At 48.5% G+C, this 57,373-nt stretch carries 57 protein-coding genes, 1 pseudogene and 2 riboswitches (2 of these 60 only partly in view); of the genes and pseudogenes, 20 read left to right on the top strand and 38 right to left on the bottom strand.

The annotated features are described in order from the left end of the window. The 5 genes from MTO69_RS01675 to MTO69_RS01655 form a co-directional block, all read right to left on the bottom strand. A protein-coding gene (locus tag MTO69_RS01675; protein WP_432715640.1) for an MSHA biogenesis protein MshK crosses the window boundary here: on the bottom strand, nt 1-130 show its 5' end (the start). Its footprint begins 194 nt before the window's first position; only the first 130 of its 324 coding nucleotides appear in the window; it begins with the start codon at nt 128-130; its stop codon lies beyond the left edge, outside the window. After that, nucleotides 123-773 carry a type 4a pilus biogenesis protein PilO gene (gene pilO / locus MTO69_RS01670; RefSeq protein ID WP_248334250.1) on the bottom strand — a complete coding sequence of 217 codons (651 nt, stop codon included), beginning with the start codon at nt 771-773 and terminating at the stop codon, nt 123-125. The genes MTO69_RS01675 and pilO overlap by 8 nt, the downstream gene beginning before the upstream one ends. Beyond that, the gene (locus tag MTO69_RS01665) at nt 773-2,257 is read right to left on the bottom strand and encodes an MSHA biogenesis protein MshI (RefSeq protein ID WP_248330543.1); all 1,485 of its coding nucleotides are present in this window, start codon (nt 2,255-2,257) and stop codon (nt 773-775) included. The genes pilO and MTO69_RS01665 overlap by 1 nt, the downstream gene beginning before the upstream one ends. Beyond that, nucleotides 2,257-4,266, bottom strand: coding sequence for an RNase E specificity factor CsrD (csrD, locus tag MTO69_RS01660; RefSeq protein ID WP_248330541.1), 2,010 nt, complete (start codon nt 4,264-4,266; stop codon nt 2,257-2,259). Before csrD ends, MTO69_RS01665 begins: the two co-directional genes overlap by 1 nt. A gap of 192 nt (nt 4,267-4,458) precedes the next feature. Beyond that, nucleotides 4,459-4,992 (bottom strand): single-stranded DNA-binding protein, encoded by a 534-nt coding sequence (locus MTO69_RS01655; protein ID WP_248330539.1) that lies wholly within the window; start codon nt 4,990-4,992, stop codon nt 4,459-4,461. 279 nt (nt 4,993-5,271) lie between these two features. On the opposite strand from MTO69_RS01655, the gene MTO69_RS01650 reads away from it, so the two are divergent. From MTO69_RS01650 to MTO69_RS01635, 4 genes are all read left to right on the top strand, one after another. Then, nucleotides 5,272-5,919: a response regulator transcription factor gene (locus tag MTO69_RS01650; RefSeq protein ID WP_248330537.1), complete on the top strand. Its 648-nt coding sequence runs from the start codon at nt 5,272-5,274 to the stop codon at nt 5,917-5,919. Between the two features lie 296 nt (nt 5,920-6,215). After that, entirely contained in the window at nt 6,216-7,091 is an 876-nt protein-coding gene (gene galU / locus MTO69_RS01645; protein WP_248330535.1) for a UTP--glucose-1-phosphate uridylyltransferase GalU, read from the top strand. A 133-nt stretch (nt 7,092-7,224) separates the two neighbouring features. Continuing rightward, nucleotides 7,225-10,050, top strand: coding sequence for an excinuclease ABC subunit UvrA (gene uvrA, locus MTO69_RS01640; RefSeq protein ID WP_248330533.1), 2,826 nt, complete (start codon nt 7,225-7,227; stop codon nt 10,048-10,050). Nucleotides 10,051-10,116: 66 nt separating this feature from the next. Next, nucleotides 10,117-11,886, top strand: coding sequence for a PglL family O-oligosaccharyltransferase (locus MTO69_RS01635; RefSeq protein ID WP_248330531.1), 1,770 nt, complete (start codon nt 10,117-10,119; stop codon nt 11,884-11,886). A gap of 42 nt (nt 11,887-11,928) precedes the next feature. Here the strand turns inward: MTO69_RS01635 and MTO69_RS01630 are convergent, their stop codons facing one another. Then, the gene (locus tag MTO69_RS01630; RefSeq protein WP_248330529.1) at nt 11,929-13,050 is read right to left on the bottom strand and encodes a pyridoxal-phosphate-dependent aminotransferase family protein; all 1,122 of its coding nucleotides are present in this window, start codon (nt 13,048-13,050) and stop codon (nt 11,929-11,931) included. Between the two features lie 228 nt (nt 13,051-13,278). After that, nucleotides 13,279-13,456: riboswitch (Lysine riboswitch) on the top strand. Nucleotides 13,457-13,570: 114 nt separating this feature from the next. Between MTO69_RS01630 and lysC the strand changes: the two genes are divergently transcribed. Together lysC and MTO69_RS01620 are read left to right on the top strand one after the other, a co-directional pair. Then, nucleotides 13,571-14,923, top strand: coding sequence for a lysine-sensitive aspartokinase 3 (gene lysC / locus MTO69_RS01625; protein WP_248330527.1), 1,353 nt, complete (start codon nt 13,571-13,573; stop codon nt 14,921-14,923). Beyond that, nucleotides 14,913-15,284: a hypothetical protein gene (locus tag MTO69_RS01620; RefSeq protein WP_248330525.1), complete on the top strand. Its 372-nt coding sequence runs from the start codon at nt 14,913-14,915 to the stop codon at nt 15,282-15,284. Before lysC ends, MTO69_RS01620 begins: the two co-directional genes overlap by 11 nt. Nucleotides 15,285-15,366: 82 nt before the next feature. On the opposite strand, the gene pmbA is transcribed toward MTO69_RS01620, so the two are convergent. Next, nucleotides 15,367-16,710: a metalloprotease PmbA gene (gene pmbA / locus MTO69_RS01615; protein WP_248334232.1), complete on the bottom strand. Its 1,344-nt coding sequence runs from the start codon at nt 16,708-16,710 to the stop codon at nt 15,367-15,369. A gap of 108 nt (nt 16,711-16,818) precedes the next feature. Here pmbA and yjgA point away from each other — a divergent pair, with 108 nt between their 5' ends. Further along, nucleotides 16,819-17,346 (top strand): ribosome biogenesis factor YjgA, encoded by a 528-nt coding sequence (yjgA, locus tag MTO69_RS01610; protein WP_248330523.1) that lies wholly within the window; start codon nt 16,819-16,821, stop codon nt 17,344-17,346. Nucleotides 17,347-17,675: 329 nt separating this feature from the next. On the opposite strand, the gene thiQ is transcribed toward yjgA, so the two are convergent. From thiQ to mpl, 5 genes are all read right to left on the bottom strand, one after another. Next, a complete protein-coding gene (gene thiQ, locus MTO69_RS01605) occupies nt 17,676-18,380 on the bottom strand; it encodes a thiamine ABC transporter ATP-binding protein (protein ID WP_248330521.1) in 705 nt (234 codons plus the stop codon). After that, nucleotides 18,364-19,968, bottom strand: a complete 1,605-nt coding sequence (thiP, locus tag MTO69_RS01600) for a thiamine/thiamine pyrophosphate ABC transporter permease ThiP (protein WP_248330519.1) — start codon at nt 19,966-19,968, stop codon at nt 18,364-18,366. Before thiP ends, thiQ begins: the two co-directional genes overlap by 17 nt. Nucleotides 19,969-19,977: 9 nt before the next feature. Then, on the bottom strand, nt 19,978-20,985 hold the full coding sequence (gene thiB, locus MTO69_RS01595) for a thiamine ABC transporter substrate binding subunit (protein WP_432715639.1): 1,008 nt from the start codon (nt 20,983-20,985) through the stop codon (nt 19,978-19,980). Nucleotides 20,986-21,036: 51 nt separating this feature from the next. Then, nucleotides 21,037-21,158: riboswitch (TPP riboswitch) on the bottom strand. Nucleotides 21,159-21,295: 137 nt separating this feature from the next. Beyond that, nucleotides 21,296-21,925 carry a flavin prenyltransferase UbiX gene (locus MTO69_RS01590; RefSeq protein WP_248330517.1) on the bottom strand — a complete coding sequence of 210 codons (630 nt, stop codon included), beginning with the start codon at nt 21,923-21,925 and terminating at the stop codon, nt 21,296-21,298. A gap of 10 nt (nt 21,926-21,935) precedes the next feature. Continuing rightward, nucleotides 21,936-23,288 (bottom strand): UDP-N-acetylmuramate:L-alanyl-gamma-D-glutamyl-meso-diaminopimelate ligase, encoded by a 1,353-nt coding sequence (mpl, locus tag MTO69_RS01585; RefSeq protein ID WP_248330515.1) that lies wholly within the window; start codon nt 23,286-23,288, stop codon nt 21,936-21,938. A 312-nt stretch (nt 23,289-23,600) separates the two neighbouring features. Here mpl and fbp point away from each other — a divergent pair, with 312 nt between their 5' ends. Beyond that, a complete protein-coding gene (gene fbp / locus MTO69_RS01580; protein WP_248330514.1) occupies nt 23,601-24,614 on the top strand; it encodes a class 1 fructose-bisphosphatase in 1,014 nt (337 codons plus the stop codon). A 65-nt stretch (nt 24,615-24,679) separates the two neighbouring features. Here the strand turns inward: fbp and MTO69_RS01575 are convergent, their stop codons facing one another. The 4 genes from MTO69_RS01575 to tamA are packed head-to-tail and all read right to left on the bottom strand — an operon-like array spanning nt 24,680 to nt 30,935. After that, the gene (locus MTO69_RS01575) at nt 24,680-25,039 is read right to left on the bottom strand and encodes a DUF2799 domain-containing protein (RefSeq protein WP_248330512.1); all 360 of its coding nucleotides are present in this window, start codon (nt 25,037-25,039) and stop codon (nt 24,680-24,682) included. Nucleotides 25,040-25,098: 59 nt separating this feature from the next. Beyond that, entirely contained in the window at nt 25,099-25,446 is a 348-nt protein-coding gene (locus MTO69_RS01570) for a gamma-glutamylcyclotransferase family protein (RefSeq protein WP_248330510.1), read from the bottom strand. Nucleotides 25,447-25,461: 15 nt separating this feature from the next. Then, entirely contained in the window at nt 25,462-29,223 is a 3,762-nt protein-coding gene (gene tamB, locus MTO69_RS01565; protein WP_248330508.1) for an autotransporter assembly complex protein TamB, read from the bottom strand. Continuing rightward, nucleotides 29,220-30,935: an autotransporter assembly complex protein TamA gene (gene tamA / locus MTO69_RS01560; protein WP_248330506.1), complete on the bottom strand. Its 1,716-nt coding sequence runs from the start codon at nt 30,933-30,935 to the stop codon at nt 29,220-29,222. Before tamA ends, tamB begins: the two co-directional genes overlap by 4 nt. Nucleotides 30,936-31,053: 118 nt before the next feature. On the opposite strand from tamA, the gene msrA reads away from it, so the two are divergent. Next, nucleotides 31,054-31,683, top strand: a complete 630-nt coding sequence (gene msrA / locus MTO69_RS01555) for a peptide-methionine (S)-S-oxide reductase MsrA (protein ID WP_248330504.1) — start codon at nt 31,054-31,056, stop codon at nt 31,681-31,683. Nucleotides 31,684-31,759: 76 nt separating this feature from the next. Here the strand turns inward: msrA and MTO69_RS01550 are convergent, their stop codons facing one another. After that, nucleotides 31,760-31,954 (bottom strand): DUF1107 domain-containing protein, encoded by a 195-nt coding sequence (locus MTO69_RS01550; RefSeq protein ID WP_248330502.1) that lies wholly within the window; start codon nt 31,952-31,954, stop codon nt 31,760-31,762. 204 nt (nt 31,955-32,158) lie between these two features. On the opposite strand from MTO69_RS01550, the gene MTO69_RS01545 reads away from it, so the two are divergent. The 7 genes from MTO69_RS01545 to MTO69_RS01515 all read left to right on the top strand — a co-directional run bounded on the left by MTO69_RS01545 (nt 32,159) and on the right by MTO69_RS01515 (nt 37,573). Beyond that, on the top strand, nt 32,159-32,710 hold the full coding sequence (locus MTO69_RS01545) for a YtfJ family protein (RefSeq protein ID WP_248330500.1): 552 nt from the start codon (nt 32,159-32,161) through the stop codon (nt 32,708-32,710). Between the two features lie 89 nt (nt 32,711-32,799). Then, nucleotides 32,800-33,090 carry a DUF2607 family protein gene (locus MTO69_RS01540; protein ID WP_248330498.1) on the top strand — a complete coding sequence of 97 codons (291 nt, stop codon included), beginning with the start codon at nt 32,800-32,802 and terminating at the stop codon, nt 33,088-33,090. Nucleotides 33,091-33,159: 69 nt separating this feature from the next. After that, a complete protein-coding gene (zrgA, locus tag MTO69_RS01535; protein ID WP_248330496.1) occupies nt 33,160-33,846 on the top strand; it encodes a zinc uptake protein ZrgA in 687 nt (228 codons plus the stop codon). 68 nt (nt 33,847-33,914) lie between these two features. Beyond that, a complete protein-coding gene (locus MTO69_RS01530) occupies nt 33,915-34,622 on the top strand; it encodes an ABC transporter ATP-binding protein (RefSeq protein WP_248330494.1) in 708 nt (235 codons plus the stop codon). Next, on the top strand, nt 34,619-35,878 hold the full coding sequence (locus MTO69_RS01525) for an ABC transporter permease (RefSeq protein ID WP_248330492.1): 1,260 nt from the start codon (nt 34,619-34,621) through the stop codon (nt 35,876-35,878). The genes MTO69_RS01530 and MTO69_RS01525 overlap by 4 nt, the downstream gene beginning before the upstream one ends. Nucleotides 35,879-35,913: 35 nt before the next feature. Beyond that, nucleotides 35,914-36,378, top strand: coding sequence for a DUF3299 domain-containing protein (locus MTO69_RS01520; protein WP_248334220.1), 465 nt, complete (start codon nt 35,914-35,916; stop codon nt 36,376-36,378). A gap of 298 nt (nt 36,379-36,676) precedes the next feature. Then, entirely contained in the window at nt 36,677-37,573 is an 897-nt protein-coding gene (locus tag MTO69_RS01515; RefSeq protein WP_248330490.1) for a TIGR03899 family protein, read from the top strand. A gap of 159 nt (nt 37,574-37,732) precedes the next feature. Here MTO69_RS01515 and pgi read toward each other — a convergent pair whose 3' ends face one another. Further along, nucleotides 37,733-39,385, bottom strand: coding sequence for a glucose-6-phosphate isomerase (pgi, locus tag MTO69_RS01510; RefSeq protein WP_248330489.1), 1,653 nt, complete (start codon nt 39,383-39,385; stop codon nt 37,733-37,735). Nucleotides 39,386-39,729: 344 nt separating this feature from the next. Here pgi and MTO69_RS01505 point away from each other — a divergent pair. After that, nucleotides 39,730-40,152, top strand: a pseudogene (locus MTO69_RS01505) (secondary thiamine-phosphate synthase enzyme YjbQ). 56 nt (nt 40,153-40,208) lie between these two features. On the opposite strand, the gene alr reads toward MTO69_RS01505, so the two are convergent. Both alr and MTO69_RS01495 read right to left on the bottom strand, forming a co-directional pair. Then, complete coding sequence (alr, locus tag MTO69_RS01500) at nt 40,209-41,285, bottom strand: alanine racemase (RefSeq protein WP_248334219.1); 1,077 nt, start codon at nt 41,283-41,285, stop codon at nt 40,209-40,211. 12 nt (nt 41,286-41,297) lie between these two features. After that, nucleotides 41,298-42,710, bottom strand: coding sequence for a replicative DNA helicase (locus tag MTO69_RS01495; protein WP_248330487.1), 1,413 nt, complete (start codon nt 42,708-42,710; stop codon nt 41,298-41,300). 213 nt (nt 42,711-42,923) lie between these two features. Between MTO69_RS01495 and MTO69_RS01490 the strand changes: the two genes are divergently transcribed. After that, a complete protein-coding gene (locus tag MTO69_RS01490) occupies nt 42,924-43,646 on the top strand; it encodes a DUF481 domain-containing protein (RefSeq protein WP_248330485.1) in 723 nt (240 codons plus the stop codon). Between the two features lie 71 nt (nt 43,647-43,717). On the opposite strand, the gene rplI is transcribed toward MTO69_RS01490, so the two are convergent. The 15 genes from rplI to fkpA all read right to left on the bottom strand — a co-directional run bounded on the left by rplI (nt 43,718) and on the right by fkpA (nt 53,881). Then, on the bottom strand, nt 43,718-44,170 hold the full coding sequence (rplI, locus tag MTO69_RS01485) for a 50S ribosomal protein L9 (protein WP_248330483.1): 453 nt from the start codon (nt 44,168-44,170) through the stop codon (nt 43,718-43,720). A gap of 31 nt (nt 44,171-44,201) precedes the next feature. Beyond that, a complete protein-coding gene (gene rpsR, locus MTO69_RS01480; RefSeq protein WP_000090472.1) occupies nt 44,202-44,429 on the bottom strand; it encodes a 30S ribosomal protein S18 in 228 nt (75 codons plus the stop codon). Nucleotides 44,430-44,445: 16 nt separating this feature from the next. After that, entirely contained in the window at nt 44,446-44,748 is a 303-nt protein-coding gene (gene priB / locus MTO69_RS01475) for a primosomal replication protein N (RefSeq protein WP_248330481.1), read from the bottom strand. 8 nt (nt 44,749-44,756) lie between these two features. Further along, nucleotides 44,757-45,146, bottom strand: coding sequence for a 30S ribosomal protein S6 (rpsF, locus tag MTO69_RS01470; RefSeq protein WP_005381299.1), 390 nt, complete (start codon nt 45,144-45,146; stop codon nt 44,757-44,759). A 209-nt stretch (nt 45,147-45,355) separates the two neighbouring features. Beyond that, nucleotides 45,356-45,838 (bottom strand): bacterioferritin, encoded by a 483-nt coding sequence (gene bfr / locus MTO69_RS01465; protein WP_248330479.1) that lies wholly within the window; start codon nt 45,836-45,838, stop codon nt 45,356-45,358. A gap of 76 nt (nt 45,839-45,914) precedes the next feature. Next, nucleotides 45,915-46,103: a (2Fe-2S)-binding protein gene (locus MTO69_RS01460; protein ID WP_176288785.1), complete on the bottom strand. Its 189-nt coding sequence runs from the start codon at nt 46,101-46,103 to the stop codon at nt 45,915-45,917. A 320-nt stretch (nt 46,104-46,423) separates the two neighbouring features. After that, on the bottom strand, nt 46,424-47,608 hold the full coding sequence (tuf, locus tag MTO69_RS01455) for an elongation factor Tu (protein WP_248330413.1): 1,185 nt from the start codon (nt 47,606-47,608) through the stop codon (nt 46,424-46,426). A 154-nt stretch (nt 47,609-47,762) separates the two neighbouring features. Next, the gene (fusA, locus tag MTO69_RS01450; RefSeq protein WP_248330477.1) at nt 47,763-49,862 is read right to left on the bottom strand and encodes an elongation factor G; all 2,100 of its coding nucleotides are present in this window, start codon (nt 49,860-49,862) and stop codon (nt 47,763-47,765) included. 155 nt (nt 49,863-50,017) lie between these two features. Continuing rightward, complete coding sequence (rpsG, locus tag MTO69_RS01445; RefSeq protein WP_045957025.1) at nt 50,018-50,488, bottom strand: 30S ribosomal protein S7; 471 nt, start codon at nt 50,486-50,488, stop codon at nt 50,018-50,020. Between the two features lie 118 nt (nt 50,489-50,606). Continuing rightward, nucleotides 50,607-50,981, bottom strand: a complete 375-nt coding sequence (gene rpsL / locus MTO69_RS01440; RefSeq protein WP_004399892.1) for a 30S ribosomal protein S12 — start codon at nt 50,979-50,981, stop codon at nt 50,607-50,609. A 178-nt stretch (nt 50,982-51,159) separates the two neighbouring features. Then, nucleotides 51,160-51,435, bottom strand: coding sequence for a sulfurtransferase complex subunit TusB (gene tusB / locus MTO69_RS01435; RefSeq protein ID WP_248330475.1), 276 nt, complete (start codon nt 51,433-51,435; stop codon nt 51,160-51,162). A 7-nt stretch (nt 51,436-51,442) separates the two neighbouring features. Continuing rightward, the gene (gene tusC, locus MTO69_RS01430; RefSeq protein ID WP_248330473.1) at nt 51,443-51,799 is read right to left on the bottom strand and encodes a sulfurtransferase complex subunit TusC; all 357 of its coding nucleotides are present in this window, start codon (nt 51,797-51,799) and stop codon (nt 51,443-51,445) included. Beyond that, on the bottom strand, nt 51,796-52,191 hold the full coding sequence (gene tusD, locus MTO69_RS01425) for a sulfurtransferase complex subunit TusD (RefSeq protein WP_248330471.1): 396 nt from the start codon (nt 52,189-52,191) through the stop codon (nt 51,796-51,798). The genes tusC and tusD overlap by 4 nt, the downstream gene beginning before the upstream one ends. Before the next feature lie 2 nt (nt 52,192-52,193). Then, complete coding sequence (locus MTO69_RS01420) at nt 52,194-52,910, bottom strand: helix-turn-helix transcriptional regulator (RefSeq protein WP_248330469.1); 717 nt, start codon at nt 52,908-52,910, stop codon at nt 52,194-52,196. A gap of 182 nt (nt 52,911-53,092) precedes the next feature. Further along, nucleotides 53,093-53,881 carry an FKBP-type peptidyl-prolyl cis-trans isomerase gene (fkpA, locus tag MTO69_RS01415; RefSeq protein ID WP_248330468.1) on the bottom strand — a complete coding sequence of 263 codons (789 nt, stop codon included), beginning with the start codon at nt 53,879-53,881 and terminating at the stop codon, nt 53,093-53,095. 131 nt (nt 53,882-54,012) lie between these two features. On the opposite strand from fkpA, the gene MTO69_RS01410 reads away from it, so the two are divergent. Beyond that, a complete protein-coding gene (locus MTO69_RS01410; protein ID WP_248330467.1) occupies nt 54,013-54,993 on the top strand; it encodes a WD40 repeat domain-containing protein in 981 nt (326 codons plus the stop codon). Nucleotides 54,994-54,995: 2 nt separating this feature from the next. Continuing rightward, nucleotides 54,996-55,223: a SlyX family protein gene (locus tag MTO69_RS01405; RefSeq protein WP_248330466.1), complete on the top strand. Its 228-nt coding sequence runs from the start codon at nt 54,996-54,998 to the stop codon at nt 55,221-55,223. Here the strand turns inward: MTO69_RS01405 and MTO69_RS01400 are convergent. The 3 genes from MTO69_RS01400 to hflK all read right to left on the bottom strand — a co-directional run. Further along, the gene (locus MTO69_RS01400; protein ID WP_248330465.1) at nt 55,220-55,405 is read right to left on the bottom strand and encodes a DUF2065 domain-containing protein; all 186 of its coding nucleotides are present in this window, start codon (nt 55,403-55,405) and stop codon (nt 55,220-55,222) included. The two genes, MTO69_RS01405 and MTO69_RS01400, sit on opposite strands and share 4 nt — an antisense overlap. 61 nt (nt 55,406-55,466) lie before the next feature. After that, nucleotides 55,467-56,441, bottom strand: a complete 975-nt coding sequence (hflC, locus tag MTO69_RS01395) for a protease modulator HflC (RefSeq protein WP_248330464.1) — start codon at nt 56,439-56,441, stop codon at nt 55,467-55,469. Between the two features lie 2 nt (nt 56,442-56,443). Further along, nucleotides 56,444-57,373 carry the 3' portion of an FtsH protease activity modulator HflK gene (gene hflK / locus MTO69_RS01390; protein ID WP_248330463.1) on the bottom strand. Its footprint extends 258 nt past the window's final position, so the window shows 930 of its 1,188 coding nt (coding positions 259-1,188); its start codon lies off the right edge, out of view — the gene reads right to left on this strand; its stop codon occupies nt 56,444-56,446.

The following is a 57,373-nucleotide window of genomic DNA, read 5'->3' as shown; positions in this document are numbered from 1 at the left end:
GTGGCGCCTTGTTGGCTTTTTTGACACTGGAGGCTTGAGCTTGCCAACCCAGTGGCGCGGTTGGATCTTGCTTCGCTTGCACGCCAAAGATCATTAACACCGACAGCATGGACAGTAATACTCTAGCCACCAATAAACTCCTGTCTTGTACCTAAGGTATACACGGTCAAAACCAAGCGCGACTGTGGATACGACTCCACTTGATAATCAAAACTGCGCCAATAGTACTTCACCGGCATGGCTTCCAGTGTTTCTAAATAGTTGACGATATCGAAATAGCGCCCTGTGAGCTCAATGGTAACCGGATGTAAAAAATAGCCTGTTACGCCCTGCTCTTCATTTGGGGGAACAATCGGCTCACTGGGCAACGACTCCAAACGAATCAACTTAAGTTGCTTTGATTCAAACAACACCGTCTCTAACATTCTGGCCATTTCACTCGGCGAAATCAGACTTTCGACCAACTGCGCCAACTGCTGGGAGCTTTGTTGGCTTTCACTCATCAACTGCTTGAGTTGCTTGTCTAACTCTAAGTCAGGATCTCTGTTGAGTTTCGCCTGCATGACTAATGTATCCGCTTCAAGCTGCTGGTTGCCAAGCTGGATATTGCTAATCTGACGATTCAACTGCTGGTTGGCCAAATAAACGGGCTCAACCACCAAGGTCAATAGGCCAAACACCACCGCGACGACCCCACATAAACTGATCAGCAGCTTCTCGCGCATGCTCATCTGAGCAAACTTTTTACTCCACTGTTGCCAAGCAGTGCGCATCATTCGCTCTCCCTCTGGGTATATAGCTCAAAGGTCACCACCTCTTGCTCATTGCGGCCAATTTTGAGTTGTTCAAAGGTTCGCCCCACTAAACTCAACTCGCTATTAAATTGATTGACCCAATTCGGGATCGCCTCAGGGTTTTGCGCCAAGCCAGTTAAATCAAGCGTTTTTGCATCTAGTCGGATCCGAGTCAGCGAGATGTCACTGCGGCCTAAATTAGCTAAGGAGCGCATCACTGGCGAATAGCCCACTTGTTGTGATTTATCGAACCGCGCTACTGCTTCGAGAGCGCGTCTGTTGGCGTCTATCTCTAATTTTAGCCTAGCAATCGCTGCCTCTTTTGCTGCGGTCGGTTTATGTTGCGCCAGCTGTTGCTGTAACTGTTTCACTTGCTGCTGCAGCTCAGATTGATGGCGCTGAGCCTGTGCTAGCTGCTGCTGATAACCGCTTTGCTGATAGTAAAGGTTGGCAGTGACGGCGACCAATATCGCTGCAGATACCGCCCACACGGAAGCCACAGTGGCTAAAGTAAACAGCTCTTTTTTCGGTCTCAGCGTTTGTGGGAACAGGTTAATTTCAGCCTGCTGCAAGTTTTCACACGTTCGCAGCAATATGTCGCCAGACGACAGAACCTGATCCGCAGCTAAAGGAGGTTCATCTGCTGATGATTGCTCAGACAGCAGCGCGACTTTCACACTCAGGCGCTCATTAAGTGCGTCAACAATCTCCTGTTGCGATTCCTCATCACAACAGATCAGCATCTTGTGCAAGGATGCTGAGCGCAGTTGCGAGGAGAGATAATCGATCGAGCGCTGCAGCTCTAAGGCAATACCATCAAGCTGCAAAATACTGCTGGCAACACCGGTTAAAGGTGGAGTGATGCCGCGCATTGTGCGCTGGAAAGCGTTCTGCGCATCGACAAAAGCACACACACGAAACGGGCCGTGTTGACTGCGTTGTAACAGTAGAAAATGAGTAAGATCGCCCGCTGAATGCCCCCAAACTTCATCTTCAACCAACACTCTGCTCAGCTCTATCGATACCGTTTTAAGTGATTGATAGAGCTGACTGATCATCGCTTTGTCGGCGACATACACTTGCAACTTGTTGTTAACCGAGAGGGGCAAATAGTCCAACACAACATCGCTAATCCGCTCACTGAGCAAATCCTTAAGTAGGAAAGGCAGCGCTTGCTTAAGCTCTTCTTCCGGGATGTTGGGCTTGTCGATTTGATAGGTTTTGTAGAGCGATGAGTGCAAGACAACATCGACCATCACATTGGCGACCGCATACTCGTGTAAGGTGTCGATCAATACCTGTTGCCAAGGTTTGTCATTCAGGGCGATATGCGACGGCAGTTCGGAAACGACTGAAGACGAGAAAAACAGCGCACCAGGCTGCACCACCACATACAGACGCGCTGCCGACGCTTCTTTGGCGGTAAATCTAGCTAAAATGGAGGATAGCGTATTTTTTTTCATTATATTTTCCGCCATCGATTACGACGGCCTATCTGCACTTTGCGTTCTGGTTGCTTGGTCTGCTTATCGCTGATTTCTGTTGGAATCAACTGTGATTCTTCGCGTAAATAACGTCCTTGAATGCCATCAACACCTAACTCCAAACTGGTTTGGTACTCAGCCTTGTTATCGACACCCACTGCTATCAGTTTAGTTGTTAAACCTTCACATGCGCCAAGTAAGCTTCTGACAAATAATTGATTCTCATGACGCTGGTCGATACGTTTAATCAAACTGCGATGCAGTTTGAGGTAACTCACCGGCAACTCTTTCAGGTAATGGGTGCTCACAATCGAGCGCCCCGCTTGTCCAACGGCAACCTGGCACCCGAGGCCGACGATCATCTTGATCACAGGGCGCATATAATCGAGATGTTTGACCAAACGCGCTTCGGTAAACTCAAAAATTATCCGCTGGCGAAGTTCCATGCTGAGCTGCAACAGCTCATCACGAAACCATTTAAAATACTCGCGGTCGGCAAAAGGTACCACATGGAGGTTAATAGAGTAACTGTCTGAACCGGTAGATTGTTTCAAATATTGCATAATTGCGGCAAACGCAGCCTTATCAAGCATGCTCTCGTAACCGACTGATTCAATAGCTGAATTAAACCGTGATGCTTTTATCACGCCTTTTTCTGGATCGTTAATCCGAGCAAACAGCTCATAGTGATCATTGAACTGCTGTTGCTGCGAGTCAAGCAAGAAACAAGGCTGTGAAAAAATGTAGATACTCTCAGGTTTGAGAGCGACATCGAATAACGTACGCCAGCGCACGCTGCCACGTTCATCTTGCTGACTAATATGCTTGTGAAAACGACTCCAAGTATTGATCCTTTGCAATTGCGCACTTTTCAGTGCGGTTTCGGCTTCATCAATAATGCGTCCCTGACTTTCTGCCTCGCGGTACATACTGACGCCGATATGGACCCAATTGTCTCGATCTAATGGAGAGGGGGGCGTCAGTTTGGTGACTTGATTTAAGCACTGAGCCGCTATGTTTGATACCTCTTTGCTCGATAGACTCGGCGCAAAAATCGCAAAATCAGAGTTGTAGTAGCGCGATAAGATCACGTCAGGATAACGCTGAATCACATTGTTGAGCCCCTCGCCGACATCGACGATAAAGTCATTGGCGACCTGCTTACCCAACTCTTCTTCAATTTGATCCCAGTCGTCGATTCTTAACATCAACACCCCACCATGAGACCCACTTTCCGACAGTGCCGCTTCAAGTTTACTATCAAACAAGACACGGTTTGCCGTACCTGTCAGTTGATCAAGGAAGGTTTGCGTGCGAATAAAGGTATCAAAACGGCTGCGTTCTTGACGGGCATCTTGCAGCTCTTCTATCAGCCGATCGAGCGCTTCACTAGCAGTGTATGGCCATTCACTGTGATCGCCCTTGGCGTACTCCTCAACCCGACCCGCTAAGATCATTCGTCCCCGCTCTTCCAACATTTCGCTGCCATGTAATTGTTCTTTGAGCCACTTTAAACCGCGGAGCAAGCAGAACACGACCAAGCCTACCGCTAAGGTAACTGACCACAGTGCCTGCATCGAATAACCATAACCGATATAAGGTGGAATGGCTTTGAATCTAAGTTGATAACCCCGGTTGCGCTCTAGAGTGTATTCGGCATCGTATAGAAGGGCTTGGTCGACCTTAGAGGAGGTGTCTTTGAATCGATAGATAACGCCGTAAGAGTTGAGCAGTTCCATCTCAACCACGCTCGACGCCTGGAGCATCTTGGGCATCCAACGCTGGAGCGAGTAGGCAGCATCTGGGTCTTCCATCTCTTTGTCCACCACATCCACAATGCCTTGCAGGGAATGGTCGAGATATTCCTGACCCAAACGTTTGAATGAGAGGGTACCGCCCAAGAAAAGGATAAACATCGCACTGATAACAATAACAGTTACAAACGCAACCAAGCGGGTACTCAGTTTTAAGGTAGGGGTATACCTCATGAATGTAGAATTCCTTTTCTATTATTTCGATTGTGACCGTTCAACGGCTAAAGTGATTTTGCTACTAAACGGGATAAAGGTCTGAACACCTGTTTATCCGGCTTGGTATTAATCAAAGACTTGGCGATAGTTTTCTTTCTTTACTATATAAAAAAGCCGCGACTAGCGCGGCTTTTTTTCAATAACTCATCGTTAGAATGGGATGTCGTCATCAAAATCCATTGGTGGCTCATTGTACTGAGGCTTAGCTTGCTGCGGTTGAGACTGAGGTTGCTGAGCAGGTTGATGCTGCATAGCAGGCTGTTGTGGCTGCCCCCAACCACCTTGCTGTGGTTGAGACTGGCCCATGCCTTGTCCTGGTGCACCACCTTGTGCACGGCCACCCAGCATTTGCATCACGCCATTGTAACCTTGTACCACAACCTCTGTCGTGTAGCGGTCTTGACCATTCTGATCTTGCCACTTACGCGTTTGCAGTTGGCCTTCCACGTAAACTTGTGAACCCTTGCGTAGGTACTCACCAGCAACTTCAGCCAACTTGCCAAACAGTGCAACACGGTGCCACTCGGTTTTTTCACGCTGTTCGCCAGTTGCTTTATCACGCCATGATTCAGACGTTGCAATGGTAATATTGGCCACTGCGCCGCCACTAGGCATGTAACGCACCTCTGGGTCAGTGCCCAGATTACCGACTAAAATAACTTTGTTCACTCCACGGCTAGCCATGTTTCGCTCCGTCTAAATTGGGTTGTACAGAAAATAGCGTAATAGGATAACACGCTTTACGCTCGCAACAAATCACTCAACCACAATGTCTGCTCAGTTTGGCAATCCATATCAAAGTGGGCGTTTTTTTAGAGTCGTCTCAAATTGTAACGATCCTGAGTAATCGATTAGTTACCTAGCCATATGAATCGCGACGCAAAGCCTCAACCTAGATTCGCGCCACCGCAGTACTTAGGTCACTCTGTAACTCCAATTACAACATAAGTACTAGAGGACAGTATGGCTAGAAACATCTATACCCGAACCATCTCATTTGTTTGTGAAGACCCAGAGGTTCACTACCCCTTCATTGACCAGCTCGAAAACAAGTTAGGCATTTCCATCCTGCGTATCAAGCCGAGCGAACTATTGCTCGCACTGCAAAAACACAAGCATCGTATTTTGTTGATTGATCATCACAACTATACCCGACTCAAGAGCCAGGTTCGCGACCTACCTTTAGCTGACAGAACCTTTGAGACCTTGGTGTTCAATGTCCAGCAGCGATTGACTACCGACGAAGTACTGGCCTTTGGTCACCTGAAAGGCATTTTCTACAAAGACACCAACATCGATATGATAGTGCGCGGCTGCGAGGCGGTGATCAATGGCGAAAACTGGCTACCAAGAAAAGTGACCGCTCAGCTACTGTTCCATTACCGCAGTATCATTGATACCCAAACCACGCCAGCGACCGTTGACCTCACTGCTCGTGAAATTCAGATTCTGCGCTGCTTGATGGATGGTGCCTCTAACATTCAAATCGCCGACAACATGTTTATCAGCGAGTTTACCGTTAAATCGCATCTACAAAAAATCTTCAAAAAGCTTGGCGCGAAAAACCGTGTTCAAGCCGCAGCCTGGGCCAAACAACATATGCGCCATTAATACCAAGCAGCATAAATATCTGGTCATTCTTGCTGGTTAAAATCGCTGATAACATCGTTATAGCTATGTTTTCAAGGAATGGTGTAGGTAGATCAACTAGCTAGCTGCAATCTATGCCTTGCTCTCAGCGATTTTTCCTGCGCAATTATCTGAACACCTATTTATCCCGCTTAGTATAATATGTGAACATTTCACTACTTTTTGAATAATCTGGGCGCACACCAATTATCTGTCTTGGCAATTCATGATAAGGTTGCGCCAGTTTCATTGTTAAAAAATGTGAAAGGGTTTAGTTGATGATTAACAAATGTCTGTTTCCAGCCGCCGGGTATGGAACCCGCTTTCTACCTGCCACCAAATCTATGCCCAAAGAGATGATGCCGGTTGTCAACAAGCCGTTGATCGAATACGGGGTTGAGGAGGCGATTCAAGCGGGAATGAATGGCATGTGTATTGTCACGGGGCGAGGTAAGCACTCAATCATGGATCACTTTGACATGAATTATGAGCTTGAACACCAGATCAGTGGTACCAACAAAGAAGATCTGCTGGTCGACATTCGCGACATCATCAATACCGCTAACTTCACCTACATTCGTCAGCGCGAGATGAAAGGGCTTGGCCATGCGATCTTAACTGGACGCGAGCTAGTGGGCGACGAACCTTTTGCTGTAGTGCTAGCCGACGACTTATGCGTCAACGAACAGCAGGGTGTGCTGTCGCAAATGGTCGCACTATTTAAGCAGTTCCGCTGCTCCATTGTCGCGGTGCAAGAGGTGCCCGCTGACGAAACCCATAAGTACGGCGTCATTTCCGGCGAGATGATCAAAGACGATATCTACCGCGTCGACGACATGGTCGAGAAGCCAGAGCCGGGGACTGCCCCAAGTAACCTGGCGATTATTGGACGTTACATTCTCACCCCAGATATTTTTGAGCTGATCGAAAACACTGAACCAGGCAAAGGTGGCGAAATTCAAATCACCGATGCGCTGTTAAAGCAAGCTAAAGCAGGCTGTGTATTAGCGTATAAATTTAAAGGTCAACGTTTCGACTGCGGCAGTGTTGAAGGCTATATCGAAGCGACCAACTATTGCTTTGAGAACCTCTATCTAAAAGACACTAAAACCTCTGAGCTAGGTAAACAAAAAACCACCAAAGAGACGATCTAATATTCCGTCTTTTGCGTAACACTATAGGGTCGCTCTAGCGGCCCTTTACTGTTTTTTTATCCAGTATTTTCTTTGCACATTTGTCACACTATGTAATACTTAGCGCACTAATTTTTTGCATAAAGTGATAAGCATGGATCAGATTGAAGTCCGCGGTGCCCGCACCCATAACCTGAAGAACATCAACCTCACCATTCCACGAGATAAACTTATCGTGATCACCGGGTTATCTGGCTCCGGTAAGTCTTCCCTGGCTTTTGATACACTTTATGCCGAAGGGCAACGTCGCTATGTCGAGTCATTATCCGCCTATGCTCGTCAATTTTTATCGCTGATGGAAAAGCCCGATGTCGACCATATTGAGGGTCTGTCTCCGGCGATCTCGATTGAGCAAAAGTCGACTTCTCACAATCCCCGCTCCACGGTCGGCACCATTACCGAAGTGTATGACTATCTGAGACTCCTCTACGCTCGCGTTGGTGAACCGCGATGCCCTGAGCACAAAGTGCCACTGGCTGCACAGACGATCTCTCAGATGGTAGACAAAGTACTGGAGATGCCACAAGGCTCAAAAATGATGCTACTTGCGCCCATCGTAAAAGAGCGCAAAGGCGAGCACGTCAAAACACTAGAAAACTTAGCCGCACAAGGCTTCATTCGCGCGCGTATCGACGGTGAGACATGTGACCTTTCCGATCCACCAACGCTTGAACTGCATAAGAAGCACACCATTGAAGTCGTAGTCGACCGGTTCAAAGTCCGCAGTGACTTGCAGCAGCGTCTGGCCGAATCGTTTGAGACCACGCTTGAGTTGTCAGGGGGCATAGCGGTTGTCGCTCCTATGGATGGCGAAGGTGAGGAAGTGGTGTTTTCGGCTAACTTTGCCTGTCCACACTGTGGTTACAGTATGCAAGAACTTGAGCCGCGCTTGTTTTCGTTTAATAACCCAGCCGGCGCTTGCCATACTTGTGACGGCCTCGGTGTGCAACAATATTTCGATCCGGCGCGGGTCATCGTCGACGATTCGTTAAGCCTGGCACAAGGTGCTATTCGTGGCTGGGATCAGAAGAACTACTACTATTTCCAAATGCTCTCATCATTGGCAGATCACTACGGCTTCGATCTTCACGCGCCGTTTAAATCTTTGCCAAAAAAGACTCGCGATATCATCCTCACCGGCTCAGGCCGAGCGGAGATTGAGTTCAAGTACATCAATGATCGCGGTGATATCCGAGTAAAACGCCACCCGTTTGAGGGCATCTTAAACACCTTAGAAAGACGCTATCGCGACACTGAATCGAGTGCGGTGCGCGAAGATCTGGCGAAATACATTTCAACCAAAACCTGCTCAAGCTGTGACGGCAGTCGCCTGCGCTTAGAGGCACGTAATGTATTTATCGGTGACACCACCTTGCCACAAATCGTCGAGCTGAGTATTGCCGATGCTTTACACTTTTTTGCTTCGCTTCAGCTTGAAGGGCAACGCGCACAAATCGCGGAAAAGGTGATGAAAGAGATCAATGACCGCTTGCAGTTTTTGGTCAATGTTGGGCTCAATTATCTCAATCTGTCGCGCAGCGCCGAAACCCTCTCGGGCGGTGAAGCGCAGCGGATTCGCCTTGCTAGTCAGATTGGTGCCGGTTTAGTCGGTGTGATGTATGTTCTGGATGAGCCTTCTATCGGTCTACATCAACGCGACAACGAACGTTTATTGAAAACCCTGACCCACTTGCGCGATCTTGGCAACACTGTTTTGGTGGTTGAACATGACGAAGATGCGATACGCATGGCCGATCACGTGATCGATATTGGGCCGGGCGCTGGCGTGCACGGTGGCAACGTGGTGGCAGAAGGTACGATGGACGAGATTATTGCCAATCCCAACTCGCTCACCGGCCAATATCTCAGCGGCAAAAAAGAGATTGCTGTCCCCACCAGTCGCACCCCAATGGATAAGAAAAAAGTGGTTGAACTGATTGGCGCATCCGGCAACAACCTTAAGGACGTCACCCTGGAAATCCCCGTCGGTCTGTTTAGCTGTATTACTGGTGTGTCGGGGTCAGGCAAATCGACCCTGATCAATGATACTTTCTTTAAGATTGCTCATACTCAACTTAATGGGGCCACCACTGCCATGCCGGCCCCATACAAAAAAATCAAGGGACTGGAGCACTTCGATAAGGTCATCGATATTGATCAAAGCCCGATTGGTCGCACCCCTCGCTCTAACCCTGCTACCTATACCGGCATTTTTACTCCAATTCGTGAGTTGTTTGCTGGCACGCAAGAGTCGCGCTCGCGTGGTTACAAGCCGGGCCGCTTTAGCTTTAATGTACGCGGTGGTCGCTGTGAAGCGTGTCAGGGCGATGGCGTAATTAAAGTTGAAATGCACTTTTTGCCTGATGTTTACGTCCCATGTGACGTATGTAAAGGCAAACGCTACAACCGAGAAACCCTGGAAGTGCGCTACAAAGGCAAAACCATCGATGAGGTGTTAGAAATGACGGTTGAAGATGCTCGTCAGTTCTTCGACCCGGTTCCCGTGATTGCCCGCAAACTACAAACCCTGATCGACGTTGGTCTTTCATACATCCGCTTAGGACAAGCGGCCACCACCCTATCTGGTGGTGAGGCACAACGGGTTAAGCTCGCACGCGAACTGTCAAAACGTGATACCGGCAAAACGCTATATATTTTGGATGAACCGACCACAGGACTCCATTTCCACGATATTCAGCAGTTGCTCAGCGTTTTGCACCGACTTCGCGACCATGGCAATACCGTCGTCGTCATCGAGCACAACTTGGATGTAATAAAAACCGCCGATTGGATTGTCGATCTTGGCCCAGAAGGAGGACAAGGCGGCGGTGAAATTATCGCTACGGGTACACCAGAACAAGTCGCCCTGGTTGAGGGCTCGCACACAGCTCGATTCCTTAAACCTATGTTAAGTGAGTAATTAGTTGTAATATGAACAGACCAGTGCCTCAATCACTGGTCTGTTTTTTTTGAGGTGTAGAAAATTATGGCAACCACTTATGTAGCAGGAACAGAGCTCGAACCAAAGGCACCTAAGGTTCCTTTGATTAAGCCATTTTTAGTCTCCGTTGCTGTGGTGTTCTTGCTCGCGATGCATGTATTTACGCCTAATCCGGGCGGCGCGGGGCTCGCCCTCTCTTTCAACACCACCACTTGGCTTGCGTTGAGTATTTCTCTAGGGATAGGGCTTTATCAGATCGGCCGAGATGCGGTGCTCAGATACAACAAACTGACGATCGGCCTATTCATCTGCTGCGTCATGCTCACCATCCCCCTTTTCTATGTCGGCTCAGATCTCACACTGGCAAGCTCGAGATTAGTTGGCTTGTGGGCCGGGTATTTGCTATTTGTGGTCTTGCAGCAGATCCGCTTTAGCAATAAGCAAAAGCAGCGACTATTGTGGTTTATTACCATCGCTGTGTTTATTCAATCCCTGTTTGGCTGGGTGCAGTTTCTCTGGCTCGAACCCAACAACCTGTTTGGCTATGACACCAACACTAACCGACCCTATGGTATTTTTCAGCAGCCGAATGTGATGGCGAGCTTTCTCGCAACAGGGCTGGGCTTATCGGGCTACTTACTGGCGCGTCATCCGATCAAGTACCAACGCAAAGTAAGCGAAGTCGCATTACTCTATCTGATGCCACTGATGACAATTCCGTTACTGGTGGTACTGGCCTCACGTACCGGGTGGCTAGGGGCGGCTCTGACTGTGCTGTTGCTACTGCACTACTTATATCGTTTCGCAACCAAAAAACGCTTTTGGGGTTGGGTTGGCTCGGTACTACTGGGGATCGTGATAGGGTTTGCTTTGTCGGCACTCTCTAGCCAACAAGGAGACTTGATCAGACAAAAAGCGCATTTGGAGAGCCCGCGTCAATATACGCTTCCCCAAGCCATAGATATGCTGATCGAGAAGCCATTTACTGGCTACGGCTATGGCCGTTTCGAGCCGGAATATATCGTGTACACAGCTCGCCAGCACCAACTGAATCCAGATTACCCTCCCGGGTTGCCGGCCATGGACCACCCACACAATGAGTTGCTCTATTGGGGAGTGGAAGGGGGATTACTGCCGCTAATGGCGATTGTACTTGCGGCCCTGTTTGTGCTCGCACGCCTATTTCAAGCCAAAAAGGGCACGCGACTGGCCATGTTCGCTCTGTTTGTTCCGATCGTGCTGCATAGCCAGTTAGAGTACCCATTTTATCACTCGGCCATTCATTGGCTGACCTTCGTGATCTTGCTGTATTGGGTCGACCAGCGCGCGAGTCGTTATCGCAGTTTGTCACTAAGTATGCTATCAAAAGCGTCACTGCGCATAGTGAGCTTACTGCTGCCGATTGTGACCAGTATCTACATGCTGACCGCCCTACACAGTAACTATGTACTGACCCAATTTGAGCGCTCGCACCCCAAACAGCCGGAAATACTCAATCGAGTCTCCAACGCGACGGCGTGGCAAGATCGGTTTGATTGGGATATCTACAGCACCTATTTGTTGATCGGTTTGAGTCAACAACAGAGCCAGTACATCCAGCCCTATATCGACTGGTCGTTAGGCATCATCAAAGACAAGCCACGTCCAGCCTTTTACAACAATTTGATTCTCGCCTATTTAGCGATGGGGGATAACGTCAAAGCCGAGCAAATCCGCACCGAAGCGCAGTTTTTGTTCCCTGCACAAGACTTTGCGCAGATTGATTACGTCGCGCCTGATATCGACGCCCTGAAAGCGGAGCACAACAAAGGTTGATAAAAAGGCGACCTCACGTCGCCTTAACTTTAGTTTGAATCGCTATTGGGTCAATGACTCTTCGAGAGCGCGAAGACATAAGGCGACATTTTCGCTGCGAGCGCCATAGCCCATTAAGCCGATGCGCCAAGCTTTTCCGGCTAAAGCGCCCAAACCCGCACCAATTTCTAAGTTGTACGTTTCAAGCAAATGTGCGCGTACTTGAGCCTCATCGATCCCGTCCGGTACATAAATCGCGTTAAGCTGAGGCAAACGAGATGACGCGTCAACCACGAATTCAAAACCGAGCTTTTCCAACCCTTGCTTAAGCTTTTCATGCATCTGACGATGACGCTGCCACGCATTTTCTAACCCTTCGCGTTTTAGCATCAGTAAGGATTCGTGCAGCGCGTAAAGGCTATTCACTGGTGCAGTGTGGTGATAACTGCGTTTACCTTCACCACTCCAGTAACCCAGAACTAGGCTTTGATCTAAGAACCAGCTTTGGACCGGTGTAGTGCGTGACTGGATTTTCTCTACAGCCGCTGCAGAGAAGGTCACTGGAGACAAACCCGGCACACAAGAAAGACACTTTTGACTGCCAGAATAGACAGCATCGAGCTGCCACTCGTCGACTTTGAGGGGGGCACCACCGAGAGAAGTGACCGCATCGACGATGGTGAGTACATTATGTTGCTTAGCCAGTTGACCTAGAGCCTGGGCATCGCTGCAAGCACCGGTTGACGTCTCTGCATGAACAAACGCGAGGATCTTAGCATCAGGGTTCTCTTGAAGCGCCTGGGCGACCTTTTCGACTGAAACTGGCGCGCCCCACTCATCATCGACAACCACGGCTTCTCCTCCGGCACGAACCACGTTTTCACGCATACGCTCGCCAAACACGCCATTACGACAAACAATGACCTTTTCACCAGGTTCAATTAGGTTAACAAAACAGGTTTCCATCCCTGCACTACCTGGCGCTGATACTGCGATAGTAAATTCATTTTCAGTCTGAAATGCATACTTGAGGAGCGATTTCAGCTCATCCATCATACCAATAAACAGAGGGTCTAAATGACCGACGGTTGGGCGACTCAAAGCTTGCAACACTTGTGGTGAAATGTCTGAAGGGCCTGGGCCCATAAGAATACGGTGAGGGGGAATAAAACTTTGAATCGTCATTGGCTGCTCCTAATTATGGATTGATTTGCTTTTGTATTTTTTCTTCCTCGAATCACCATAATCGAATTTTACCCTGTCAGCAATTAGCCCAAAGTCTTGTGGTCAAACCAGTGTCACAAGTTTGTTAATTATAAAAAGGCATAAAGTTGCACATTGCCATTGACATAGTTCACAGAAACGAGTTGAATGCAGGATATGTGGCGAATATTTATGCCGCGTAGCAAATTATTTTGCAGAAGAGGAGCACTGCCCAGGTAGATACATTGTGGAGCCACAACTCCAACACAGTGTATTGAGGGGGAGCAGTGCCGAGGTAGGTATGAGTTGTTGGCTCATACCTGTCGGTTGTTAGGGTTGAATCCCTGCAACTGTCATCAGCCCTGTCTGATGATGAGCTTCTGAGGTAACTCAATCTATTCATTGACCTCTCTTTCGCTCAATTCTCTTCATCAAAGCAAAAACATCGGATGTTGGCCTAATCGCCAAGTAGATTATTTTAGGAAGTCGTGGGAGATACGCTGTGAGCAGTTTTAATGTAGCTAAATTTGGTGGAACAAGCGTTGCAAACTTTGAAGCAATGAGCCGCTGTGCTGCAATTATCGAAAATAATCCAAATACTAAACTAGTCGTGAGTAGTGCTTGCTCTGGGGTGACCAACCTATTGGTTGAACTGGCGAATGGTGTACAAGATCAAGCACATCGAGGTGAGTTGCTCAGTCAGCTTGCTCAGATCCATGATGCGGTGCTCAACCAACTCAACGACGCAACCCAAACCGCCAGCGAGGTTTACGCGATCCTAGATACCGTGACCAGCCTGGCCGAAGCCGCCTCGATTCAATCAAACCACAAACTGACTGACCACTTAGTGGCCTGCGGTGAGTTAATGTCGACTCATCTCCTAACTCAACTCATGAAAGAGCGTGGGATTGACGCGGTGCGCTTTGATATTCGCGACGTACTGCGTACCGACAGCCATTTTGGTAAGGCCGAGCCAGACTTGGAACAGATCAGCCAACTGGCCCAGCAATCATTAGTGCCACTTTGTCAGCAGCATGTGGTGGTAACACAAGGCTTCATCGGTTCAGATGACGAGGGCAATACCACGACCCTAGGTCGCGGCGGTAGTGACTACAGTGCCGCGCTTATTGCGGAAGCAGTTAAAGCCGCGGGCCTAGAAATCTGGACCGACGTACCTGGCATCTACACCACCGATCCACGTATCGCAGCCAAAGCGGCGCCGATCGCCGAAATCAGTTTTAGCGAAGCATCGGAGATGGCCAATTTCGGCGCAAAAATTCTCCATCCATCGACACTGGTGCCAGCGCTACGTCACGATATTCCGGTGTTTGTTGGCTCTTCTAAAGAGCCTGAAAAAGGCGGCACCTGGATTCGCCATCAAGTGGAGAGCTCCCCGCTATTTCGTGCACTCGCACTACGCTGCAACCAAACCATGGTCACGCTGCGCAGTGCTAAGATGTTCCACGCTTACGGGTTTCTCGCCAAAGTATTTGAAATATTGGCGAAACATAAGATATCGGTAGATTTGATCACTACCTCTGAGATCAGTGTCTCTCTCACCTTAGATCAAACCGGCACCTCTGGAGGCGCTCCCGAGCTACCTGACGAAGTACGCGCGGAACTTGAAGAGCTGTGCAGCGTCGAGGTCGAGCACAACTTATGCTTGGTCGCGCTTATCGGCAATAACATGAGTGAAAGCCGCGGCTACGCTAAACAAGTGTTCGGCACGTTAGAAGACTTCAATCTGCGTATGATCTGTTACGGCGCCAGCCCACACAACCTATGCTTTTTAGTCCATGAATCGGTATCTAAGCAAGCGATTCAGAAACTGCATACTGAGTTGTTTGAGAAATAGCGAGAAGCGAGAAGCGAGAAGCGAGAAGCGAGAAGCGAGAAGCGAGAAGCGAGAAGCGAGAAGCGAGAAGCGAGAAGCGAGAAGCGAGAAGCGAGAAGCGAGAAGCGAGAAGCGAGAAGCGAGAAGCGAGAAGCGAGAAGCGAGAAGCGAGAAGCGAGAAGCGAGAAGCGAGAAGCGAGAAGCGAGAAGCGAGAAGCGAGAAGCGAGAAGCGAGAAGCGAGAAAATCTTGCAAGGGTTGACAATGCAGGTCAACCCTTTTCCTTTAAATTCAGACGATTAAGCTTAAATTCCATCCAGCTTTGCCTGCAGCTTTCGACTCACTCATCAAAAGCTCCTCGCGAAGGGCGCAGCCCGATCTAAATTCTCGAAGGACGAAGTCCGTTCTCGGAACAAAGCGCTCTAGCATCTCGCAGGGCGAAGCCCGAACTCAATTCTCTATCCCTTACTCACCTGCGACTTTCATACTCTCAAGCAAGATAGAGCCAGTTTGAATTTGCGAGCGGGTCTCTACGTCATTACCCACTGCAACAATCTGGTTAAACATCTCTTTTAGATTGCTGGCAATGGTGATTTCCGACACAGGATACTGAATTTGACCATTCTCTACCCAAAAGCCTGCCGCGCCGCGAGAGTAGTCACCAGTGACAATATTGACCCCTTGGCCCATAACTTCAGTCACTAATAGACCCGTACCTAACTCTTGCAGCATCTGCTCGAAGCTCTGGCCCGTGGATTGTACAAACCAGTTATGAATCCCGCCAGCATGTCCGGTTGGCGTCATATTCATTTTTCGCGCCGCATAACTGGTGAGTAGATAGGTTGCGAGTACACCGTCGGTAATGATTTCTCTGTCCTGAGTGAATACTCCTTCACTATCGAATGGGCTTGATGCCAGACCGCGCAAAACGTGTGGACGCTCAGAGACGTTAAACCACTCAGGCAAGACTTGCTGACCAAGCTTATCGAGTAAAAACGAAGATTTCCGGTATAAGTTGCCACCACTGATAGCCATGACTAGATGACCGAGCAGCCCCGTTGCCACATCAGCGGCGAACATCACTGGATAGTGTCCGGTTTTAAGTTTCTGCGCATCCAAACGACTCACGGTTTTTTCGGCGGCTTTCTGTCCCACCGTTTGCGGCGTCCATAACTCATCTTTATGGCGTGCAACGGTATAACTGTAGTCACGCTCCATCTCACCGTTTTCACCTTGGCCAATCACACAGCAACTGGTGCTGTGACGGCTCGAGGCATAGCTCGCCAGTAAACCGTGGCTGTTGCCGTACACTTTTAAGCCGTAGTGGCTGTCGTAGCTGGCACCATCACTCTGTTTAATCTTGTCGCTGTAAGCCAGCGCTTGCTGTTCAGCGGCAATCGCAACTTGCGCGGCATAATCTGGGTCGGGAGTATCGGGATGGAACAAATCAAGGTCGGGGATCTCTTTAACCATCAACTCTTTCGGCGCCGGGCCTGCAAATGGGTCTTGTGACGTGAACTGAGCGATATCCAACGCTGCCAGCACCGTTTGTTGAATCGCTTTTTCACTTAAGTCTGAAGTAGATGCGCTACCTTTACGTTGGTTGCGGTAAACAGTAATACCCAGCGCACCATCGCTATTAAACTCAACGTTCTCGACTTCGCACATGCGAGTAGAGACACTTAGGCCTGTGGTTTTGCTGATCGCGACCTCAGCCGCATCCGACTTAGCAGCCGCCATTTCTAACGCTTTGGCAACCGCAGCTTCTAGCTCAACACGCTGTTGAGCAACTTGCTCTCTTACGTCCATATCTACTTTATTCTTAAGATCGATTGTCATTAGGATAACAAGAATTTCGCTTTCTCCCCACGATTCTTGTTAAAATAGAGAAATAGATGTTCATATTAAGGCAGAAAAATGGCACGTAAAAATCAGAAAGCGCCATGGGAAGAGGAAGAAGAGATCATTTGGGTAAGCAAAACCGAAATGAAACGCGACATGGAAGAGCTGCAAAAGCTCGGCGAAGAACTGGTCGAACTCAAACCGTCTGTGCTAGAAAAGTTCCCATTAAGTGAAGACCTAGCAGAAGCAATTAAAGATGCGCAGCGTTTTAAAAATGAAGCGCGTCGCCGCCAGTTGCAATACATTGGCAAATTGATGCGCTTTGAAGATCCAGAGCCACTGCAAGCGGCATTGGACAAAGTACGCAACAAGCACTCTCAAGCGACCGCGCAACTGCACAAGCTTGAACAACTGCGCGAACGTGTCGTTGAGCAAGGTGACGACGCGATTAATGAAGTGATGGAATTGTATCCTGATGCCGATCGTCAGCGCCTACGCCAACTGGCTCGCCAAGCAAGTAAAGAGCAGCAAGCGGGTAAACCAGCCAAAGCGTATCGTGAGATCTTCCAGATCCTAAAAGCGCTCAACGACGCGCAGCTTTAAGCGAGAAGCGAGAAGCGAGAAGCGAGAAGCGAGAAGCGAGAAGCGAGAAGCGAGAAAGTCTTGGAAGGTTGACGTGAAGGCGTCAACCTTTTTTCTGCATTTGAGATATAAGTCCCTAGCAAAAACCTCAGTCTTATAGACTTACTCAACAGCCCAAAAGCGCACCTCTCGAAGGGCGCAGCCCAGTCTAAATTCTCGCAGGACGAAGTCCGTTCTCGGAGCGAAGCGCACTAGATTTTCGTAGGACGAAGTCCGCTCTCGATTCTCGGAACGTAGTGTTCTCGGAGGGCGAAGCCCGTTCTTCGAGCGCAGCGCTCTAACCTCTCGCATCACTCACCCGCTCGTACAAAATCGCTTAAGGCTTGGTTGCTATGATTTGAACAGAGCTGTTCGATTTTATCCGCCACCTCGACCCGACCATTAGCCACAAAAATAAAATCAGAGCCGATCGCCTTGGCATCACTAATATGGTGAGTGACCATCAATACCGTCACGTTACGCTCGGAGGCCAAACGCTTAACCAAGCCCAGCATCTCTTCGCGCAATATAGGGTCAAGCGCAGAGAAAGGTTCATCCAATAACCAGATCTGATGGGGCTGAACAAAGCAGCGAGCCAGTGCGACTCGTTGTCGCTGTCCACCAGAGAGTTGCTCAGGTAAGCGGTCTAGATACTCTTCTACCCCCACCTGCTGCGCCGCGCGTTCGACCTCAGCATGCTGGCTAGGGGTAAGCTTCAAGCCAGGGTTGAGGCCAAGTGCAATGTTTTGTCGCACACTCAAATGAGCGAACAGGTTGTGCTCTTGAAATAGCATCGCAAACGGGCGTTGATGCGGCGCTCGACCAAGGATGCTCTGCTGGCGAACCACAATGTCACCTTGCGACGGTTCAATAAAACCGGCAACCAAAGCGAGTAGGGTCGACTTACCTGCGCCACTAGGCCCCATTAAGGCGACAATAGCGCCTTCGGCAATTGCGACATCAAAATGAAACAACTCGTTGTGATAGTAATAGTCGACCTTATTTAGACTTAACATAACCGACCTTTGAATGGGCATTAAACAACTTCTCGACTAAGGTAAAGCAACCTAAGCTTAACAGCAGCAAGGTGAGTGACACGACCGCTGCAGCGTCCATCTGATAACTGCCCAGTAACTGGAACAAGTACAGTGGCAAAGTTCGAAATTCCTGACTGCCAAACAGGGCAATTGCGCTTAAATCGCCGATAGCAAACATAAAACTGATCGCAAAAGCATGCGCAAACGGCCTTTTTAATGCTCGCCACTCCACCACCTTAAATCGCTGCCAGCGCGTCAGTCCAAGGCTCGCACATAGATATTGATACTGCTGCTCAATATGCAGCATCGGCTGAGACAAGGTTTTGATCACATACGGTAATCCCATCAGCGCATTGACGGCAACCACGATAACAAAGGCAAAACTGAATACATCCGTCATGGCGCGCAACAGCAAAAACAGCCCAGTAGAGACAACGAGCCCGGGGGTGACCAAAATAATGGTGCCGATCAACTCGACTTGATCAGCACTTTTATTGCGCGAATTGAGTCTCAAGCGTCGGCTGGTAAGTAAGATCGCGTACCCAGCGACCACAGCAATCAGACTAGCAGACAAGGCGACTTTCAATGACGCGGTCAATGCCATCCAAAAACGGCTATCGGTGAACACACTCAGCGCCTGGCTATTGATCCCACTCAGTACCACCATCACTAGCGGCGGCAGCACCAATAAAAGCGCAGCAACAATCCAACCCCAATCCCAAAGCTGAGAGCTTAGAGTGTCTTTAGTTATCACCACCGACTGACTCTGCGACCCGGATGACACGGCGAGAGGCTTGCTCAAGCGCTGAATCAATAGCGCCATCAAACCGCACAGCAGCATTTGCCATATGGCGAGTAACGCCCCTGCTTGCAAATCAAAATCAAACTTAATCGCTTGATAAATGGCCAACTCAATCGTGGTCGATTTGGGACCACCGCCCAACGCCATTACGGTGGCGAAACTGGTAAAGCAGAGCATAAACACCAAGCCACACACATGAGGGAGTTGCTGACGCAGCCTTGGCCACTCAACCCAGCGAAACTTGTCCCAATGGCCCATTCCCAGATGGGCACAGAGTTTATGCTGCTCGGCGGGAATCGTATCCAACGACTGCAGCAATAATCGCGTCGCATAGGGTAAGTTAAAAAACACGTGTGCGAGCAAAATACCATTGAGGCCATAAATCGAAAATGGCAGTTGGCTATCAAGCAGCTTAACCCCCTGAGCGAGTAAACCGCTGTTGCCATAAATCGCCAACAAGCCAAACACACCAACTAACACCGGCAATACCAGGGTCGTAGCAAACAGCTTGAGTAGCAGAGATTTGCCGATGAAATTTCGCCGCGACAACGCGTGCGCCACCGGTAGAGCAAAGCCGACACTGAGCAGAGTGGACAGCAGCGACTGATAGAAGCTGAACTTGGTGACATGACGATAGTAAGGATCATGCCAGACACTCAATATATCCAGCGTCGGCGCATAACTCAGCAATGCTGACAACGCAGAAACGATAAAGGCCGCGATGATAATCGCGACCCCTAGTCCAACTTTAGGAACCTGATACAAAAGTGACCTTTAGAAGGTTAACGCGTTTTGCCACTCGCGAATCCACGCTTTACGATTTTGCGCGACCTCGTCAGCAGAAAAACCGAGCGCTTTACTTGGCGTCGTTAAGGTTTCAAACCCTTGTGGCAGTGCAACATCTGTCACTGGGTACATCCAGTTTCCAGTCGGCATGGCTGACTGGAACTCATCACTGAGGATGAAAGCCATAAACTGGTCAGCCAACTCACTGTTCTCGGTGCCCTTCACTTTAGCTGCCACTTCCACTTGGGTGTAATGACCTTCGGCAAAATTTGCCGCTGCATACTTGGCGTCTTTTTCTGCGATTAAGTGATAAGCCGGAGAGGTGGTGTACGACAGCACAAGATCCGATTCACCCTCAAGGAACATAGAGTAAGCTTCTGACCAGCCCTTAGTCACAGTGACCGTCTTTTTCGCCAGTTGTTGCCAAGCTTGAGTGGCCTTATCGCCGTAGACAGATTTGATCCATAGCATCAGCCCCTGACCCGGGGTAGACGTGCGCGGGTCTTGATAGATGACTTTCAGGTCATCGCGAGACTCGATCAGCTCTTTGAGACTAGCCGGTGGGTTGGCGAGCTTTTCCGTATTATAGACAAAGGCAAAATAGCCAAAATCGTAAGGTACAAAGGTCGGGTTGTTCCAGCCATTTGGCAGATTGACCTTGCTGGTATCGACTTTGTGCTCAGCCAGTAGACCGGTTTGTTGTGCTTCGGCCATCAGGTTGTTGTCTAGCCCCAATACAATATCGGCCTTACTGTTTGCACCTTCTAGACGTAAGCGATTGAGAATAGACACGCCATCATCGAGGGCGACTAAGTTGAGGTCACAACCGCATTGAGCTTCAAAAGCTTTCTCAATGGTTGGGCCTGGGCCCCAATCGGCGGCAAACGAGTCGTAGGTATAAACGGTTAAGGTGTCGTTGGCTGCAAACGCAGACCATGATGTCAACATGGCTGCGGCAAGACCGCTGATTGAAATGGTGCTTAGAGTGGTATTCACTGCTCGCTCTCTCCTTGTGTGAGCGGCACAGGGTTGAGGGACGTCAGTTAATCGGTGTCCAGACTCAATTCCTACGCCAGCATTATCTGGTTCAGGTACACGGGTCCCGAGCAAAGCTCGATCTCAGCCAAGCGCCAATCTTGATTGGCTCAATAGCTCCCCGATGAGTTACGGTCAAATTGTAATAGTTATCACACTCAATAGCCATCCCTAAAACATGAAGGGCATGGTGAGTTAACAGGCCAGTTCATCCCTGTAAGCCTGAAAGCGCTATCTGAGTGAAATTGAACAATCGGTACGGTTACAGATTTTAAATCTGACGCGAATCATAGCCCCAACGTGGCACTAATCCTTGCTCAACACCTAAGTGGTCGAGAATACGCGCCACCATAAAGTCGACCAGATCTTCTATCGATTTAGGTTGATGGTAGAACCCCGGCGCAGCAGGCATAATAGTGACGCCCATCTGGGACAGTTTGTGCATGTTCTCCAAATGCAGCGTCGAAAACGGTGTCTCACGCACCACCAACAGTAGCTGTCCCCGCTCTTTCATCACCACATCGGCCGCACGTTCAATCAAGTTGTCCGACATACCGTGTGCAATAGCGGCAACGCTTCCCGCTGAACACGGACACACCACCATCTGCTTCGGCGCAGCAGATCCTGAAGCGACGGGAGAAAACCAGTCATCCTTGCCACACACCACCAGCTTCTCGCTATCGCAGCCAAGATGGTTGACCAAGGCTTGCTGAGCGGCGTCGGGGTTTGCTGGAAGCTTTAAGCCATGCTCGGTCGCCAGTACCACTCGCGCCGCGGACGAGATCAGCAGATAAACGCGATACTCTGCGGCCAACAAACATTCCAATAAGCGCAGACCGTAAGGCGCACCTGACGCGCCAGTAAAAGCTAAGGTTATCGATTTAGAGGTATTGTTGCTCATAGTGACTCGGTTATTGGGCCAATTTGGCCAGTAGTTTGTCGTGAATGCCAGCAAAGCCACCGTTACTCATGACCAAAATATTATCGCCAGGCTGTGCTGCGGCCGCAATTTTTTCTACTAAGATATCGATATCATCGCTGGTCACAGCGGGTTGTGTGCACTTCAGGGCCACCTCATCCACCGACCAGTCAATGCCTTGTGGTTGATAGAGAAACACCTGATCGGCGGCGGTCAGTGAGGCTGCAAGCGTCTGTTTATGCACCCCACGTTTCATGGTGGCACTGCGAGGCTCTAACACCGCTAGAATCTTGTCTTGGCCGACCTTGTTACGTAAACCACCTAAAGTCAGTTCAATCGCGGTTGGGTGATGGGCAAAATCGTCATAAACGCGAACGCCGTTCACCTCGCCTTTTAACTCAAGGCGACGCTTAGTATTAATGAATTTCGCCAGCGCCTCACAGGCGAGGTCGGGGGTGACACCCACATGGCGAGCAGCGGCAATGGCCATCAAGGCATTATCTACATTATGGTCGCCGACCAAATCCCACTGGACGCTCCCAACCACTTCACCTTGGAATCGCACCTCAAAATGAGAGCCATCAGCAACCATTTTGTTTGCTTGCCATTGCCCTTGTTGACCGCTGTATTCGGTCTCACTCCAGCAGCCACGCTCTAACACATCGGCTATCGCCCGATCCTGTTTAGGGGCAAGAATGCGTCCATTGCCCGGCACCGTGCGGACCAGATGGTGGAACTGACGTTTAATCGCTTCCAAATCATCAAAGATGTCTGCATGATCGAACTCAAGGTTGTTCATCACCAGCGTGCGTGGATGGTAGTGGACAAACTTAGAACGCTTATCGAAAAAAGCGCTGTCGTATTCATCCGCTTCGACCACAAAAAACATGCTTTCGCCTAGGCGGGCAGAAATACCGAAGTTCCCAAGCACGCCGCCAACCAAAAATCCGGGCTGGTAACCACACGCGTCGAGAATCCACGCCAGCATGCTTGAGGTCGTGGTTTTGCCGTGAGTTCCGGACACCGCCAGTACCCAGCGGTCATGCAACAGAAACTCTTGCAGCCATTGCGGACCAGAGGTGTAACGCAAGTTGCTATTGAGCACGTGCTCAACACAGGGGTTGCCACGACTCATTGCATTGCCAATCACCACTAAATCAGGGGCTGGGTCAAGCTGTGCGGGATCAAAGCCTTCAATTATTTCAATACCTTGCGATTCAAGCATGGTGCTCATTGGCGGATAAACATTGGCATCACTGCCAGTCACCTTGTGCCCCAGTTGACGCGCCAACATCGCGGCGCCACCCATGAATGTTCCGCAGATCCCCAAGATATGAATGTGCATAACTGCCCCTGTTTTCGGCAAAAATAATCTGCTCATTATGGCGATAAAGCACTGAAAAGCGAACTACTTTGATCACTGTTCATCATCATGCCAGTACCATCTGGTCACTCTATCGCCACAGTTAGAGCCTGAGCAGATAAAATGTAAGTCATTGTTGAGTCGACAAATAAATTGAGAACTCAAGCAGTTAGTTCATTACCAATAAAAAGATCTAACTTTTAAACTTAAGCTTGGGTAAAGACTAACGATCCGCAAGAGATCACTCCAGCCCAACCCCCATTTCATTGAGCGACTTTTTAAAGGAAAAAATCCATGTCTGGAATGCGCACCCTTGGCGAGTTCATTGTAGAAAAACAAGCGGACTTCCCCCACGCTAGCGGTGATCTATCATCCCTACTCTCTTCGATTCGTCTTGCTGCGAAAATCGTTAACCGCGAGATTAATGCCGCGGGCCTCGGCGATATTACCGGCGCGGTTGGTACTGCCAACGTACAAGGCGAAGACCAACAAAAACTTGATGTTTATGCCAACGACAAGTTTAAAGCGGCATTAGAAGCACGCGACCAAGTGTGTGGTGTGGCAAGCGAAGAAGAAGATGAAGCTGTAGCGTTTAACAAAGAACTCAACAAAAACGCCAAATACGTAGTGTTGATGGACCCGCTTGACGGTTCGTCTAATATCGATGTGAACGTATCTGTTGGGACTATCTTTTCCATTTATCGCCGCGTGTCACCGATCGGCACACCGCCTACCCAAGAAGACTTTCTCCAACCTGGCCATAAACAAGTGGCCGCCGGCTATGTGATCTACGGCTCTTCAACCATGTTGGTGTACACCACGGGTAACGGCGTCAATGGGTTTACCTACGACCCTTCACTTGGGACTTTCTGTTTGTCACATGAAAATATGATGATCCCACAAGATGGCAGCATCTACTCAATCAACGAAGGCAATTACATCCGCTTCCCACTCGGGGTGAAAAAGTACATTAAGTATTGCCAAGAGAGTGCGCCTAGCGACAATCGCCCATACACCTCACGCTACATTGGTTCGCTGGTGGCCGATTTCCATCGCAACCTACTTAAAGGCGGTATCTACCTCTATCCGAGCACAGAGAGCCACCCAAATGGCAAGCTGCGCCTTCTGTATGAGTGCAACCCAATGGCCTTCATCATTGAGCAAGCTGGCGGTGTGGCCTCTGACGGGGTGAATCGCATCATGGATATTAAGCCAACCGAGCTGCATCAACGCGTGCCTTTCTTTGTTGGCTCGAAGAACATGGTGAAAAAGGTCGAAGCGTTTTTAGAACAAAACCGCGACGAATAGTTCTTTCAATGCTTAAAAGTGAAAGAGTCGGCCGACGCCGACTCTTTTTATTAGCTCAAAGCTGACTAAATGCCTGAGCCTGCGCTCGATGTCCGTCCGGACATGTAGTCCTGATAAAAAAACGGGTCTAACTGGTCACAAATTCCCAAGTAGGGCTTACCTACAACCCCCAACATTCGCGCATCTTGCTGGCAATAATTATTTCTCCCTACTTCATAGCCACTGTCATAGGCTAAGTAGAGCTCCGAATCGAGCACACTGTCACTGCGCTGCTTGGCCAGTGCAGACTGAGATTGCTTAAGCCACCCCATCTGTGCCTGCTGTTGTCCAAAATCTCGCCAATCTTGTGTCGAGCTCGACAGCGGAATTGGCTGGCTGCTGCAACCCACCAACAATATCGATAGCAAAATAAGTTTAACTTTCATCGGAGCCTCCCTAAGCCTGATGATAATAGCGGTGCTATTTTGGTCTATGCCTTACGCCATCACACTTTTTGACACCAATCTCCCGAGGCAATTAACACATCTAGCTGGCTGCTGTCTTGATAGAGGTAAATCCACGCTAAACCAAATGGCGTCTCGATTTGCTCACGGCGATAAGTGACCGGGATATCTTCTAACCGATCAAGCTGTTCCAATGTGCGTTGATCAACCAAATAGACTTCCCCGACGATAGCGTCACGTCCTTCTATTACGGCTGGATACGGGCCAAGATCATATAAACTGTAAATCGCTGGCGTCGTATAGTGACCGAGACACTGACTGTGTTCGAGCAGGTAATGATTAGACTCTCCACTACGTAATGTCCCATAAACAAACACTAAATGCTGCACGGCCTTCCCTCTCAGTTAATCGAATTCAAATTGATAGAGCACATCAACCGCACTATCGACACCAGAAATTGCCTCTAAATAGAGGTCCTGCATTAAGCGGTAGCGCACGGTAAATTCACCCACAGAATCAAAAATACCCACGCCATACTTGACTTGCAGTCCAGGTAAAATATAACCGCTGACAGTGACTTGCGAGTCGTTCCCTGAGCCAGCGGTATCGAGTTGCAGATCTTGCACGCCAAACGCTTCACCGATTTCACCGACCACGCGACCACTTTTGGCTAAACTGAGGCCGATTAACGTGGTTGTCATCGCACTGCCACCTGCTTCCCCATCAATATCCTGACCACGTAATAGATAGGATAGCGCATTGGCTTGTGGCATTGCTGGCTCAGAGAAAATGGTGACCGTCGGCTCGCTGGCCGGTCCGGTAACCTTTACCCCAGCGGTCACATCATCACGGGTATTGTTCGGATTACGGATCGCGGTGATCTGCACATACGGCTGATCCACTGGCCCATTCATTAAGATTTTACCCTCTTTGATCTGCAAATCTTGACCGAACGAGCGATAAGAACCATCAATAATGTTGACCTCACCAGTGACAAAGGGCCCCTTGTCTTTCTGGGCGACATTGAGCTTACCGGACAAACCACTTTGGAGGCCAAAGGCCGATAATTTGAAGTCATCACCGATATTGATATTAACGTTAGTTTCCAAACTAAAGGGGACCTGAGACTCTTTTTCCAACGGCTGATAATTCTTATCCAGCAACACTTGGTCTTTCGAAACCGCCACCGCGCTCGGAGGGAGATCCTCGATTACAATTCGCCCCCAAGGCAAAGAGATATCTCCGTCCACACGAGCCAATGTCGGGGAAGCAGAAATCGTCATATCAGGCTGGACTTTGATTTTGACCATTGGCGGCAGCTCCACTAACAGCTCTTCAGCATAGATGCGCAATTGGGTCTGCCAGTTATCGAGTTGTTGCCAGTTGGCCGTTCCCGCCATTTCTAGCTCACCATCTGGTGTGTCTATGGCGGCAGCCAACGTCGCGTCGTAACCATGAAGCGCTATCGATATTCGCCCAGAGTCGACCTCAACTGGAGAAATCTCGCCTTTAAGCAACATGTCGTCAACCACAAAACGTCCGGTTATACGCGGTTGATTGACTGCTCCGCTGAGCTGAAGATCGGTATTAATGGTCGAACCAAACTGACTGTAAGTGCCGACAATCGGCGCTAAGAAATCGAGGTTAAAGTCACTCAACTGGACTCGACCATCTAGCTGCTTTTGCTTAGCCAGTACATTGGCAATGTCAATTTTACCGCTAAGTTCACCATTGTCGGTAAAATCGATTTGCCAGTCAGCATCAAGCTGATCGCTTTTTAATCGCACTTTAGCCGCGGCCGACTGCCAGCCAATGGTGACCTTTTCTTCGAGCTGCTGACTGACTTGGCCGGTTGGTAGTGCAAGGTTCACCTCCACCTCAGGTGACGTGTTGGCTGCCCATTTGGCATCGATATCCGCGTTCACTTGACCCTTGAGCAGAGTCTCTTTGGGCACGAAAGTCGCTATTTGGTCGAAATCAAACTGATTAAGTGATAGTTGCGCACGACCACTTTGCCCCACCTGAGCTTCTTTATCTAAACACAGCGATGACTGTGCCTGTAGCCAACAATGCGCGGCTACCGTCACTTGCTGAGTAGCGAGATCAACCCCAAGATTGGTCGCTTGGTTTAAGCGCCACTCTCCTTGCTGTGATGATAACGTCATTCGTCTGAGCTGCCCTTGCCAGTTCAACTCAGGTGTGTCGGCTAACGCACCCGCTAAGGCTAGCCGAGTTGAAACTAGGTTAGAGTCGACCGCTAACTCTAGCTCATGACTGAGTTGCGAACCGTCGACTTCAAGGCTGACAGCATCAACCACAATATCTTGATAGCGAGCCGCTTCAAGGCGCAGATTGAGCCGCCCTTTCGGCTCTGGCATAGGTGTCACATTACCACTTACTCTCACCTGTTTAACTTGGGCTTGTTGCTGCCAATCCAGTTGATTTAACGCCAAATCAAGGCCGATGTTTGGTTGTTGCAACTTGCCTCGCAATATCACCTTACCCCGTGCCCGCCCTTGTAAGTCAGGCAATGTTTTACCAAGGTCAGCTAGGTTGAGAGCGAGATCCATCTGCCATGTTTGACCGAGTTTACCCTTAGCCTCGATACTGTTCGGCCCGTGAGACAGGACTAAGCCGGAGGTATCAAGCATCAGTTCACCTTTACCCTCTGGGTCTGCCGCATTAAGCTCCCCCTCAATGTTGAGTGGGTAATTGCGCAATAGACCGTCGATATCAAGTGTCGGCAGCGCAACTTGCCAGCCACCTTGAGCAGTGAGTTGGCCTTGAGTGCTAACCACACCGCTGATGTCCCCCTCAGCTTGGGGCCATTGCAAGCCGGGTTGGATATGGCTGAAGTTGAGCTTCGCCATCCAATTAAGTGGCGTCTGCCAATTGGCCATCACCTCACCCTTGATATCACCACCGAGTGTGGCTATCTCTATCTGGCTCAAATCAATTTGCGCCAAGTTCCCTTGCCCTTGTAATGATAGCGCTATATCCGGCAAAGCTTGGCCTTGAATAGCGCTATCAAGCTTGAGTTGATAGCCATCCAGTGAACCATGACTTTGTAGTGAATTGACATTGATGAAGTATTGCCCTTCTCCAGTCAGAGGCCACTGAGCTTCAACGTCGTTCACCGTTAAGTTAAATGGCAATTGCGCTTTTAGTGGCTGTAACTCGCCGTCCAACTGAGCTTTAGCCAAACCTGAAAGCCGAGCCTGCAAGTTTAGCTTGGCAACACTACCACTAGCTGACAGGGAAACCTTTTGTCCTTTCGCCACTGGGTCCTTGACGCTGGCTTCCAAATTAAGCTGCAGTGGGTAGTCACCTTTGAGTGTCACTTTGCTGGCTAACGTCGCATCGAACTGGGGCATCTCGAGCGACAATCGTTGAAGATTAATCTGTGACCCCCTAGCCGTAGCCACCAATCCAAGACGGTCAACCACCAATGGCTCCGCTTGTTCAAGTGTGAAGTCATTGACCTCAAGCCCAACTAACTCGACCTGCAGCGGTAAAGCAAACTCGGGCAGTATGATGTCCTGCCTCGGCTCCGCGACGGGCGTAGGCTGCGAGGGTGGGCTATCAGACTCCGCTTGAGCCAGCGTAACACGTGCCGAGTCGAGTCGAGTGGGCGTAATCCTCAATCGGTTACCTCGGAATGAGGCTCCGGTTGTCAACCTCTTCCAGGTGATAAGATTACCTAAGATGTTGAGATCGACATTAGTCAGCGCAAGGCGCGTGACTTTAATCGGAATCGGTGACGTCACCAATGCCATGGGCTGTTGTGGCTGAGGGTCCTGCTCCGTCTCCGAGCTAGCGACTTCAGGCAGAGACAGCTGCACTCCATCCAACGCCAACTCGTCGACACATAAACCAGGTTCAGTAAAACAGGCTGGGTTGATGGCTAAAGTGACAGATTTCGCCACGAAGGTCAGTGGTAGTTGTGGTTCAACATACTCAACGTTATTCAGGGTAAATCTTGGCAGTAAGGCCCCTTGAGCAGACTCAACACGCAGTTGTGGTAGCGCCTGTTGCGCGCCCCACACCACCAACTGAAGTCCAGGATGAGTAAACAGCAACAATGCCAACGCGAGCAACACGACAATGAGCACACTGACTAACGAAACCGACAGCCATTTCGACCATTTAATGACACGACGGATCATAGCTCCGGCCCTAGACTGAAGTGAATTCGGAACTCATCGCCTGGGTTCGCATCTAGCCCCCAAGCAAAATCCAACCTAACCGGGCCCACCGGTGACGCCCATCGTACGCCCACGCCGGTACCACGCTTCAATGTAGGTTTGTCATTAAATGCATCACCGACATCGTAAAAGACTGCCCCCCACCAGTTTCCCGTCACTCGGTATTGGTACTCCAACGAACTGGTCAAAGTATACTTAGCGCCCGCGAGTGCACCGCTACTGTCTCGAGGCGAGATAGACTTGTAGCCATAACCACGTAAGTTATTATCACCACCAGCGAAAAAGCGTAGTGACGGCGATAGCTTGTCAAACTGTTCGGCAAAGTTAGCCCCACCGTCAATACGGAAAAGACCACGATGGTTTTGGCCGATGCTACGGATCCAGGTCATACCTCCGAGTAGGCGAGTAACGCGCGTTTCTGAGAGCAGGGTTGGGTCGCCATATTCCAAGGTGAGATTCTGCCTATCCCCCCACATCGGCATTGCACTTCCGCGTATGCGACTGCGTGAAAAAGAGAACCCGGGTAACAAGAAGTTAGCGTTGTCATCTTGAACACCTTGGGTATAGCTTTCAACCAAATACCGCACGAACACGGTACGAAGCCAACCATTATCCAACGTCCAGTGACGCTCCACTGCTAGGTTTGACTCTAGGCTTTTGGTATCGCGATTATCCAAGTTTTTCATACCGTAGCGAATACGGTAGTAATCATGAAGTACGTCTTCGAGAGGAATGTTATAGCCTGCGGTAATCGTCTGTTCAGGAATCGACAACAAAAAGCTACTATCAAAACTATGCCCACGAGTGTTGACCCAAGGCTTGTTCCACTTAAGCGAACCACGCGCCCCTGCATCCGTCGAATAGCCCAATCCAGTTTCAATTTGATTGCGAGCTTGAGGAGCCAGTGAGATCTTCATTGGAATATCTCGCCCTTGCCCCAACTGGGTTAAATCAGGCTCGACAAACACCGAAGAGAACCAGTCAGTATTGGAAAGGTTTTGGTTGTACTCGCCTACCTTTGCCACCAAATAGGGTTCACTTTGCTTATATGGCGCTAAAGACTCAACGCGCTCAGTCGAAATTTGGCTGCCAACAATCGTACTGGCACCAAAATGATAGCGAATCCCACTGTCATAATGCAGCCTTACGATGGCTTGATTGAGTGCCGGCACCACCTCTAAACGGCTTAACCGATAGTCTCCTTCAAAGTAGCCTTTTTGCAACGCGAGATTACGAATCCCGGTTTTCAGCGCGTCATACTGACTGTGGTTTAAACGTTCGCCTTGCTTAAGGCCAACTTTATCAATCAGTTGTGCAAAGTCTGTGTCGTGCGCCGCCTCGCCTGTAATCTGAATATCAAGTTCGCTGATAAGGGTGGGCTCCCCGAGAGTGACAGTAGCAATCACCCGTCGCTCATCGTCAGTGACAGCAAAATCATATCGTGGGTTGTAATATCCGAGCGCATTGAGCGCTTCGGTCATGCTGCGTTCGAGGCGCGCTTTAAAGCGCAGTGAAATTTCATAATCCTCAGCAGGGATCGACGACAAATACGCCTCAATGTTCTGCTCTACTTCACCCTCGACGCCCTTTATTTCGAGATCGACTTGCTGCCCCAGTACGTACTGAGAATAGAAGGCCATCACGATTAGAACTGGTAAAGCTTTTCGGATCATGGTTAATTATCGTTTTCCATCGTATGAAAGAATAATAACGCCTCCACCAATAGAAGTCTGTATGAAAACAGTTAATTAGACGGCGTTTGTACAAAATGATTGATTAAGGATGCTTCTGATGCTCGACAAACAAACCCTAATTTCCGCTGACAATGCGTTGCCGGGACGCGACACCGCAATCTCGATTCAAGATAGTCATTATGTCAATCAATCCAGTTTGACTGCCGAGCCCCCTAAAGGTTGCGAGAAGATACTGTTTGGCATGGGGTGTTTTTGGGGGGCGGAGCGTCTGTTTTGGCAGTTAGATGGGGTAGTGAGTACCAGTGTCGGCTATGCGGGTGGTTTTACCCCCAACCCAAGCTACGAGGAAGTGTGTAGCGGTTTAACCGGTCATGCCGAAGTGGTTCGTGTGGTGTTCAATCCGGAAGTCATTACTCTTGAGCAACTACTGCACGCTTTTTGGGAGCGGCACAATCCGACACAAGGGATGCGTCAAGGCAACGATTTAGGTACTCAGTATCGCTCAGCCATTTATGTCTACAGCGACCAACAATGGGAAGCGGCGATAAAATCAAAGCAAGACTATCAAACGCTATTGGGCTCGAAAGCGGGCGAAATCACCACGGAGATTTTACCTGCGGGCCGTTACTACTACGCCGAGGATTATCATCAGCAATACTTAGCCAAGAACCCTCAAGGTTATTGCGGCTTAGGCGGAACCGGCGTCTGTTTTCCACCACAAGACTAAGGTCTGTTGACCTTAATTCCTCGCAACAAAAAAAGTCGCCTCGTGGCGACTTTTTTGATGACAACCGATATCAAGCCTACAGGGCGTCAATCGCTTGATTAATCTCTTTAAATGTCATTAGTTTTTGCTGATCGTTGACATCGGGCAGCAACACCTTGCCATTATCAAAATCAAACTCCCCGACGCCTTCAATGGCAAACTGTCCTTTAAACAAAGTTTTAACAAATCGAGCAATCTGTTGAGGACGATAATTAGTAAACTCACGCAGCATAACGACTCCAATATCCTTTTATGAGGCGGCCAGCCTGGCCGCACCGTTCTTATCCTTAGAACTTGGGGGGATTATACCTGATGGGGTTCGAATGTGTACCACTTTGTTAACAAAATGATCTTTGCTCACGCAATTCTCCTTGAGCTTTACCGATTGTTGACGTTTAGGTATATACTTTTTGCTCACGATAAGAGGAACAACATAATGAAAATCAAAACCCTACTGACTCTACTTGTCGCATGCTCTCCAAGCTTTGCGTTCGCACACAACATCACCTTAGGCCAGTCCGTGCCTAGCGTCGAGGTCACCGCTTATGGTGAAGTCACCCTAGACGGTGACAAAACCAGCTTCCAAGCGTGGTCAAGTAACGATCTGCTCGGAAAGGTACGAGTGATTCAAGCGATAGCCGGTCGCAGCAGTGCCAAAGAGATGAACGCCGCCTTAATGAATGCCATTACTGAAGCGAAGTTTTCAACAGAGAGCTATCAAACCACCACCATCATTAACCAAGATGATGCTGTTTGGGGAACCGGCTCGTTTGTTAAATCGTCGGCTCAAGACAGCAAAAAGGAGTTCCCTTGGTCATCTATCGTTCTGGATGAAGAAGGCAGTGTGGCCAAAGCATGGCAACTGGCTGAGGAATCATCTGCAATCATAGTGCAAGACAAGCAAGGACAAGTTTTGTTTGTCAAAGAGGGCGCTTTAAATCAACAACAGATAGAGCAAGTCCTAACGCTTATCAAACAACATCTCTAAGCTTGAGGTAGATTTCGCCTTTTAAATGGAATTGTTATAGTATAACAGTTCCATTTTTTACGTTTGGATTGTGGTTGCTCATGAGACGCTTGGCTATATCATCACTCTACCTAAAGACGATTGCCTGCTTAGCTATCGCAATGGTGCTATGGCTCAACGCTGCGTACCTTGACCACCAGTATGATCTTGCTAACACTGACCATACTGAGCACCACTGCCAATTATTGGCAACCGCCCTACATGGTGCTAGTGCGGCAACGCCATGTGTCCTATCCATGCCTGTTGGCAACAAGATTGAATCGCCAACACCCTATCATTTTTCCCCAATGTTGGCGTTTGCCTATTTAGCTCGCTCGCCTCCTATCCTGAGCCATACATAGTTATTACTGACCTAGCAGCAATAAAACAATCAAGCTGCACATCATCGACTTACTATTTCAGGATAAACAATGAAAAAACTGACTCCTATCGCTTTTGCTCTAGCCTTTACCTCTAGCACTTTGGTTAACGCCGATGAGGGCTTTCGCCAACACGATGCTCACGTACACGGTCAAGTTGAAATCAACATCGCCCAAGATGGCAATGAACTCCTGTTCGAAATCACAGCGCCTGGCGCCGATGTCGTCGGTTTTGAGCACGCGCCACAAAATGCCGAGCAGCAACAAACCTTAGACAATGCGTTGGCTAAGTTACAACAAGCCGCCAACGTGTTTACCCTCGCAACCGCGGCAGGCTGTGATGTTGAGTATCAGTCGGTCAGCCACACTTTAGGTGAAAGCGAAGAGCACCATGACCATGACAAACATGAGCATCATGATCATGACAAGCATGAACACCATGACCACGACAAACATGAGCATCATGATCATGACAAACATGAACATCATGACCACGATAAACATGAGCATCATGATCATGAAAAGCATGAGGATCACGACCATGGAGCGCATTCAGGTCATGGTGAGTTCAGTGTTCAATATCACTACCAGTGCCAGAATATTCAAGCCATTAGTAGCATCGACACGCAGTGGTTTACTCTGTTCCCTACAACAGAATCGATCAAAGTGAATATTCTGACTGACACTAAACAAGCCGCGCTCGAGCTTAAAAGCGGGCAAAAGACTATTTCTTTCTAATACAAAACGGGATAAAACCCATGAGGTAGCTCAGCCTGCTGAGCTACCTTGCTATGATGGATAAACCAATGGACAGTCAACACAACCGCCCCGTGGTTGAGCTCGATCAAGTGACTTTTACTTGGCCCGGCAACGATGAGCCCACGCTCGACATTCGCACTCTAAGCGTAAACACTGGCGAGCACCTATTTATCAAAGGCCCGAGCGGCTGTGGTAAATCTACCCTGTTGGGCTTGCTCACCGGTATTCATACCGCGACTCAAGGTCAGGTATCGGTACTCGGGCAAGCGCTTTCTGCGATGACAGGCAGTCAGCGCGATAAATTTCGTGCAGACAATATCGGCTATATTTTTCAGCAGTTTAACTTGCTCCCTTATCTGAATGTGGTTGAAAACGTGATGCTACCTTGTCAGTTCTCAGCCTATCGTCGTCAGCAAGTGAATGGTGATTTAAGCGCGAAAGCCATTGAGCTTCTGCAGCAACTGCATCTACCAAACTCACTGCTGTCAAAGCCAGTGGCAGAGCTGAGTATTGGCCAGCAACAACGCGTCGCAGCAGCACGTGCCCTGATGGGCCAACCCAAAGTCATTATTGCTGATGAGCCAACCTCATCACTCGACTTTGATAATCGCAGCGCCTTCATTAAGTTGCTACTCGAACGGGTCAACCAAGCGAACTCAACCCTGTTGTTTGTCAGCCACGATCCGACACTCGAAGCCTACTTCGATAAGACCATTAATCTTCAGCAGATCAACCACGCCGGAGGTGCGCTATGACACCAACGCTTACCTTAGCCTTGAAAAGCGTTCGTAACCGTAAAGTAACGGCACTGCTGACCATACTCACTGTCGCCATCTCGGTTATTTTGCTGCTCGGGGTCGAGCGCATTCGAACTCAAGCCAAAAGCAGCTTCGCCAATACGATTTCAGGTACCGACCTGATTGTCGGTGGACGCTCTGGTCAGGTAAACCTACTACTCTACTCGGTATTTCGTATCGGCAATGCCACCAATAATATCGACTGGAAAAGCTATCAAGAGTTTAGCCAACACCGAGCTGTTGATTGGGCAATCCCAATCTCACTCGGCGACTCGCATCGAGGCTTTCGGGTGATGGGAACCAACCATAGCTACTTCGAACACTATCGCTATGGTCAAAAACAGAATCTCGCGTTTAGCCAAGGCGGCGAGTTTAATGGTCTGTTTGAAGCGGTGATCGGCGCCGATGTTGCCAAACAGCTCAACTACAAGATTGGCAGTGAAATGGTCATTGCTCATGGCATCAGCGATGTCGGTTTCAGCCGCCATGAAAACCTCCCTTTTGTTGTGGTCGGTATTCTGGCGCCAACAGGGACGCCGGTCGACAAAACTGTTCACGTTTCTCTGCAAGCAATTGAAGCGATTCACGTCGGTTGGGAGAGCGGTGCCAACTTAGGCAATACGCCCGAGGCCGCACAGCTCCAAAGCATGGACTTTGAACCCAAACAGATCACCGCGATGATGTTGGGACTCAAATCAAAAATCCAAACCTTTGCCTTACAACGTCAGATCAATACGTACAATCAAGAGCCGTTAAGTGCTATTTTGCCCGGTGTCGCTTTGCATGAACTGTGGGGCATGATGTCTGTCGCCGAGCAAGCTCTGATGGCAGTGTCGGTGTTTGTCGTTATTGCTGGGTTGTTAGGTATGCTATCGAGCCTACTCACAAGCTTGCAAGAGCGACGCCGTGAAATGGCGATTCTCAGAGCAATGGGCGCCAGACCAAGGCACGTGTTCAGCTTATTGATATTAGAGGCAAGTGCACTGACCATGATTGGTGTTATCGTCGGTACGACGGGTTTGTATGCACTGCTGAGCATCGCGGCACCTATGATTCAACAAATGTACGGCATCAACTTAGCGCTAGTTGGCTTGTCTGCTTATGAGTTAAAGCTACTTTTGGCAGTACAACTGGCCGGAACCTTGATTGGCTTTATTCCAGCTTTACGCGCTTACAAGCAATCTCTCAGTGACGGAATGACAATTCGAGTTTAATTATGAAACTATTCTCTCTTTTACTACTCACTCTCATGACCTTGGTCGGAATCAGTACCTCGGTGCAGGCTAGCGAACCTCTCACCCTAGAGTGGATAGACCTGATTCCTGAAAACGAACGTAACCAGTTTGATTCAACCGGGATGCCTGAAATCGATCACGATGGTGACATCATGCAGCAATCAAAAATTGGTGGAGTAAGACAAGAACTCGATGGTAGTTTGGTCAAAATACCGGGATTTGTGATTCCGTTAGAAGGGGATGAAAGCAAGGTGACCGAGTTCCTGCTGGTACCCTACTTTGGCGCTTGTATCCACGTACCACCGCCACCACCCAACCAAATCATCTACGTGAACTTCCCTCAGGGTGCACCAATACAGCAGTTGTGGGACGTGGTGTACGTGATCGGTAAACTAAAAACAGAAACGGTCAGTCACGAATTGGCCGAAACTGGATATGTCATCCAAGGCACAGAGATCGCCGAATACGATGATATGTAAGTGTTACAACAATCAGCGACCTGTTAACACCCTTTTCTAGGCTATATAGCGGGAAAGATAACCAAGTACCGCTAGGTAGAGCAGTAGCAGCAGAGCGATTGACAGGTGCTTCTTCAGTTTATTGTCATTAAAATACTTCATAAGCCCCTCAAGAGTAATGATAACAATTTTAACAACTTGTTATCATTTGTGGTAGCGATATTTTTATAAACTGGGTCACACTCTTTCTGTGGCGGGTCCACGGGTTCCGAGGTACAGTTAATACTCTACTTAAGCATCTGATGGCCAAGGAAATAGCATGTCTGAGACCAATAAGCCCGTTGTTATCGAGCATGAAGCCGAACAAGCACCGCGGCGCGAGAAGAAATCGAGCTACATCAAAGACAGCGCCAGTCGGGTACTTAATATTGCGCAGACATATGGCCTAGACGCGCTGCTGCAAACGGACAAACCAGAGAAAAGCACCCTTGAACGCGCACTGGTTCGCGAGCGGAAGCGCAAAGAGATTAGACAGAAAAACCTCGAACAAATCCTCAAACTTGCGCATATTTCCTGTAAGGATGAAACCGCTGGCGATCCAGACCAAGATTGGCTCTATCGCTATTTCGATATGGCGCAAGAAGTCCACAATCACGCTATGCAGCGCTTATGGGCTCAGGTACTGAAGCGAGAGGTGACCAATCCTGGTTCTACCTCGATGAAAGCACTCAAAGTCTTGCAAGATATGACGCCTAAAGAAGCGCAAATTCTTCAGCGTGCGGCAACCTTGGCGTGCAGTTTTGGTGGAGACAATAGCCGAAAGTTGCTGGTCGGCTATCGAGCGCAGGGAGGAATATTCAGTTTTGGGAAACGAACAACAACCAGCAATATCAATGTCGGCAATTATCAGCTCCCTTACTCCAGCTTACTGGTGCTATTTGAACTCGGCCTGATGCATGGTACCGAGCTCGAATCTGGCGAAATTGAGTTAGACTCTCCGCTGCCCTTACTTTATCAAGGAAAACAGTTGGCGTTACAAGCGCACAGTAAGGGTGTTCGTTTGATCTACTATCGGTTTAGCCCCACTGGCAACGAGTTGTGCAAGCTGCTGGGCAACAAGCCGAATATGCAGTATTACGACCAGTTGGTTGCGATGTTAAGCCAGAAATTTACTGCCAGCACCGAAGCCTCCCCGAGCATCGATACAACAGCTTGATGCCAAGCGGGATAATTTGCTGACCAGATATTAATCTCGATGGGATAGCGTCCCCCTTGCCGAATAAAAAACGCCAACCCGATTGGGTTGGCGTTATTACAATTGAATAGCTCAAATTTGTTGAACTGGCAGTCTACAAGGCTGCCAGCCTCTCGGCAATTAAGCTTTAAACGCTTTAAATGCGTTAATCAGACCGTTAGTCGAGCTATCGTGCGAGCTGATTTCAGACTCATCGGCAAGCTCAGGTAGGATTTGGTTCGCGAGTTGTTTACCTAGCTCCACACCCCACTGGTCGAAGCTGAAGATGTTCCAGATAACACCTTGTACGAAGATCTTATGTTCGTACATCGCAATCAGATTACCGAGTGTACGTGGCGTGATCTGCTTAACCAAAATAGAGTTAGTTGGGCGGTTACCTTCGAACACTTTAAATGGTGCCAGAGTCGCCGCTTCTGCTTCGCTCTTACCTGCTTTAGCAAATTCCGCTTTTACCGTTTCTTCAGATTTACCAAACGCTAGTGCTTCCGTTTGCGCGAAGAAGTTAGACATGAGTTTCTGATGGTGATCGCTCGCTGGGTTGTGGCTGATTGCCGGCGCAATGAAGTCACAAGGGATCAGCTTAGTACCTTGGTGGATCAGCTGGTAGAACGCGTGCTGGCCGTTTGTGCCAGGCTCACCCCAAATAATTGGACCTGTTTGGTACGTCACAGCATTACCGTCACGGTCAACGTATTTACCGTTAGATTCCATGTTGCCTTGCTGGAAGTAAGCCGCAAAACGGTGCATGTACTGATCGTAAGGAAGAATCGCTTCAGACTCTGCACCATGGAAGTTGTTGTACCATAGGCCAATCAAAGCAAGGATGACTGGGATGTTGCTCTCCAGTTCCGTTGACGCGAAATGGTTATCCATCTCGTGTGCACCATCAAGTAGCTCAACAAAGTTGTCGTAACCTACAGCAAGCGCAATCGAAAGACCGATAGCTGACCATAGCGAGTAACGACCGCCAACCCAATCCCAGAACTCAAACATGTTGTCGGTATCAATACCAAACTCAGAAACCGCGCTAGCGTTAGTAGACAGGGCGGCAAAGTGCTTAGCTACGTGAGCCTGGTCGCCAGCAGATTTCAGGAACCAATCACGAGCAGAGTGCGCGTTAGTCATGGTTTCTTGCGTGGTGAATGTCTTAGACGCAATCAGGAATAGCGTTGTTTCAGGATCAACTTTCTTTAGAGTCTCAACGATGTGGGTACCATCAACGTTAGAAACAAAGTGCAGATTTAGGTGGTTTTTGTAGGGTGCCAGCGCTTCGGTCACCATGTAAGGGCCAAGGTCAGAGCCGCCGATACCGATGTTAACGATATCGGTAATTGCCTTGCCTGTGTAACCTTTCCACTCACCGCCGATCACGCGCTCTGTGAATGATTTCATCTTTTCTAGCACGGCATTGACAGCTGGCATTACGTCTTCGCCATCAACCATCACTGGCTTGTTGCTGCGGTTACGCAGAGCAGTGTGCAGTACTGCGCGATCTTCGGTTTTGTTGATTGCTTCACCACTGAACATCGCCTCGATTGCCGCTTTTAGCTCAGTTTCATTCGCCAGAGCAAACAGGTGCTTGAGCGTCTCCTCGTTAACCAAGTTCTTTGAGTAGTCGACAAGAATGTCTGAGCCGAAGCGTGCTGAGAATTTATCAAAACGAGCTGGATCTTGAGCAAACAGCGCTTTCATATCCATATCTTGTGCCGATTCAAAGTGCGCTGTCAGCGCTTTCCAAGCTTGCGTTTGCGTTGGATTGATATTTTTCAACATGGTACCTATCCCGATGTTACAGTAGGTTCTATTCCATACAGTCTAGCGAAAACTGGTGGAATCCCCGATTAAGCAAAATAATAATATTAGGTGTGTTTAGGCAAAATGCCACTAATACCAGTCTAGATAAAATAGTGTTCAGATATTTATTCTGATTGGCATTCACACCCTTTGTAATTTTTTTTCAAGCGCACATTATGACGCAGGTGAGTTACCCTCACATTGAGTTAGGTCACGTTCCCTGTTCCAAAAGTGAACAATAACCTAAAACACACTGAGAATTTTAACACTAACCTTGATTAAGCTTAACCATTTGTCACAACACTTCTAGGATAGTTCGGTTTATGTGGACACAAACAACACTACATCTCAAGGCTCGGCGACGCGGGTTTCATCTCATTACCGATGAAATTGAACAACAATTACCGCAAATCGCCGAATATTCTGTGGGAATATTACAGCTTTTCATCCAGCACACCTCAGCGAGTTTGACCATCAATGAAAACGCAGATCCGACTGTCAGGCATGATATGGAAAAGCACTTTAATCAGTTTGTGCCTGAGTGAGCGCCATACTACCAACACACTTATGAAGGCGATGATGATATGCCTGCGCACATCAAAGCTTCAACACTTGGATGCAGTGTGATGATTCCGATAAGCCATGGACGCTTAGCACTGGGAACATGGCAAGGCATCTATCTGGGTGAGCACAGAGATCATGGCGGAAGTCGACGCATTGTCGCCACCCTGCACGGCCAAAAGTAAACAGCAAAAAGCCGGCTAAGTGAGCCGGCTTGTTGTTGTGTGTCATCTCTAGCGAATTACTCGCTGTATTCCATGTCCACTCGCGAGGTCAATTTGGTCACCAGTTCATAGGCAATCGTACCAATATGCTCAGCGACCTCCTCAACAGGGAGCGCTTGTCCCCACAAGGTGGCTTCGTCACCCACTCTGTCTATCGCATCAGGACCAAGGTCGACGGTCAGCATGTCCATTGATACCCGCCCGGCAAGTGGTACCTTGCGGCCATTCACCCACACAGGCGTGCCGTAAGGCGCCATTCTTGGGTAACCGTCGCCGTAACCAATCGCAATCACACCAACCTTGGTGTCACGCTCACTGGTCCAAATCCCACCGTAACCAACGCTCTCACCGGCTTTTACGTCTCGTACTGCTATCAAATGAGATTTAAGTGTCATCACTGGTTGGTAGCCCATCTGCTGAGCATTTTTTTCACCGAATGGGGACACGCCGTACATAATAATACCTGGCCGTACCCAATCGAGTTGACTGTCCGGCCAAGCGAGCAAGCCTGCTGATGCTGCTAGTGAGCGCTCACCTTCGCAACCTTCGGTCAAAGACATAAACAGCTCGGTTTGCTGGTTGGTGGTCGACTTATCCAGTTCATCAGCACAGCCAAAATGGCTCATGTAGCGCATTGGCTTGGCCACATTGGGGCATGCTTTCAAACGGCGGATAAAGTCGGGGTATTGCTCTGGTCTCACCCCTAAGCGGTGCATACCACTGTCTATTTTTAACCACACGACCACGGGTGTCTCGAGTTGGGCTTGCTCGAGCGCGACTAACTGCTCTTCGCAATGAACCACAGTCTGAATATTATTGGTCACAAGCACGGGGAGATCGCCTGGAGAGTAAAAACCTTCCAACAGCAAAATCGGCTTAACCACCCCACAAGCCCTTAGCTGTAGCGCTTCTTCGATACGGGCTACGCCAAACGCATCAGCACCATCGGCACTTTTCGCAATATGGCGTAAACCATGGCCATAGCTATTTGCTTTGACCACTGCCATCACTTTGCTGTGCGGCGCTTGCTGTTTAATCTGTGCTAGGTTGTGCTTGAGCGCCGCCAAATCAATGTAGGCGGTCGCCGCTTTCATATGGGTCATAAATTACTCATCGTCCATATCGAATGCCGGGCCTGCATAGTTATCAAAGCGTGACCATTGACCTTGGAAAGTCAATCGCACTGAACCGATAGGGCCGTTACGCTGCTTACCTATGATAATTTCCGCTGTGCCTTTCATCGAACTATCAGGGTTATACACCTCATCACGGTAGATAAACATGATCAAGTCGGCATCCTGCTCGATAGAGCCGGACTCACGTAAGTCAGAGTTTACGGGGCGTTTATCCGCACGTTGCTCAAGGGAGCGGTTAAGCTGCGACAATGCCACCACCGGAACATTTAGCTCTTTAGCCAGCGCTTTCAGTGAGCGTGAAATTTCGGCGATCTCTAGCGTACGGTTGTCGGACAAAGAAGGGACTCGCATCAACTGAAGGTAGTCGACCATGATCATCGACAAGCCACCATGGTCACGAGCAATGCGTCGCGCACGTGAACGCACTTCGGTTGGCGTCAGACCTGAGCTGTCATCGATGTACATGTTCTTCTTCTCCATCAGAATTCCCATGGTTGAAGAAATGCGTGCCCAATCTTCATCATCGAGCTGACCCGTACGAATCTTGGTTTGGTCAACACGTGACAAGGACGCCAACATACGCATCATAATCTGTTCTGCTGGCATCTCCAGCGAGAAGATCAGCACCGGTTTTTCCTGCTCCATCGCGGCGTTTTCGCACAAGTTCATCGCAAACGTGGTTTTACCCATCGAGGGACGTGCAGCAACAATGACCAGATCAGAGCCTTGTAAACCCGCTGTTTTCTTATTTAAGTCAGTAAAGCCGGTGTTTACCCCAGTCACACCATCTTGCGGTGTTTTATACAAAAGCTCGATGCGCTCTAGGGTCTTCTCCAGGATATTGTCGACGTTCTGCGGGCCTTCATTTTCGTTGGTGCGCGATTCTGCGATGGCAAAAACTTTACTCTCGGCAAGATCGAGTAAATCTTCGGAGGTACGGCCTTGTGGGTCGTAGCCAGCATCAGCAATTTCATTGGCAACACCAATCAGATCACGCACTAAAGCACGCTCAGCGACAATGTCCGCATAGGCATTAATATTGGCTGCACTTGGCGTGTTCTTCACCAAATCGGCAAGGTAAGCAAAGCCGCCAACATCGTCCAACTGCTCCCGCAGCTCAAGAAACTCTGACAAGGTGATCAGATCGAGCGGTTTGTTGTCTTCCAATATCGCCTTGACCGCTTCAAAGATCAGACGGTGTGGTCGGCTATAGAAATCTTTGGCCACCACCCGCTCGGCGACTGTATCCCAGCGCTCATTGTCCAGCAGCAAACCGCCGATAACCGACTGTTCTGCCTCCAATGAGTGAGGGGGAACTTTGATCGCATCCACTTGTGCGTCGCTAAACTTCTTGTTTCGGTAATCTATTTTCGCTTCAGCCATGGTTCTGCTCAACAACTTGCTCTAGATCGCTAATTATAACGAGATTGGCACTGATGTCTGTAACAAAGCAAGACTTTGTCGGGTTCTCATGTAGAATTAACTTGTCGTTGACCATATTTGAGGACATTCGTCCTATTATTGCCCACTGAATTTTTTAACTAGAGGTTGCGAGTGTCTAAACTTTGGCTGTTATGTATAGGAGCACTGACCCCAATGCTCGTCTATGCAGATGATCAAGGGACAGTAGATGCACAAAGCGAGCCCGAATCACCATGGAAATCGGAAGTGGAGTTTGGCTACCAATCGCATACTGGCAACTCTGATTCGCGCGCGCTCAATTCGCGCCTTAGTGCCGAGTATCTCAAAGGTCGTCACCGAACCCACGGCGAATGGAAATACTACCTGCTCTACAAAGATGGCAGTGAAGATAAGCGCCAATCCACTTACTCAATGCAGAGTGACTACAAGTTGGGAGCAAGCACCTATTTATATGGAAGCTTTCGCGGAGTCGACTCTCTCTACAGTGCCTACTTCAAAGATTACACCCTGTCTGGCGGTCTCGGTTATCAACTGACTAATACCGACAAATTACTGGTCGAACTTGAACTCGGTCCTGGTTTCCGTTACCAAGAACCCAATCTCGACGAGATAGATGATAAGGATATTGTTTTTCCAGAAACGGTTCGTGAAGCCATATTCCGTGGCAAGCTAAATGCCAGTTGGAAAATACTCGATACTTTGCACGCTTCAGCAGACATTACCATTGTGTCAGGACGCAGCAATACGCGTACTGATAGTGAAATTAGCGTCACCAACAATATAACCGAAGCGATCGCACTAAGTATCAACCACTCGCGCCAATATCATGACCGCGTACCCGATGGATTACAAAAGTCTGACTCGATATTCTCGGTCAACTTGTTGTTTGTATTTTAATGCTCTCCACACCCCAGACATAAAAAAAGCACCTGCGAACAGGTGCTTTTAGAATACGTCTTGATACTGAATTATTCAGCAGCAACAACTTGTAGGTTAACTGTCGCGAACACTTCTGCGTGAAGTTGAACGCTGATCTCGAACTCACCAGTGTTACGTAGTGCGCCTTCAGGAAGACGAACTTCACTCTTAACCACTTCAACGCCAGCTGCAGTGATTGCATCAGCGATGTCGCGAGTACCGATAGAACCGAATAGTTTACCTTCGTCACCTGCTTTAGAAGCGATAACAACAGCTTCTAGAGCGTTAACTTTCTCAGCGCGAGCTTCAGCAGCAGCAAGTTGGTCTGCAGCTTTTGCTTCAAGTTCAGCACGACGTGCTTCAAACATTTCAACGTTAGCTTTAGTTGCCATAACTGCTTTACCTTGAGGGATAAGGAAGTTACGAGCGTAGCCAGACTTAACGTTAACAGTTTCGCCTAGAGCACCTAGTTTGCCGATTTTATCAAGTAGAATAACTTGCATTGTTTAATTCCTCTTTTTAAAAACGAACCGATTACTGATGCTTGTCAGTGTACGGTAGTAGAGCTAGGTAGCGAGAACGTTTGATCGCGCGAGCTAGTTGACGTTGGTACTTAGCGCTTGTACCAGTGATACGGCTAGGTACGATTTTACCAGCTTCAGTGATGTAGTTTTTAAGAGTTGCTACGTCTTTGTAATCAATCTCTTGTACGCCTTCTGCAGTGAAACGGCAGAATTTACGACGACGGAAGAAACGAGCCATGGGCTATCTCCTGATCTTAAATTTGAGTAATGTTGTCGGCATGCAGCACCAATTTTCCCACGCCATTTCGGCCGGTTTGATAGGCGACAAAGCCCCCTACCTTAATGCTACTGCCTTGTACTAAATTCTGAGTGAATGCTTGTGACCTTTGCCCGCTGACGACGACCGGCATACGACAATAAACTTGTCTCGGTAGGTCAGCTTCAATAACAGTAGAGCGATGCTCTAACCAAAATCGACAGTGTTCAATGCCACTGGGACTTTTACTCCGAACGGGCGGTTTGGCGATAGTGCCAGATAGCTCCATTCGATTGGTCATAAGGCGAATTACTCAGCAGCTTCTGACTTAGCTTCAGGCTTAGCTTCAGAACGCTCTTCACGACGTGGAGCACGCTCTTCTTTTTGCTTAAGCATGATAGATTGCTCAGTGATCGCTGCTTTAGTACGCATGATCATGTTACGTAGAACTGCATCGTTGAAACGGAAAGCAGTTTCTAGCTCATCAATTACAGCTTGGTCAGCTTCAACGTTCATTAGAACGTAGTGAGCTTTGTGAAGCTTGTTGATTGGGTAAGCCAGTTGACGACGACCCCAGTCTTCTAGACGGTGGATTTTACCGCCAGCTTCAGTGATTGAACCAGTGTAACGCTCGATCATGCCAGCAACTTGCTCGCTTTGATCTGGGTGCACCATGAATACGATTTCGTAATGACGCATTGGTTGCTCCTTACGGATTATTCAGCTTCCACAGTTGGCTCAGTCATCCAGAGGAAGCAAGGAACTAAAGATAATTGACTGAGTTTAAGGAGCACGAATAGTACAGAAACAAACCTGTTTAAGCAAGCGAAATGTGCGGTGAAAAAAGCACGCCCGCTGTTGAGCGAGCGGGCGTGTTTTATAGTCAAGTCGATGTGTGTGGCTTAAGGCTAATCTTCATCGTCATCGACGTATTGAGCCTGAAGGTAATTTTGAATCCCGGTCATCTCAATCAAACCTAATTGGGTTTCGAGCCAATCCACATGCTCTTCTTCATCTTCAAGAATTTCTTGGAAAAGATCGCGTGACACATAGTCGTGAACATCTTCAGCATAAGCAATGGCATTTTTTAAATCGGGTATTGCTGCCATTTCTAGTTTTAAATCGCACTCAAGCATCTCTTGAGTGTCCTCGCCGATCATCAATTTGCCTAAGTCTTGCAGATTGGGCAGTCCCTCGAGGAACAGAATGCGTTCGATGAGATGGTCAGCGTGTTTCATCTCATCAATGGACTCGTGATACTCTTTATCAGCGAGGTGCTTTAAGCCCCAGTCTTTATACATGCGGGCATGGAGAAAATATTGATTGATTGCGACAAGCTCGTTGCCGAGCACTTTGTTGAGATGTTGAATAATGATTGGATCGCCTTTCATGACAAACGCCCTCCTCTTTGGCTCCTTTAACTCTAGTTCCAAATAGCAGGGTGTCAAAAACGGCTCAGCTTTATCGCTAGCTGGCTTGCTTCAATTGTAGATAACTCGTTTCGGCCAAAATCTCTTTCGTCGGCTTAATGCACTTGCCACATTGACTGCCCAACGCCGTGCATCTTTTTATGCCTTTAATGTCCGTAATGCCTTGCTCAACGGCTAACTTCCTAATTTTCTTATCTGAAATGCCATGACAAAGACACACATACATCGTCAGTTACTCCTATACCACTCGACAAAGAAAATATAAACAAGAACAGTTATCATTTCTAGTTGTATTTAAGCCATGGTCAGAACCTTTTGTTATATCGGCTTGTTCACTGTAGCGGTTATTCAATGCCTTAGCGAAAATCGAAATCAATTGAGTTCTTGAGCAGGCTCAATAGCCGTTATTTTTCAGTCAATTATAACTAGAGAAAACTCTTGTGCTCTTATAACTAAAAACAAAAAAGGGAAGCCGAAGCTTCCCTTTTTCAGATGCGTATTCTTCTCGGAAGAAGAGGTGTGCAGCCTTCAAATAATTGCTAAGAATTAGTCGAAGATCTTAGCAACAACACCAGCACCAACTGTACGGCCACCTTCGCGGATTGCGAAACGTAGACCTTCGTCCATCGCGATTGGTGCGATTAGCTCTACAGTCATCTTGATGTTGTCACCTGGCATTACCATTTCTACGCCTTCTGGTAGCTCGATGTTACCAGTTACGTCAGTTGTACGGAAGTAGAACTGTGGACGGTAGCCTTTGAAGAATGGAGTGTGACGACCACCTTCATCTTTAGACAGTACGTAGACTTCTGATTCGAACTTAGTGTGTGGGTTGATTGACTTAGGAGCCGCTAGTACTTGACCACGCTCTACTTCGTCACGCTTAGTACCACGTAGAAGTGCACCAACGTTCTCACCCGCACGACCTTCGTCTAGAAGCTTACGGAACATCTCAACACCAGTACAAGTAGTTGTTGTAGTCTCTTTGATACCTACGATTTCTACTTCGTCACCTACAGTTAGGATACCGCGCTCGATACGACCTGTTACTACTGTACCACGACCTTGGATTGAGAATACGTCTTCGATTGGCATTAGGAATGGCTGATCGATTGCACGCTCTGGCTCTGGGATGTAGTTGTCTAGCGCTTCTGCTAGTTCAACGATCTTGTCTTCCCACTCTTTCTCGCCGTTTAGGGCGCCAAGAGCTGAACCTTGGATTACTGGTAGGTCGTCGCCTGGGAAGTCGTACTCAGATAGAAGCTCACGTACTTCCATTTCTACTAGTTCTAGTAGCTCTTCATCGTCAACCATGTCACATTTGTTCATGAATACGATGATGTATGGGATACCAACCTGACGGCCTAGTAGGATGTGCTCACGAGTCTGAGGCATTGGGCCGTCAGTTGCAGCAACAACTAGGATACCACCGTCCATCTGTGCAGCACCTGTGATCATGTTTTTAACATAGTCAGCGTGTCCTGGACAGTCTACGTGTGCGTAGTGACGAGTTGGAGTGTCGTACTCAACGTGAGAAGTTGCGATTGTGATACCGCGCTCACGCTCTTCTGGAGCGTTATCGATAGATGCGAAGTCTTTCGCTTCACCGCCGTACACTTTAGCTAGAGTAGTACAGATTGCAGCAGTTAGAGTTGTTTTACCGTGGTCAACGTGGCCGATAGTACCAACGTTAACGTGCGGTTTAGTACGTTCAAATTTTTCTTTAGACACGATCGTGTTCCTTCCTAGTTATGATTCGCCGCGATCCGAATTGATCGAGACGCGCCAGAAATTGCTATTTTATGCGCCAACGCATGTCAGCGCAATATTTCGACGCTTTGATCTTAAAAAAAGCTAGACTTTTTTTCAGTTCAAGGCGCTTTGTTTAGTAACCACGGTCTGCAATGATTTTCTCTGCGAAGTTTTTCGGTACTTCGGCGTACTCATTAAACTCCATAGAGTAAGACGCACGGCCTTGAGTTGCAGAGCGTAGGTCAGTTGCGTAACCAAACATCTCAGATAGCGGAACTTGTGCGCGGATGATCTTGATCCCCGCCACACCATCGTCCATACCTTCGATCATGCCGCGGCGACGGTTAAGGTCACCTACAACATCACCCATCCAGTCTTCTGGAGTTGTTACTTCAACATTCATCATAGGCTCAAGAAGAACAGGTTGCGCTTCAAGTGCACCTTTCTTGAATGCCATCGAGCCGGCGATCTTAAACGCCATTTCGTTAGAGTCAACATCGTGGTATGAGCCATCAAACAATGTGGCTTTGATATCTAGCACTGGGTAACCCGCTAGTACGCCACTGTTCATTTGCTCTTCGATACCTTTCGCTACCGAACTGATGTATTCCTTAGGAACCACACCACCCACAATTTCGTCGACAAAGACAAAACCTTCGCCAGGTTCAGATGGCTCCAGTTTGATCCATACGTGACCATACTGACCACGACCACCAGATTGACGAACAAACTTACCTTCGACTTCCGCGTTACCACGGATAGTTTCACGGTACGCCACCTGAGGTTTACCAACATTACAGTCAACGCTGAATTCACGCTTCATACGGTCAACGATGATATCTAGGTGTAGTTCACCCATACCAGAGATCAAGGTTTGTCCCGTTTCATCGTCCGTTTCTACACGGAATGATGGATCTTCTGCGGCTAGCTTACCTAGTGCAATCGCCATCTTTTCCTGATCCGCAACAGAGCGAGGCTCTACCGCGATCTGAATAACCGGATTCGGGAACTCCATGCGCTCCAGAATCACCTTATGGTTTTGATCACACAAGGTATCGCCGGTTGTTACGTCTTTTAGACCGATCGCTGCAGCGATGTCACCCGCACGAACTTCTTTGATCTCTTCGCGCTTATTTGAGTGCATCTGCACGATACGTCCGAAACGCTCTTTCTTCTGCTTCACCGAGTTATAAACGGCGTCGCCAGAGTTCACCACGCCAGAGTAGACACGCATAAAGGTCAGCGTACCAACGAATGGGTCAGTGGCAATTTTGAACGCGAGCGCAGAGAAAGGTTCGTTGTCGTCCGCATGGCGCTCAACTTCATTTTCGTTTTCGTCGATGCCCTTGATCGCAGGAACGTCGACTGGCGCAGGTAGGTATTCAACCACTGCATCAAGTACCGCTTGCACACCTTTGTTTTTGAACGCACTACCACAGGTAGCAAGAACGATTTCATTGTTTAGTGTACGAGTACGTAGTGCTTGCTTGATTTCTGCTTCAGTCAATTCACCTTCTTCAAGGTACTTGTCCATCAACTCTTCAGATGCTTCTGCCGCAGCTTCGACAAGGTTCATGCGGTACTCTTCCGCAAGTTCAACCATGTCGTCAGGGATCGCTTCATAAGTGAAGGTCGTGCCTTGGTCTTCTTCGCTCCAGTTGATCATCTTCATCTTGATCAGATCAATCACACCTTTGAAGTCCTCTTCTGCACCAACGTTAAGTTGAATAGGGACAGGGTTTGCACCAAGGCGGTTTTTGATTTGCTCGACGACACGAAGGAAGTCAGCACCTGCGCGGTCCATCTTGTTAACAAACACCAGGCGTGGAACATGGTACTTGTCGGCTTGACGCCAAACGGTTTCTGATTGAGGTTCAACACCAGACGAGCCACAGAAAACCACAACCGCACCATCCAGTACGCGCAAAGAACGCTCTACTTCGATAGTGAAATCTACGTGTCCAGGGGTATCGATGATATTGATGCGGTGGTCTGGGAATTGGGCTTCCATACCACGCCAGAAGGTTGTCGTAGCAGCAGAGGTGATAGTGATACCACGCTCTTGTTCCTGCTCCATCCAGTCCATGGTAGCAGCACCATCGTGAACTTCACCGATTTTGTGAGAAAGACCAGTGTAGAACAGAATACGTTCACTTGTGGTTGTTTTACCTGCGTCTACGTGAGCGACGATACCGATATTGCGGTAGCGCTCTATAGGTGTTTTACGAGCCACGATTGAATCCTCTTGAATTAGGGACTATTGCTATTTCTAGTTGCATCTCGCCCAATTTGGACAATTTTTGCTAGCCCTAGATATAGCAATAGTTCCTAAGCTTGCGCATAGGAACTAGAGTAGCGCCGCGAGGGTTCCCGCGGCACTGAAAGGTATTACCAACGGTAATGTGCGAACGCTTTGTTAGCGTCAGCCATGCGGTGAACGTCTTCACGTTTCTTAACCGCAGTACCTTTGTTCTCAGACGCGTCTAGCATTTCAGCAGCTAGGCGTTGAGCCATAGATTTTTCACCACGCTTACGCGCAGCTTCAACCAACCAACGCATAGCAAGTGCGTTGCGGCGAACCGGACGTACTTCTACAGGTACTTGGTAAGTTGAACCACCTACACGGCGAGATTTAACCTCTACCGCTGGGCGAACATTTTCAAGAGCTTCTTCAAATACAGCTAAGTGATCTTTACCAGATTTCTCAGCCATAGTGTCTAGTGCAGTGTAAACAATTTTCTCTGCAGTAGATTTCTTTCCGTCAACCATTAGGATGTTAACGAATTTTGCCAGCAGTTCAGATTTGAACTTTGGATCTGGAAGGATCTTACGCTGACCGATGACGCGACGACGTGGCATGGAGTTTCTCCGTTGTCTTATTCTTCAGGTTATCCAAAACTTTACAGTTTCTTCAAAAATTAAAATTTAATTTTAGTGTTTGGCCTTACTTAACGCTTCTCTCTTAAAAAGAAGGGCATTAAGACTTAGGACGCTTCACACCGTACTTAGAACGACCTTGTTTACGGTCATTTACGCCAGCACAGTCTAGTGCACCACGTACTGTGTGGTAGCGAACACCCGGAAGGTCTTTTACACGACCGCCGCGGATTAGAACAACACTGTGCTCTTGAAGGTTGTGACCTTCACCACCGATGTACGAAGTTACTTCGAAACCGTTTGTTAGACGTACACGACATACTTTACGTAGTGCCGAGTTAGGTTTTTTAGGTGTAGTAGTGTAAACACGAGTACATACACCACGTTTTTGTGGGCACGCTTCTAGTGCAGGCACGTTGCTTTTAACAACTTGCTTTGCACGTGGCTTACGTACCAACTGGTTAATAGTTGCCATTAACTAGCTCCTGATTTACTTGAAAGTAAGCTTTGTGAAAAATCTAGCCCTAACTACCATCGGCAGTTAGGGACGCAAAATTCTATTCAGCAGTGAGATGTGTGTCAAGAAATATACGGATCTTTTTTGTCCAATAAGGGCATTTCATCCGTAAAGCGTACTCGACAGGAAATGAGGGCTAATCCCAGGTAAGAGATTTGGCTTGTTTTACGGTCAGCTCGACAAAACCGGCGTAATCGACCACCGTGATCGAGGGACTAATGCGTTGATGAATACCTCGAGCTTGCAAGTCATTCTCGAGTGCAGACACAGATAGCCCTTGCAGCTGATGAAACGCACTGTGTTGAGCCACAGCAGCGTAGACCGCTTCTTCAATCAGTAGTAGCTCATCGTGTTGTTGACAGAGTCGCACTGCATCACTGAGTGCTGAGACCGATTTGATGATATGTAACATAATCCCCTCAAAATGACAGCAGTTTACCGGCCTGTTGCAATTGCTGTTGCACCTGCTCGACAGCAAGCAGTTGCGCATCAATCACTAGATCAACGTGGGCTAAACCTCGCTGCTGCAATGACTCTTGGCAGACGAACACCTGCTCAATGTCGTACAGGTCAAAAAGCTTTAACATCGGTGCGTAGTCTTTACTTAGGATAGCGTTTGGGTCTTGGCCGAGCAGCAACTGATAAACACCATCGCCCACAAACAACACGCTAATATCCTCACAGTAAGCAGACGCCGCGAGCAGCGCATCGACCCCTTCGCGGCCTGCATTTGAACTATGAGGAGCGGTTCTAAATAGATAGGTTAACTGACTCAAAACTGCACCACTCGGTCTTGGGTTAACATCGCTTCAGCCAAGCTACCTAGCCCGGCCTGCTCAAACCCTGAAGCAAGATTGCTTTGCGTAAGGCCATGTTGACTGGCTTCCTCTTCCCCAATAATACCTCGACGCAGCGCAGCGGAGACACAAGTTTCTAAGCGGATATTGTGCTGCTTAGCCAGGGTTTGCCAGGCTTGGGTGAGATCAAATTCATCATTCGCAGGGACACTCAATGCTGTGCCATTGGTCACACCATCTTGGTAGAAGAACACGCTTACCAGAGTATGGCCTTGTTCAATCAGTGCCTTGGCAAACAGATACGCACTACGCGCGGATTGGCGTCCGTAAACCGGTCCATTGACCACTAGGGTGTAAGTCAGACCACTCACGATTATTCATCCTCAGTTTTACGCTGACGAATGTAGAGATAAACCGTATGTTTAGAGATATTGAGGCGGTCCGCCACGCGGTTAATCGCATCTTTAATATCAAAAATCCCTTTGTCGTACAGCTCCATGACGATCTGACGATTTTTGGTGTTGTTCGAGACTGACTTGTCGGCATTGATCTCTTCGATTGTCCGTTCCACAGTTTGGTCAACCAGCTCTTCCACATCACTGGCAAAGTTAACCGAAGAGGCGGCTTGCTTGGCTTCTTCCGTCGGCATGAACGACTGCAATACCTGAGAGAAGGGAGCGTCGAGGTTGACGTTGATACACAACAAGCCAATGACGCGGTTCTCCCCATTACGGATCGCTACCGTAATAGATTTCATCAGCACGCCGCCTTTAGCACGGGTAAAGTAGGAGCGCGAGAAGTTACGTTCAGAACCTTCAATGTCTTTAAGCATCTTCAGCGCGAGGTCGGTGATTGGCGAGCCTACCTGACGCCCGGTATTCTCACCGTTGGCAATTTTGATCGCAGACGTGTTCAAGTCTTCGAGTGAATGAAGAACAATTTCACAAAACGGACCGATAAGGCTCGCGATGCCATCGACCACCGCTTCATACGATCGCAGAATTATTTTGTCGTGCTCGCTAAATGGCATCACATTGACAGATTCCATTTCGAGCAACATATCCGTGTTTACTGTTTCTGTAGTGGTCACTTTTTAAGCCTTAGCGCGAAAAATCAACAAATTGGTGTAAGTTTATCAGAAATTTTGATAAGCACACCTAGCTAACCGACTATCTAGTGATTTAGAACAAAAAAATTCGCCGCTTGAAGTCACGCTTTAGTGACAAAAAAGGCCTAGCAGATGCTAGGCCTGTTGTTTATCACTATCTTTACTTACTGAGCGGCTTCTTCACCGTTGTCAATTTTCAGCAGTTCAACTTCAAACACTAAGGTCGAGTTTGCCGGAATCGTTGGGGTATCTTGCTCACCGTAAGCAAGTTGTGGTGGAATCACGAACTTAAACTTAGAGCCCACTGGCATTAGCTGTACGCCTTCTGTCCAACCAGGAATCACTCGGTTTAATGGGAAAGTGGCAGGCTCGCCGCGATCGTAAGAGCTGTCGAACTGTGTGCCATCAATCAGCGTACCTTTATAATGAACCTGAACCGTATCTGTGTCTTTTGGCTGCTCACCCTCTGCTGGTGTCAGCACTTGATACAGTAGACCGGTATCGGTTTTCTTCACACCTTCTTGCTGTTCGAACTCAGCTTGGAATGCTTCACCCGCTTTTTTCGCTTCTGCTGCTTTCTCAGCCGCTTGTTGCTGCATGGTTTGGGCTACGCGTTGATCCAATGCTTCAAGTGCCGCGCGCGTCTCTTCTTCGCTCAATTCTGGGTTACCAGCGAAAACATGCTCGATACCTTTAAGAACTAAATCTTTATTTAGTGTGATACCGATTTCGCTAGGCTTGTCTAAACTGGTGCTGAGGTAGTTAGCAAAAGAAACGCCAATCGCATACGCGGCTTTGTCGTCTTCTGTTTTGAATGCCACTTGCTTACCCGTTTCGGCTTGAACTTGTTCAGCCGCTGGTGCGGTGTCTACTTTTGGCTCTTCTTCTTTCTGACAGCCAGCAGCCAGTGCAACAGTTGCAGCCAGCAGTGACACTTTAAAAATCGATTTCATTTAACTCTCCAATTGAGACTTTTGTCTTTGTGCACAAATCTTTAAGAAAGACTGGTACCCATTAGCATGTTGTACCAATATAACCAATATGCGCTGTAATTAAACGTAAACCAAGCGGATATTTGGACTCAATGCGTATAATTTTTAACTCACTTATCATTACATTTGTCATCATCGGGTTAAATGGCTGTTTTTTCTCCAGCAAAGATACCCAACGATGGACCATCGAGCCCCAAGGTACCACCAGCTTCGCCTTGAGCCGTGATGCCCGCTTTGCACTTCTTTACTCAAAAGAGCATCAGCTTGTGCTGTGGGATCTCTATCAAGGCCAAGAGCTCGCTTCTTTGGGCGCACAAGACCCACAAGCCAGTACCGTGTCTCGTATCCGTATCTCCGACAATGGCCGCTTTGCCGTCACCGCGACGCAGATAAACTTTGCCGTTTGGGATCTTGCTTGGACCCAGGCACAAGGGCTTTGGTCGATTTCTGACGGCTTGATTCGTGATATCGATATCGCCAGTAATGGCGAGCAAGTTTTGTTGGGGCTCTCCAATGGCAAAGCGATTTACGTTCACTTAGTCACAGGAAGGCGCTTAGAGTTCCTTGCGCACAATGAAAAAGTGAATACCGTTGCACTATCGCCGAATGGTCGATTCGCGCTAACAGGGGGAAACGACTACAAAGCCTACTTATGGGATACCCAGACAGGGCAAGTCCTCAAAACGTTTGAGCATGAACAACGCGTTAATCGTGTTGCTTTGCACCGCGATGGCAAATACGCATTTACTTCCGATGGCGGCAATCAAGCTATTATCTGGGACTTAACCACTGGCGAGCCGCTATCCAATCTGAGCAGTTTTTCACGCCAGCTGATTTTCTCTACCGCTCGCTTCTCTGACGATGGTCGCTACCTAGTAACAGGCACCCCATCAAGCAGAGTCATGGTATGGGACAGCCACAGTGGATCGAGAGTCGATGGATTTGAAGCCGAACCCCTAAAAGATACTCGCCCTCCACGCGCTGTGGTGTATGATGCTGCCTTTGATACGCAAAATCGCGTGATTTCGGGCACCTCTGCAGGTATTGCCCAAGCTTGGAATGTGGATTATTAGTGATGACAAAGCAGCAAATAGAAGCGTTGGAAAGCCGAGTCAATGACTTAGAGTGTCAATTGGCTTTCCAAGAACAGACGATTGAAGAACTGAATCAGGCCCTTAGCCAACAGCAGCTGTTGATCAGCAAAATGCAAGACCAGATGAAGTATGTAGTAGGTAAAGTCAAAAACATCGACTCTTCAAATCTGGCTGACCCGTCAGAAGAAACGCCGCCACCGCATTACTAGCCAAACACATAGGCGATAACGCCACCAGCCACGACTAGGCAACCACCTATACGTCGCAGTTGCGTGTCTGGTTGTTGGCTTAATTGAGCTACCATATTGCGCCACCCATTTGGGGCAATTAACGGTCCTAACCCTTCGACGATCAACACTAGCCCAAACGCTAGCCACAATGAATTCGACATAGTTCTCTCGACTAAAAAAATAAAGGCTCCGTACGGAGCCTTTATACTAGCAAATATTCAATTACTGAGTTTTACCGCCAGCAGCATTATTCATGTACTGGAAGAAATCACTCTTAGGATCCAGAACCAGAATGTCACTCTTATCGCTGAATGATTTCTCGTAAGCTTTTAGAGAACGCATAAAGCTAAAGAACTCTGGGTCTTTGTTGTAAGCATCCGAGTAGATTTTTGCAGATTTCGCATCCGCTTCACCTCGGGTTACACGCGCTGTCTTATCGGCTTCTGCTAAAACAGTTGCCACCTCTAGATCAGCCTGAGCACGAATAACTTCCGCTTTTTCACGACCTTGAGAACGGTGACGACGAGCAACCGACTCACGTTCTGCACGCATACGACGGTAGATAGATTCACTGATTTCATCAGGTAGGTTGATTTTCTTCATACGGAAATCAACAATCTCAACACCCAAGTCTTTCATTGCACTGTCTGTCGTACCGACTAGAACGTTCTCCATAATTTGGTCACGTTCACCGTCAACTTCTAGCGCCTCAAGCGCCGCTTCAGTGGTCACTACTTCACTGTCGCTATCTGGCAAGATATCTTTGTTGCGCGGGCCTGAAACAATCTGCTTGATTTCACGAGCACCAATCTCAGAGCGCAACACGTCAGTGACTTTACGTTCAAGTAGCGCTTCCGCTGTTAACGCATTGCCACCACCAGTTGTTAGGTAGTAACGACCGAAATCAGAAATACGCCACTTAACGTAAGTATCGATAAGCACGTCTTTTTTCTCAGATGTTACGAAACGGTCAGAACGGCCATCCATGGTTTGAATACGCGCATCGAGTGTTTTCACTCGGTCGAACAGCGGCATTTTAAAATGCAGACCTGGTTCATAGACTTTTGACACGCCGTTATCATCTAGGACACGGCCAAATCGAATCACTAAACCACGCTCACCCTCTTGAATCACAAATACTGACATTAGCAGCAGTACAATTGTGACGACTAATACAGGGATCATTAACTTACGCATTCTTAATATCTCCCTTGACGTGAACCAGTTGAACGAGATTGCGAGTCTGAATTTGTTTCAGTTGACTGAGTTTCTAACTCAATCTGGTCATAAGCTGAAGAAGACTTAATGCTACGCTTGGTTTGAGTCTTACCCTCACCGGCTAACTTATCAATCGGTAAGTAAAGCAGGTTACCGCTCGATTCTGAATCAATCAGCACCTTCGAGGTGTTGGTGTAGACTTCTTCCATCGTGTCTAGATATAGACGGTTGCGAGTAACTTCAGGTGCAGCTTGGTACTCAGGAAGCAGCTTCTCAAACTGAGCTACTTGACCAAGTGCTTCATTAACTACGCGCTCAGAGTAACCAAGAGCTTCTTTCTTCAAACGCTCAGCTCGACCTGTCGCTTTTGGTAGAATATCGTTTCGGTATGCTTCTGCTTCACGCTCAAAACGCTCTTCATCCTCACGTGCCGCGATGGCATCATCAAAGGCATCTTTAACTTGCTCTGGTGGACGCGCAGACTGGAAGTTAACGTCAACAATGACAAGACCCATGTCGTAGCTATCTACGATTTCATTTAAGGTTTCCTGTGTACTTTGACGGATTTGCTGACGACCCGTGGTCAAGATGCTGTCCATCAGTGAGTCACCGATGACCGCGCGCAATGCTGAGTCTGTCGCTTGGCGTAAGCTGTCGTCGGCATTGGTAACTTGGAACAAGTACTTGTAAGGATCAGCGACACGATATTGAACATCCATCGCAACGGTCACAACGTTCTCATCTTTGGTCAGCATGAGACCAGAAGAACGCAGTGAACGAATCGCTTGGACATTTACTGGAGTGACTTCATCGATAAAGCGAGGACGCCAGTTTAGACCCGGATCGACCACACGGTCATATTTACCGAGACGTAGCACCACACCACGCTCCGCTTCACCAATAGTGTAAAA

This window comes from Vibrio sinaloensis (assembly GCF_023195835.1).
Lineage (GTDB): Bacteria > Pseudomonadota > Gammaproteobacteria > Enterobacterales > Vibrionaceae > Vibrio > Vibrio sinaloensis_C.
The sequence above is the reverse complement of the archived record's forward strand: the minus strand, read 5'-3'. Positions and strand labels throughout refer to the sequence as shown.

What these genes read in the sequence shown, in the direction of transcription:
- pilO (WP_248334250.1), bottom strand. Translation starts at nt 773, where the DNA reads ATGCGCACTGCTTGGCAACAGTGGAGTAAAAAGTTTGCTCAGATGAGC.
- MTO69_RS01665 (WP_248330543.1), bottom strand. Translation starts at nt 2,257, where the DNA reads ATGAAAAAAAATACGCTATCCTCCATTTTAGCTAGATTTACCGCCAAA.
- csrD (WP_248330541.1), bottom strand. Translation starts at nt 4,266, where the DNA reads ATGAGGTATACCCCTACCTTAAAACTGAGTACCCGCTTGGTTGCGTTT.
- MTO69_RS01655 (WP_248330539.1), bottom strand. Translation starts at nt 4,992, where the DNA reads ATGGCTAGCCGTGGAGTGAACAAAGTTATTTTAGTCGGTAATCTGGGC.
- MTO69_RS01650 (WP_248330537.1), top strand. Translation starts at nt 5,272, where the DNA reads ATGGCTAGAAACATCTATACCCGAACCATCTCATTTGTTTGTGAAGAC.
- galU (WP_248330535.1), top strand. Translation starts at nt 6,216, where the DNA reads ATGATTAACAAATGTCTGTTTCCAGCCGCCGGGTATGGAACCCGCTTT.
- uvrA (WP_248330533.1), top strand. Translation starts at nt 7,225, where the DNA reads ATGGATCAGATTGAAGTCCGCGGTGCCCGCACCCATAACCTGAAGAAC.
- MTO69_RS01635 (WP_248330531.1), top strand. Translation starts at nt 10,117, where the DNA reads ATGGCAACCACTTATGTAGCAGGAACAGAGCTCGAACCAAAGGCACCT.
- MTO69_RS01630 (WP_248330529.1), bottom strand. Translation starts at nt 13,050, where the DNA reads ATGACGATTCAAAGTTTTATTCCCCCTCACCGTATTCTTATGGGCCCA.
- pmbA (WP_248334232.1), bottom strand. Translation starts at nt 16,710, where the DNA reads ATGGACGTAAGAGAGCAAGTTGCTCAACAGCGTGTTGAGCTAGAAGCT.
- yjgA (WP_248330523.1), top strand. Translation starts at nt 16,819, where the DNA reads ATGGCACGTAAAAATCAGAAAGCGCCATGGGAAGAGGAAGAAGAGATC.
- thiQ (WP_248330521.1), bottom strand. Translation starts at nt 18,380, where the DNA reads ATGTTAAGTCTAAATAAGGTCGACTATTACTATCACAACGAGTTGTTT.
- MTO69_RS01590 (WP_248330517.1), bottom strand. Translation starts at nt 21,925, where the DNA reads ATGAGCAACAATACCTCTAAATCGATAACCTTAGCTTTTACTGGCGCG.
- mpl (WP_248330515.1), bottom strand. Translation starts at nt 23,288, where the DNA reads ATGCACATTCATATCTTGGGGATCTGCGGAACATTCATGGGTGGCGCC.
- fbp (WP_248330514.1), top strand. Translation starts at nt 23,601, where the DNA reads ATGTCTGGAATGCGCACCCTTGGCGAGTTCATTGTAGAAAAACAAGCG.
- MTO69_RS01575 (WP_248330512.1), bottom strand. Translation starts at nt 25,039, where the DNA reads ATGAAAGTTAAACTTATTTTGCTATCGATATTGTTGGTGGGTTGCAGC.
- tamB (WP_248330508.1), bottom strand. Translation starts at nt 29,223, where the DNA reads ATGATCCGTCGTGTCATTAAATGGTCGAAATGGCTGTCGGTTTCGTTA.
- tamA (WP_248330506.1), bottom strand. Translation starts at nt 30,935, where the DNA reads ATGATCCGAAAAGCTTTACCAGTTCTAATCGTGATGGCCTTCTATTCT.
- msrA (WP_248330504.1), top strand. Translation starts at nt 31,054, where the DNA reads ATGCTCGACAAACAAACCCTAATTTCCGCTGACAATGCGTTGCCGGGA.
- MTO69_RS01550 (WP_248330502.1), bottom strand. Translation starts at nt 31,954, where the DNA reads ATGCTGCGTGAGTTTACTAATTATCGTCCTCAACAGATTGCTCGATTT.
- MTO69_RS01545 (WP_248330500.1), top strand. Translation starts at nt 32,159, where the DNA reads ATGAAAATCAAAACCCTACTGACTCTACTTGTCGCATGCTCTCCAAGC.
- zrgA (WP_248330496.1), top strand. Translation starts at nt 33,160, where the DNA reads ATGAAAAAACTGACTCCTATCGCTTTTGCTCTAGCCTTTACCTCTAGC.
- MTO69_RS01530 (WP_248330494.1), top strand. Translation starts at nt 33,915, where the DNA reads ATGGACAGTCAACACAACCGCCCCGTGGTTGAGCTCGATCAAGTGACT.
- MTO69_RS01525 (WP_248330492.1), top strand. Translation starts at nt 34,619, where the DNA reads ATGACACCAACGCTTACCTTAGCCTTGAAAAGCGTTCGTAACCGTAAA.
- MTO69_RS01520 (WP_248334220.1), top strand. Translation starts at nt 35,914, where the DNA reads ATGACCTTGGTCGGAATCAGTACCTCGGTGCAGGCTAGCGAACCTCTC.
- MTO69_RS01515 (WP_248330490.1), top strand. Translation starts at nt 36,677, where the DNA reads ATGTCTGAGACCAATAAGCCCGTTGTTATCGAGCATGAAGCCGAACAA.
- pgi (WP_248330489.1), bottom strand. Translation starts at nt 39,385, where the DNA reads ATGTTGAAAAATATCAATCCAACGCAAACGCAAGCTTGGAAAGCGCTG.
- alr (WP_248334219.1), bottom strand. Translation starts at nt 41,285, where the DNA reads ATGAAAGCGGCGACCGCCTACATTGATTTGGCGGCGCTCAAGCACAAC.
- MTO69_RS01495 (WP_248330487.1), bottom strand. Translation starts at nt 42,710, where the DNA reads ATGGCTGAAGCGAAAATAGATTACCGAAACAAGAAGTTTAGCGACGCA.
- MTO69_RS01490 (WP_248330485.1), top strand. Translation starts at nt 42,924, where the DNA reads ATGCTCGTCTATGCAGATGATCAAGGGACAGTAGATGCACAAAGCGAG.
- rplI (WP_248330483.1), bottom strand. Translation starts at nt 44,170, where the DNA reads ATGCAAGTTATTCTACTTGATAAAATCGGCAAACTAGGTGCTCTAGGC.
- rpsR (WP_000090472.1), bottom strand. Translation starts at nt 44,429, where the DNA reads ATGGCTCGTTTCTTCCGTCGTCGTAAATTCTGCCGTTTCACTGCAGAA.
- priB (WP_248330481.1), bottom strand. Translation starts at nt 44,748, where the DNA reads ATGACCAATCGAATGGAGCTATCTGGCACTATCGCCAAACCGCCCGTT.
- rpsF (WP_005381299.1), bottom strand. Translation starts at nt 45,146, where the DNA reads ATGCGTCATTACGAAATCGTATTCATGGTGCACCCAGATCAAAGCGAG.
- bfr (WP_248330479.1), bottom strand. Translation starts at nt 45,838, where the DNA reads ATGAAAGGCGATCCAATCATTATTCAACATCTCAACAAAGTGCTCGGC.
- MTO69_RS01460 (WP_176288785.1), bottom strand. Translation starts at nt 46,103, where the DNA reads ATGTATGTGTGTCTTTGTCATGGCATTTCAGATAAGAAAATTAGGAAG.
- rpsG (WP_045957025.1), bottom strand. Translation starts at nt 50,488, where the DNA reads ATGCCACGTCGTCGCGTCATCGGTCAGCGTAAGATCCTTCCAGATCCA.
- rpsL (WP_004399892.1), bottom strand. Translation starts at nt 50,981, where the DNA reads ATGGCAACTATTAACCAGTTGGTACGTAAGCCACGTGCAAAGCAAGTT.
- tusB (WP_248330475.1), bottom strand. Translation starts at nt 51,435, where the DNA reads ATGTTACATATCATCAAATCGGTCTCAGCACTCAGTGATGCAGTGCGA.
- fkpA (WP_248330468.1), bottom strand. Translation starts at nt 53,881, where the DNA reads ATGAAATCGATTTTTAAAGTGTCACTGCTGGCTGCAACTGTTGCACTG.
- MTO69_RS01410 (WP_248330467.1), top strand. Translation starts at nt 54,013, where the DNA reads ATGCGTATAATTTTTAACTCACTTATCATTACATTTGTCATCATCGGG.
- MTO69_RS01405 (WP_248330466.1), top strand. Translation starts at nt 54,996, where the DNA reads ATGACAAAGCAGCAAATAGAAGCGTTGGAAAGCCGAGTCAATGACTTA.
- MTO69_RS01400 (WP_248330465.1), bottom strand. Translation starts at nt 55,405, where the DNA reads ATGTCGAATTCATTGTGGCTAGCGTTTGGGCTAGTGTTGATCGTCGAA.
- hflC (WP_248330464.1), bottom strand. Translation starts at nt 56,441, where the DNA reads ATGCGTAAGTTAATGATCCCTGTATTAGTCGTCACAATTGTACTGCTG.